The following is a 55,305-nucleotide window of genomic DNA, read 5'->3' on the forward strand; positions in this document are numbered from 1 at the left end:
TTCAAACCGCTGCGCGCGCTCATCGGCATCGCACTCGGAGTGTCGGTCGTGCTGATCGGACTGTTCGCGGCGGCGGCCCGTTCCGAACAGCCCGTCAGCATCGATCTCCCCGAGGCCGCCTACAAGTTCGGCCACGGTGCCAACGCGGTGAACGTCCTGCTCGTCGACATCCGCGCCTGGGACACCCTCGGCGAGGTGTCGGTCCTCATCGTCGCCGCGACCGGGGTGGCGTCGATGGTCTTCCGCAATCGCCGGTTCGGTGCCGCCCCGCGCGTCGCCGACGCAGCGAAGTTCTTCGGCGGGTCCACCGACGAGGACGACGACATCATCCCGCCCGACCGCACCACCTACCTGCTGGGCAGCGAGTTCCGCGATCCCCGGCACCGGTCGATGGTGCTCGAGGCCACCACCCGGTTGATCTTCCCGACGATGGTGGTGCTGTCGGTGTACTTCTTCTACGCCGGCCACAACTCGCCGGGCGGCGGGTTCGCCGGTGGCCTCACGATGGGCCTGGCGCTGGTGCTGCGTTACCTGGCCGGTGGCCGCTACGAACTCGGTGAGGCCCTGCCGGTGGAACCGGGCACCTTCCTCGGTGCCGGCCTGCTGATCTCCGCGGGCACGGCGGTCACCTCGATGTTCCTCGGCGCCCCCGCCCTGAGCTCGGCCGTCTTCGAGATCACCGTCCCGGTCCTCGGGCACATCAAACTGGTCACCGCGCTGTTCTTCGACCTCGGCATCTACCTGATCGTCATCGGTCTGGTCCTCGACGTCCTGCGCAGCCTCGGCGCGCGCCTCGACGTGGAGGGCCCCGGCGGTCTGGTGACCCGGTCGGTGCAGGTGCCGGCGGATGGTGGGGCGAAATGAGCGTCAACCTCGGCCTGCTGGTGGTCATCGCGGTACTGATCGCGGCCGGTGCGTATCTGCTGATGGAACGCAGCCTGGTGCGGATGTTGCTGGGTCTGCTGCTGGCCGGCAACGGCATCAACCTGCTGATCCTGGTGCTCGCCGGCGGGATGGGCAATCCACCGATCATGGGCCGGTCCTCGGAGGCCCGCCCCCGTGACGCCGACGCCCTCGCACAGGCGATGGTGCTCACCGCCATCGTCATCACCATGGGTGTGGCCGCGTTCATCCTGTCGCTGGTGTACCGGCTGTTCGTGCTCAATCGCGACGACGACGACGTCGAGGACGACACCGAGGACGTCAAGGTCGCCACCGGCTCCCTGCGGACCGCACCCGACCGCGACCGCAGCGACGACCCCCTGACCGGCGCGGACACCTCCGCCGGCGACTTCTTCGACGACGAGGGCAACCCGCTGACCCCCGAGGAATACATCAAACGACACCTCGAGGTGATCGAGACCGACCTGATGCCCGAGGACGCCGACGTCATCGACGAGATCGGCGTCGACGATCCGGATTCGGACAACCCGGATTCAGACAACACCGGGTCGGACACCGCCGGTTCGGACACCGGTTCCGACAACACCGGGTCGGATGATCACACTCCGGGGGATCGCCGATGATCCCGCAGACCTCGTGGCTCCCGGTCCTGATCACGCTGCCGACGCTGGTGCCGATGCTCGGCGCGGCGTTGACGCTGTTGCGCGGCCGTGGCGCCATCTTCCAGCGCATCATCACGGTGTCGGCGATCGGGGTGGCGCTGGCCGCATCGTGCATGATGCTCTACCTCACCAACGAGCACGGCACCTACGCGCTGGCCATCGGTGGGTGGGACGACAAGGGATTCGCGAACGGACCGCTCGGCATCACCCTGGTGGTCGATCAACTCGCCGCCCTGATGCTGGTGGTGTCGACGCTGGTGCTGCTGTGCGTCGTCATCTACGCGATCGGGCAGGGTATCCGCGACGGCACCACCGATCAGCCGGTGTCGATCTTCCTGCCCACCTACCTGATCCTGTGTGCGGGCGTGTGCAATTCGTTCCTGGCCGGTGACCTGTTCAACCTCTTCGTCTCGTTCGAGGTGCTGCTGGCCGCGAGTTTCGTGTTGCTGACCCTCGGGGCCAGCGCCGACCGTGTCCGTGCCGGTGCGTCGTACGTGATGGTGTCGATGGTGTCGTCGCTGATCTTCCTGGCGGGCATCGCCTTCGCGTATGCGACCACCGGAACCCTCAACCTCGCCGAGATGGCGGTGCGTCTCGATCACGTGCCCGACGGCACCCGCAACGCCCTGTACGCGGTGTTGCTGGTGGCGTTCGGCATCAAGGCGGCGGTGTTCCCGCTGTCGACGTGGTTGCCCGACTCCTATCCGACGGCACCGGCACCGGTCACCGCGGTGTTCGCCGGCCTGCTCACCAAGGTCGGTGTGTACGCGATCATGCGGACGCACACCCTGCTGTTCCCGGGCGGCTCGATGGATGCCATCCTGCTGGTCGCCGGCCTGCTGACGATGCTCGTCGGCATCTTCGGTGCGATCGCCCAGTCCGACATCAAACGACTGTTGTCGTTCACCCTGGTCAGCCACATCGGGTACATGATCTTCGGGATCGCGTTGTCCTCGGAGATCGGGATGAGCGCGGCCATCTACTACGTCGCGCACCACATCCTGGTGCAGACGACACTGTTCCTGGTGGTCGGGTTGATCGAACGTCAGGCCGGCTCGGCGTCGCTACGTCGCCTCGGCGGCCTCATCGCCAGCCCGGTCCTGGCCGCACTGTTCCTCATCCCCGCGTTGAATCTCGGTGGCATTCCGCCCTTCTCGGGCTTCCTGGGCAAGGTCGCGCTGATCGAGGCGGGTACCTCCGACGGTTCGGTGCTCGCCTGGATCCTCGTCGCCGGGTCGGTGGTGACCAGCCTGCTGACCCTGTACGTGGTGGCCCGCATCTGGACCAAGGGCTTCTGGCGTCCCCGCGCCGACGCCCCCGAGGGGGAACTGTCCGACAGCGCCCCGTCGGCGTTGATCGACGAGAGCGCCGACATCGCCTTCGACGAGCGCGCCGACGTCGGTCGCATGCCCGTCGCGATGGTGATCCCGACCGCGTTGATGGTGGCCGCGGGTCTGGCGTTGACGGTGTGGGCCGGCCCCATCTTCGGCTTCACCGACCGCGCCGCGACCGACATCATCGACCGCGACATCTATGTCAGCTCGGTGTTGGGAGGCCGATGATGACCGACCGGAAGAACGAACGGATCGCACCCGTCCGGCCCGTCGGCAAGGGGCCGGTGAAGCGTCTGCTGATCAACATCGCCCGCTACTCGGTGCTGGGTTTCGCCTGGACGACGGTCAGCGCGTGGGTGTGGCTGCGCGAACGGATCCGCACCCCACACTGGTTGGGCACCGACGGCCGGGAAGTGGCCGTCCGACTGTGGTCGATGGCGTGGCTGGCCTTCGTCTGGGTGTTGTTGTGGGGCACGGTGTCGTGGGCGAATGTGCTCGCCGGGCTGGTCCTGGCCATCGCCATCGGCGTGCTGCTGCCGCTGCCCCGCGTCCCCGTCGAGGGCCGGATTCATCCCCTCACCCTGCTCGTGCTGATCCTGCGGCTGATCGTCGACTTCTTCGTCTCGAGTGCGCAGGTGGCGTGGCTGGCGATCCGGCCCGGGCGGCCGCCGCTGGGTGCGGTCATGCGTGTACGCGTCGCCATCAAATCGGACATGGTGCTGACGCTGGCCGTGGACTACCTCAACCTGGTGCCCGGCACGATGGTCCTGGAGATCGATCATCGTCGACGCCTGCTCTACGTCCACGTCTTCGACGTCCGGTCGGACAAGAAGGTGCGCAGCTTCTACAACCAGGTCGCCTTCGTCGAGCGGATGTTCATCAAGGCCTTCGAACGCGACAGTGAGTGGCATCCCAGTCCGTTCCACGGCATCGACGACAGCTTTCATCACGTGCCCGACGGTGAGCATGCCGCCGTTGCGAACGGCGCGGCCCGCCATCGCCCCACTCAGGTCGACGGCACGACCCCCGGCGACGAGGAGGATCGGCGATGACCGTCGTCTGGTTCGGCATCGCCACGGCGTTGCTCGTCGCCGCCATCCTGGTGATGGCGCGGATCCTGCTCGGTCCGACCACCCTGGACCGGCTCGTCGCACTCGATGCGCTCATCGCCCTGTGCATGTGCGGGCTCGCGGCCTGGACCGCCTACAGCGGCGACACCACCGTGGTGCCCGGGATCGTCGCGTTGTCGCTGGTCAGCTTCGTCGGTTCGGTGGCCATCGCCCGCTTCCGCGTCCGGGATGATCAAGCATGATCGCCGACATCGTCACCGCCGTCTTCCTGTCCATCGGGGCGTTGCTCGCCGTCACCGCGGCGATCGGCATCCTCCGTTTCCCCGACACCCTCTCGCGGATGCATGCCGCGACCAAGCCCCAGACCCTGGGGCTGCTGATGATGCTGATCGGGACGATGATCAGCGTCGGCGGCGGGCACGTCGACAACGGGATGCTGATCCTCGCCGGGATCTTCGCGTTGATCACCGCACCGGTGATCGCACACCGCATCGGACGCCTCGTCTATCAGGAGCAGCGTGCCCGCGACGGGCTGATGGCCCGCGACCAGATGGAAAGCGGCGACCGGGATTAACGCCTGATCAGGGCTCGCAGGCAAGCCGCCATGTGACAAAGATCTCGACGATTGCGCCCATCGGGTTAGTCGAGCCTTCCCGGGGATCGACAACCACCGGTAGATTGATTGTTCACAGCACTAAAGAGGGGGTCGCGGAAGGAATCGAATTGGTGGGTGATCGATTCGATCAGCGGACGCTCGCTGTCTTGTGCAGCGAACTGGGGGCGGTACCGCTGCTGATTTTCGCCCTGTTCTCGTCGTCCTTCGCGGTGGCCGGCGCCCGACCACTGTTGCTGGCGATCCTGGTGTTCACCGCGATCTCGGTGTCACTCACCGCCTGGCAGGGCAGTCTCGACGACCGGCTGTTCGTCATCCTGTGCGCGGGCGGGATGATCGGGGTGGCCGGCTCGGCGGCGGTGATCGCCGATCAGGGCACGTCACACGCGGTGCTCGTGCTGTTGGCCGCGATCCCGGCGCTGGCCGCGATGGGGTCCTCGGGCCGAACGGTCGTCGGTTTCATGACGTTCGCGGTGACCCTGGGACTCACCGTCGTCGCCGTACGCGCGGCATCGCTCACCGATCTCCTGGTCGGCGGGGGTGCGGTGATCATGGCGGTCATCGCACCAACCCTGATGGTCACGATGCTGCGGCGCAATCTGTCGGATCTGATCCACGAACAGGCGACGCTGAGCCTGATCGATCCGCTCACCGGGGCGCTCAACCGGCGCGGCCTGTTCGAGGGCGCGCCGACCGTCTTCGACGAGGCGCAGGAGGCAGGTCAGCTGATCGGCATGCTGGTCATCGACATCGATCACTTCAAACGCGTCAACGACGCCCTCGGACATTCGGCCGGCGACGACGTCCTCGTCGACATCACGTCGGTCCTCCACGAGGAGGTACAGGACCGTGGGATCGTGGCACGCTCCGGCGGTGAGGAGTTCACCGTCCTGTTCGGCGTCGACAGTGTGGCCGATCTCGAGGCCGACTCGACGCGGTTGCGTCTGGCGGTCGGTTCCCGCTCCGAGGTGACCGTCAGCGTCGGCGGCGTCTGCGCGCCGCTGCAGCGACTCAATGCACCTCGACACCCCGATGCCCAGACCGTCCTCGACGTCCTGGCACGGCCGGCCGATCAACGCCTGTACGCCGCGAAGGCGTTGGGGCGCAACCGGTCGATGGTGTCGCAGATCCCGACCATCGAGTGGTACTTCGACGATCCGGTGGCGACGGCGACGTCGGAGGCAGGATCGGCCAAGCAAGTACGAACCACCTCGGCGTTGGTCTCGGCGGTCGCGCCGCGATCGGCGAGAACATCGACACGGACACCGAGGGCTGCGTCGACACGCATCGTGAGCGGCTCCCGGACGGGCCCGCCGCCACGCAGCGCCCGCCGTTTCGACGGTGCCGGCATCTCCGACCCCGGCGCCACCGAACCCGCAGGCGATGCGACGTTCGAGATCCTGCATCCCGCCCGGGATGCCGACCGCATTCGGCAGCTCACCTCGTCGAATGTGTACGAGTTCGTCGACATCTGGCCCGATTCGGTGGCCGAACTGCGGCAACTCGATGCACTCGATCACGTCGAACCAGGGGTCCGCCCGGCCGACCCACTCGACTACGACGACCCGGCGGTCGTGGCCGAACACAGCCGGTACGTGGTGTTCCCGTGGCGCCGCCGGGTGGTCCGGATGGCCGACAGCGCGACGTTCTATCGGTTGAAGACGGCACGTAATCGCTTCCTCGTCACCGGCGCGGAACAACGCCGGTGGGGCGAGACGATCATCGCCGTCGCCGGACTCAGCGTCGGATCGTCGGCGGTGTCGGCGTGTTCACTGACCGGGGTGCGGCATTTCCGCCTCGCCGACCCGGACACCCTGGCGACGACGAACCTCAACCGCATGTCCGGCTCGGTGTGCGATGTCGGGACAGCCAAGCTGGACCTGACGGCGCGTCGGCTCCTTGAGGCCGACCCCTACACCGTCATCGAATCGTTCGCCGACGGCTACACCCCGGCCACGGCCGACCGGTTCCTGGCGACCTCGCCGTCCGGTCCGCGAACCATCGTGATCGAAGAGATCGATGATGTCGCAGCGAAGATCGACATGCGTCGCCGTGCCCGCGCGTTGCGGATTCCGGTCATCAGCGCAACCGACATGGGCGACAACGTCATTCTCGACATCGAACGCTACGACCTCGACCCCACCTACCCGATCTTCCATGGCCGGGTGGAGAACTTCACCGCCGGCGATGCCACCGACCCCGCCCAGCGACTGCGAATGGCCGCGTCGATCGTCGGCGACGTCCTCACCCCTCGAATGGCGTTCTCCGCCAGTCAACTCGGCCGCGCTGTCGCGTCCTGGCCGCAACTCGGTTCGACCGGCGCGATGGCCGGCGCCTTCGCCGCGGCGGCGGCCCGCAACATCGTCAGCGGCCGCCGCGTCGAATCCGGCCGCCACGTCATCGACGTCGAGCAGATGCTCAACGCCGGCGACGGCGGTTCTGCGTGGAATGAACTCAATCCCGACATCATCACCGGCAGGCTTACCGACGGGTCGGGGACGTGGGACCGCGAGAAGCCACCTGCCTGAGGTGAGCCTTCGCGGTCGGCGACCCCCCACGTGCACCCGTCAGGCCACCGTCGCCGTCCCCGCCGACACCTCCCGCGACCGGAATGCGGCGGTGTACTCGGCGTTCATCACCTCCCACACGTCGGGATCGGCGAAGGACTGCAGGTTCTCCGCGTCCCAGAACATCGCCCGGGTGCGGTACCGGTCGTCGGGGTACGGGGTCGCGGCGATCAGCGGATTGACCCGTCCCCCACCGGATGACCAGCGTTCGAGCACGTAGTCGGCCGCGGTGGCGAGCATGTGGCGGCATCCCGTCAGCTCCATCGAGATCTTCACCGACCGCGCCAGCGCACCCGCCGCCACCTTGGCCAGCGGCGACGACGGGTCGACGAAGGCCGACTTGACCTCGATGATCCCGTCGGGGACGCGATGGTTGATCGCCGCGATCAGATCGTCCTGGCCGGGTTGCCCCGCCCACTCGCCGATCGCATGTGACTGTCGGGCATCGTGGTACGGGCCCTGCACACGGAGACCACCGACGACCGCACCCGTCGGGTCGAGCACGGCGCAGAACACGGTGGTGTCCCGGCCGTCGCGGATCCGCTCGTATTCCAGCGCGGACCGGACGCCGCGTGCGGTGTATTCGACGACGGCGCTGTCGATGTACTCATGCCACAGTTCCGGCAGCGCGTGCGGGTCGGCGAAGATCATCGTTGCTCCGCTCCCACAAATGTCGTCCACCCATGCCGATGCGCCGGCGTAATGGCGCACGGAATACTGCGGGGAATGCGTGATTGTCACGACGGAATTCATGAACCTTCATTTCCTTTGCCAGATACCCCGACACCAATTTTCGGACGCTGCACACGACGGGCAGCACCTCCAAGTGTCCGTTAGCAGAGGTCACAAGCCAACACGCGGGCGCGACGCAATCCCGTGGACATCGGCGAAATGGTGGTCAGTGCGGCAATCCGGACAGGCCGCCACCGGCGAAAACCGACATTTGCACGGTCGGAGAAAGCCGACTTCACATGCCGGAAAATGAATTGTCAAAGTAGGTGGCGCAATGGTCGCGCATTTCCGGTCGCACCCGATCCCGCGCGGTCGCGGTCGGGTCCACGCCGAACACACCGCCCCGGCTCTCGGCCGGCACAGCGGTGCCGCGGGTCATTCCAGTTCGTCGACCACCGAGGCGACCACCGCGCGCATGTCCCGGGTGTCGGCGAACGTCGCCCGCTGCCGTTGATAGCTCGCGCCGCGGGTAATGATCTCGGAGATCCCGGCGAGTTCGTCGACGCAGCCGAGGTCGGCGGCGATCGGCGCGAGCCGCACGAGCAGATCCGCCAGATCCTCGGTGACGAGGCGTTCGGTGCAGTCGGCGTCCAGGATGACGATCGCCTCGAGTCCGTATCTTGCTGCGCGCCACTTGTTTTCCTGCACCAGCCAGGGCGCCATCTGCGGCAGGGTCTCGCCGGCGGAGAACCGGCGGTCCAGGTCGACGACAAGGCAGTGGATCAGCGCCACCAGCGCCGAGAGCTCGTGCAGGTTGGTGGTCCCGTCGCACACCCGCACCTCGATGGTGCCAAGGTGCGGCGACGGCCGGATGTCCCAGCGGATCTCGTTGATGTGGTCGATGATGCCGGTGGTCTTCTGGTCGGCGACGAAGGCCTCGAACTCATGCCACGTCTGGAACTGGAAGGGCAGGCCCGCCGTCGGCAACTGCTGGAACATCATCGCCCGGTTGCTGGCGTAGGAGGTGTCGCGCCCCGACCACATCGGCGACGACGCCGACAACGCCAGCAGGTGCGGGTAGTAGTTGAGCAGCGACGACAGGATCGGCAGCACCTTGTCGCGGTGCGAGATGCCGACGTGCACGTGCACGCCCCAGATCAGCATCTGCCGGCCCCACCACTGGGTGCGCTCGATGAGTTCGGCGTACCGATGGCCTTCGGTGAGCAGTTGCGTCGACCATTGCGCGAAGGGGTGGGTACCCGCCCCGTAGAGATCGACGCCGAGGTCGTCGGCGACGCCGCGGACGGCGTGCAACGTCTCGGCGAGGTCGGCGACCGCCTCACCGGTGGTCCGGCAGATGCCGGTGACCAACTCGACGGTGTTGCGCAGCAGTTCCTTGTGCACCTTGCCGGCGAGATGCGGATGCGCAGATCCGAAGGCCGCGAACAGGTCTGCCGCGGAGTTCGAGAGATCGCCACTGACCTTGTCGGTCAGGGCGAACTCCCACTCGACGCCGAGTGTCGGCTCCGGCGAGCCCGAGAATTCGATCGGGACGATGGCGGGCATCACGTCACCACACGGGGATTGTGACCGGGGCGCTCGGCAGGGCGGTCTACCCCGCGGTCTCGATGACGCCGCACGCCAGGCGCGCGCCACCGTCACCGGTGCTCATCGTCGTCTCGTCGGGCCCGGGCTGTCCGTTGGCCTGGTAGCGATCGGGGATGTTGGCGAAGTTGTCGGCGTTCTCGTGGATGATGATCGTCTTGCCGGTCACCTGCTCCAGGTCGACGGCGTCCGTGGAGGTCAGCGTCGTCCCCGAACCGTCGGGCAGGACGTTGATCGACACCAGGTCACCGCTGGCCGGGTGGCCGGTGTTGCCACCGACCTGCAGGTGGCCACCCGCCGAGTCGAACTTGTCGGCGGTGTTGCAGGTACTTCCGGAGTGGATGTGCATCGCGTGGAAACCGGCCGGCAGACCGCTGCCGGCGTTGACCTTGACGAGCACCGCCAGCGAGGACCCCTGCGGACTGAAGGTCGCGGTACCGATGTCCTTGCCGGAGGTGTCCTTGATGGTGGCCGAGCCCTTCTCACCGCTGCTGGAGGGGATGTCGTCGGCGTCGACGAGTCCGACGACGGGCGCCGGGTTTCCGGTCTGCACCGCCGGGGTGGTGCCCTTCTCGGTGGTGGTCGGCTCGTCCGGGGTACATCCCGCCAGTGCCAACCCGACGGCGCCGGCCGAGGCGAGCACCGCGAGCGCGCGCAGGGACGCAGAGCCTGATTTCGAACTGACGGTCATCTCGCTCCTCGAGTGATATGTGATGGAAAACCGGGCTGCCTTGATGAGCCGGTGTCAGCGCCCGGGGCTGCAACGCTGAGGTCTGGGACGCCGGAATCTGGGTTGCCGGAGTCTGGGTTGCCGGAGCCTGGGACGCTGGGGTCTCGATGGACGGATGTGCCGATCATGGCTGCCTCACCACGACCACGGCGATCCCGCCGTCGCAGCGGCTGAACCCGCTGCCCAAGGAGCTGCGCGAGTCGACACTGAACTCGCCGCCGAGGTCGTCGTTGAGCTTTTGGGCGAGCGGCTTCTGCGCGGACGTCGAGTAGACGATGGAGTTCTCGGAGAAGCCGCCCTGCGAGTAGTTGCTCTCGCTGTTGATGCCCTCGGTGGTGTAGCCCTTGGCCTTGACCTGGGAGTCCACCTCACCGGCCAGCCCGGTGACCTCACCCGCATTGATCACGCAGATGGTGGTGTTGCCCTGGTTCACCGTCGACGTGCTGGCCGGCACGCTGACACTCGTCGACGGCGCCGACGACTGCGCGGCCTGCAGTTGTTCCTCGGGGTTGTCGTTCGCGGTGGCCGCGGAGTGCCAGCCCAAGCCCACGAACACGATGGCAACCGCGAAGAGCAGCATGGCTCCGGCCCTCAGGGGCAGGCGGTTGGACTCGCGATCAGCATTCATCACCGATGACCTTAACGCACACACGCATGGCGTCTGCTCTCCAGCGCCGGGGCGTGCGGGCTCAGGTGATGTCGAACCCGAGTCGACGTGCGGCACGCGCCTTCTGGCGTGATGCACGCAACCGTCGCAGGCGCTTCACCAGCATCGGGTCGGCGGCCAGCGCCTCCGGCCGATCCACCAACGCGTTGAGGATCTGGTAGTAGCGCGTGGCCGAGAGTCCGAAGAGCTCCTTGATGGCCTCTTCCTTGGCGCCGGCGTACTTCCACCACTGACGTTCGAAGGCGAGGATGTCGTGTTCGCGGCGGGACAGCCCGTCGGGACCGACCTCGTTCGGATCGATGTTCTGCGCGCCGTCGACGTCGTGGGTCTTCTCAGACTCCGGGCCCTGGCCCGGCTGATTCTGGCTTCGCGCTGCTGCGCCGTCCATCTCGCTCCCTCGAAGATCTCCTCTGCGACCCCTCACACCACGTCATCGAGGTCCACCGGTCCATCATCGGGCGTCTGGTGACGTCGCGCATGACGGGCTCGGGGCCGGCGAATGACAACGGTGTGGTTCGAGAACATCTAACCACGCAGAACCGGGTGGGTTGACGTGACGCGCGGGCGGCACGTCGCGCGGGACCATCGGCGCCGGTGGCCGTCTGCGCGCACGATAACCTGTCGTGCATGGCAATTCTCCCCATCTGCATAGTCGGTGAGCCGGTTCTGCACCGTCCGACCGAGCTCGTCGAACTCGACGGTGACGGACGGCCGTCGGCGGAGACGGTGACCCTGCTCGACGACATGTACGCGACGATGGACGCCGCGAACGGCGTCGGCCTGGCCGCCAACCAGGTGGGGGTCGGTCGGCGGATGTTCGTCTACGACTGCCCCGACGGCGAGTCCCGGATGGCGGCCCGACGCCGCGGCGAGGTCATCAATCCGGTGCTGGAGACCTCGGAGATCCCGGAGACCATGCCGGACCCGGACGACAACGACGAGGGCTGCCTGTCGGTGCCCGGCGAGCAGTTCCCCACCGGCCGCGCCGACTGGGCCCGGGTCACCGGTGTCGACCGCGACGGTGCCGCGGTGACGATCGAGGGCAACGGTTTCTTCGCCCGGATGCTGCAGCACGAGGTCGGTCATCTCGACGGATTCCTCTACGTCGACGTGCTGGTCGGCCGGAATGCCCGGGCCGCGAAGAAGGCGATCAAGCGCAACGGCTGGGGTGTTCCGGGGCTGACCTGGACCCCGGGTGAGCAGGCGGATCCGTTCGGTCACGACGACGACTGAACGTGCGGATGTCACGATGACCGGGGCGGCGGGTTCGATGCCGGATCGATTCGGCGTGTCGTCCGGGGCTTTCCGCGGTGATCGCGTGGTCGTGCGTTACCGACTCGGCGATGCGACCCCGGCCGATTGGCGCGATACCCCCAATCCCCGCCCGGCACCGGGACGGCCGTCGCTGTCGGATGTGACCGGCTTCCTGCTCGACGACGGCGACCCGATCCGCCTCGAGCGCGACGGGGTCGTGGAATCCATCCCGCGGTCGGCGATCACCTCGATGCGGCTGCTGTCGGCGGTCGCGGTCCGCAACAGCGACATTCGGACGCTGGAACATGCCGCGGCGCTGGCGTGGCCCGGCATCGAGCACGAGGAGATCGACGGATGGTTGCTGCGCGCCGGTGGCGGTATCTCTCGGCGCGCGAATTCGGCCATCGCCGTTGATCGTTCGGCTCGCGTCGATGCTCAGATGCTGTCGGTGATCGAGGACTGGTATGCGGCGCGGGGATTGCGCACGCTCATCGCGGTTCCCGATCGGCTGCTGCCCCGGCAGATCGTCGGGGTGCCCGCGAGCGACGAGATCCAGGTGTTGACACGGACTCTCGACGACGTGCCGGCCGACGGCGGAGTGCCGACCGGCGGTGGCGATGTCACGCTCGGGGCTGATCCGTCGCGCGCTTGGTTACGCGCCTACCTTGGTGACGAGGCCGACCTCACCGTCGGCGCCGGCGTGCTCAACAACGTTGCCGGCGAGAATGGTTCGGTGGTCTTCGCCTCCGTCGAGTACGACGGGGAGCCCATCGCGATCGGTCGTGGTGCGGTGACCGAGGCGCCGGGTTCACGACGATGGTTGGGCGTCACCGCGGTGTGGACCGATCCTGACCATCGTCGACGTCATCTCGGCGACGCCATCGTGTCCCGGTTGTTGTCGTGGGGAGTGCAGCACGGTGCCGACGCCGCCTACGTTCAGGCCGAGGCCGGCAACCGGGTGGCCGGGACGTGGTACCGGTCACGGGGTTTCGCGCTGCATCACAGTTACCACTACCTCGCACTCGGCGACGGAGGGCGAGCTACGTGAATGCGACATCGAAGCGGCCGCGGTCATCGGCCCGGGGATCACGAACACAGACCCCGGCGCAGCGGCGTCGTCAGGCCGTCGTCACCGCGATCGGCCTGGTCGTCGTCGCCGTGGTCGTCATCGCGACCTGGCTCATCAACAATGCGGGTGACGATGCCGGGTCGTCCGGTTCGTCGGTGGCGGGCTCGTCGGTGGCACGGTCTTCGGTCGCACGGTCGTCGGTCGCAGCGTCGGGGCGGTCGACGTCCCGGCAGACGGCCACCGTCCCCGCCCGGGTGACCCGCACGCTGGCGCTCATCGACGCCGGCGAATGGCCCGAGGCCGCCGACGCACCCGGCACGCAAGGCGGAATCACCTTCCGTAACAGCGAGGGTCGGCTACCGGCTCGCGATTCCGCCGGTAAGCGGATCACGTATCGGGAGTGGGATGTCAACCCGAAGGAGCCCGGCCGTTCGCGCGACGCCGAACGCATCGTGACCGGCAGTGACGGGTCGGCGTGGTACACCGCCGACCACTACCGGAGTTTCGTATTGATCAGGGGGCCGTCATGAGTGGGCACTCACGCACCATCGGCGAGTTCCTCACCGATGCCGGAAGAGGTGGTCCCGCAGTCGGATTGACCACCGACGCACTGTCGGTGACATCATTGCCCGACTCCGTTGCCGACTCGTATGAGGTCCGCGTCGTCGACGGCGACCGCCTCCGTTCACTGCCGCTGCTGTACGCGGAGTTCGCCGAGGCATGGGGATTCCCTTCGTCTTTCGGCAAGAACAAGGACGCCTTCGATGACGCGATGCGCGACCTCGACAACCTGACCGCGGGCGCCGGAAGTCCGCCACGGCGCGGATACCTGACGGTGATCACCCACGCGCAGCACCTGCTGACCGCGTCGGACACCGACTTCGACTGGTTCGCCGAATCCCTGCCGTTCTACCGCGACCACTACCGCGACTTCTCCCATCCCCCGGCAACATTCGCCGTCCTCCTGTCGACGCCGACGTCATCCCGTCGGGCAACGGTGTCCCGCTGGCAGCACGCGGGCATCCGCCTGGCACCGGTCAGCGTGTGATCGGACCGGCCTACCGTCCATCCCACCGGTCGAGCCGCCCATCCCCCGCCGGTCGAGCCGCCTCGTGCGAGCTTGCGAGCCCGTGGCGTGTCGAGACCACCCAACCCGACGCCGGAAACCGACTGCAGCACAACCCAACCCCCGCCGGTCGAGGCGACCCTTCCGCCGGTCAAGCCGCCTCGTGCGAGCTTGCGAGCCCGTGGCGTGTCGAGACCACGCAACACGGTGCTGGAAAACGGTTGCAGCGCAGCACCACCCAGCGGCAGTGCCTACCGCGGATAGGTGGTGATGGTTTCCCCGGTGACGGGGTCGCGCCAGATGACCGCCCGGTCGGTGAGCATGGTGGGGATCAACAATCCCATGTGTTTTCGCTGATGGCACGATGTGCACAGCGGCATCAGGTTGAATTCCACCGTCCAGCCACCGGTTTTCGGATCGCGGTGCACGAACTTGACCACGTGATCGATCTCGCATTCACTGGCCGGCCGGCCGCAATGCGGGTATCGGCAGGTGCCATCCAACTCGATGATCTTCTCCCGCAACCAGGCTGGTATCCGGTAGGTGAGTGCACCTTTCGGTGGGGTGAGGTATCCGCCGTGCCCGGTGGGGTCGATCGGGGTTGCGGGGATCGGGTTGTCGGGGCGGCGCCACGCTGCGGGTAGCCGCTGCAACGTGGTGGCGGTGGTGCCGGTGTGGGGTACCTCGAGTCCGGGGAACTCGACGACGGTGACCAGCCCGGACCTGATGAGCGCGGCAGCGTGAGCATCGTCAATGACCCCGTAGCGTTCCAGCCGGGCTTCGCGCTCGCCGACGGGGTCGACGACGAGTTCCAGGGCCAGTTGCGGATCGACGTCAGCGTCTGACGACTCACCCTCATCGTCGGTGTCGGTGTCATCAGAGGTGTCGGACTCGGGGAACTCGAGTTGTGCGGCGAGTTCGGCGTCGACATCGTCGGGCAGCCCGACGGCGGGGTCGAGGTCGGCGGGTTCCTCCGGCAAGGGGATGGCCTTGGGGCAGTCGTCCCGACCGCATTGGCAGGATAGGCGTCCGCCAGGCAGTCCTTGGATATCGGCGAACGCCGCGACCTGCTGCTGACCCCGACGACGCGGGTCGCGGGCGCAGATACGTTCGCTGAGCAGCTGCGCGATCCGCGCGGCAAGGTGGGCTCCCATCTCCCCGGGGGCGTAGACGGAGATGCTGCAGTGCCCGTTGGTATCCCGGCGGACTCGCACACTCTGGTCGCGTTCGGCGGCTTCTTCGCGTCGGTCGGCGGCGCCGTCGGGATCCAGGGCAATCACCATCTCGACGACCTGCTCCCGCAGGGTCGGATCGGCCTGGTTGTATGCGGCGATCTCCAGGGCGCGGGTTTCGGCGAAGGCGCGGACATCATCGTCGTCGAGGATGGCGATCTCGTCGGCGATGATGCGGATACGTTCCAGGCAGTGATCGCCATCGAGGAAGGCGGCGGTGACGGTGGGTAGTTTCGACAGCAGGAAGCTGAACATCATCCATGCTTTGGCTTGTGCGACCGAGATTCCCAGTGCGGTAGACACTTTGCCGGTGGCGGCCTTGTCGGGGCCGTCGTCGACGTGGCGGTTGATCTGGGTATCCGACATCAGCATGTCGAGGAACACGGTCTGCCCGATCCGCGCGGCTGACAGCACCTTTCGCGCGATGACCTGTCGTTCCTGGCGTTGCAGGGAGCGGGCCAGGGCGGTGGCCGCTTCGCCGGGGAGGTGATCGATCATGGCTGCGTCGTCGGCGGTCATCGACAACTCCGGAGCTGCGGTCGTGGCATCAATGATGTTGGCGGCCATGATGTTCACCCCCTCTGCTCGGTCGGATCAACTGAACTGTCACAAGTGTATCGAGGGGGTACGACATAACTTATCGGCACGGGACCGGTTGGGTATGAATGGCATCGACATCCACAGGATTGGGTTCTGTTGGCGGTAACCCGGTTTCGCTGTCGTCTTGCGGAGGTGGTCTCGATACGCGACGAGCTCGCTTCGCTCGCGCGGCGCACTCGACCAGCGGGGGTTACCCACCGCTGGCCTAGTGGGGCGGAGCTTGCGGAGCCCGTATCCGCCGGGCCGAGCTTATCGAGGTCGAGGCCACTTCGGTGAGTGGAAGCTGGTGCTTACGCGACGCTTTCGCCTTGCGGGGTGGTCTCGATACGCGACGAGCTCGCTTCGCTCGCGCGGCGCACTCGACCAGCGGGCGTTACCCACCGCTGGCCGAGTAGGCGAGGAGCGATAGCGACGAGCCGTATCGAGGCCACCTTGGTGGGTGGAAGCTGGGCCTACTCCTCCGCCGCCCGTGCGAGCGCCGGCTTGAGCAGGTCGAGGACGTAGACGGTGGCGTTGGGTGAGGGTTCGTTGAGCCCGGTCACCTGCACCGTGTCCATCAACGTGACCGCACCGGCTTTCACCGAGTCGAGATTCTGGTATCCGGGAAGTCCGGGCAGTCGCTTACGCAGGTCGTCGTTCTGGACACCCATGACGAGGAGGTCGGAGTTGAGCCACGGGATGTTCTCCGCGCTGATCTGGAACCGCGGCTCACCGGTCTTCTGCGACTGCGCGATCAGCCGTGGTGCCATCACCAGGCCGAGCGATGTGAACAGCTGTCCGGCACCGTCATTGGGGTCGCCGAGCACGGAGAACTGGTCGGTGCCGTAGAGGTAGGCGAAGGTGTAGGTCTTGCCCTTGATGGCGGGATACTCGTCGGCCAGCGCCTTGATCTTCGCGTCGACGCCGGCGATGATCTCCTTCGCCTTGTCCGGCTGATGCAGGATCGTTCCCATCAGGGTCACCATGTCCTGCCACGGATCCACTTGTGCGCCACTGATCTTGTCGATCGTCGGCGCGATGTCGGTGAGTTTGTCGAACACGCCGCTCATCGAAGCGAAGCCGGGTGCGACGATGAGATCCGGCTCGAGTTTCGCGACATTGGCGACGACGTCGTCGTTGGGATTGAGTGCCGTGGAGTCGGCGAGTTTGTTGCCGAACCACGGCGGGTTCTGGCCGCCCTGCGCTTGGATCGTGTCGTAGTACCCGACGGGTGTCACCCCGAACGACAGCAGTACGTCCGTCCACTGCCCGCCGAGTGTGACGATGCGCTTCGGGGTCTCCGGGATGGTGATCGACCGGCCGTCGGGCAGGTTGATCTGCACTGTGCCACCGGCACTTTCATCGTCGGACGACGAGCACCCGGCGACACCGACGAGGACGACCGCGGCGAGCATCAGCGCCAGGAGGGCGCGCAGCCTGGTCATGCTCAGGCGACCGAGCACGGGACCATGGCGTACGCGGCGATCACACAGACGCTCTCATTCGAGAGTTTCCACTTGCCGTCGAGCCAGAACCACTTCATCGGCTTGTACCGAGATCCGTAGCCCGGCACCGACATCTGCAGTTGCGCATTCATCGTGGTGCCGTTGACGGTGACCGGTCCGATGATCTGGTAGGTGAAACCGGAGTTCGGGTAGGACGCCAGCAACCGCGAGACGGTGTCGACGGAGATGAGCGCCTGGTTACCGCCCTGCAGTTCCGAGGCGCGACCCGCACGCGGCGCACTGGTGTTCATGACGGTCTTGACCTTGGTGGTCAGCTGGCCCGGGGTGAGCGCCGCCGGCGCGGCAGCCGCCTGCTGCTGTGTCGGCTGGGCGCCTGCTGCGGGCGCACCCGTCGCGGCCGGGGCGCCGGCCGCGGGAGCTCCGGTGGCGGGCGCTGCTGCCGCCGGTGCACCACCGGGCGCTCCGGCCTCGGGCACCTGTTCGGTGGGTGCCGCGGCCGGTGCCTGTCCGGCGGGAGTCTGTGCGGCCGGTGCCTGCCCGGCGGCCGGGGACGACCCGGCCGGCGCGGCACCGAGCGCCTGCGTGTTCGCGGCGCCGCCGAGGTTCACCACGGTCGGCTGGGCTGCGGTGTTGCTGCCACCATTGTCGCCGTCGGCGATGAGCAGGCCGACGACGCCGATCGTGACGATGAGTGCGGAGATGATCGCGGCCACACCTGCCGAGGCCAGCACCGTCGGCCAACTCACGCCGCCGCCGGAGTCCGAGCCCGAGTCCGCGGAAGCGTCGGCCGCGGCCGGCTGGTCGACGGCGTACTGCTCGGTCGGGTAGTCGTCGGCCGGGTACGCGGACCCGTAGGCCTCGTCGTAGGGGGCATCTGCCCCACCCGCCGCCCCGCCGACAGCGTCGTTACCGGCCGATCCCTGTGTCATGTCGTACTCCCGTCATACCCGGAGTCCACCCCCGGAACCCCGCTGAAGGAGAGGCTAACCTGTCTGTTCGCGATTCCCAACCCGCTGTTGCCCAGACCGAACCCCGAACAATCAGGACGGATCGGCCTCCGGGCGCCAGTAGGCCTGCGCCTTCACACCCTTCTTGCCGAGGCCGAAGTCCTCGCGCAGCACCCCGGCGACGGCTCGAGTGCTGGTGGAATCCAAGGCAACCCAACCGAATTGGCCGGCCGACGGGGTCGCCGCGGCGCGCACCGCGTCGACGAGGGCGGCACCGTCACGCTCGCGGCGAACCCAATGCAGGGTGTCCTGTGGCCGCAGCCGGATCGGCAGATCCTTGTCGTCATCGTGGGCGAATTCGAACCAGATCGTGGCCGCCACCTCCGGCGACGACGACGCGCTCAGCGCGTCGAGCAACGAATTGATCGCCGGCAGCGAGGCCGGATCACCCGCGATGAGCCACCCCGTGGGAGCCGGCTCCGGGATGGCGAATTTCGATCCCATGAACGTGGCACCGATCGTGGTCCCCGGCTGCGCGGCCTGTGCCCAGCGGGCCGCCGCACCGTCGTGGATGGCGAACTCGATGAAGAAGGTGTCGGCCGCGGCGTCCGCGTCGGCGAGGGTGTAGCCGCGCTGATGCGCCTTCCCGTTCGACTCGAACCACAATCGAACCCACATCGTCGGATGGATCGGACGATCGGCGAGCAGACCGCCGCCAGTGAATCCGACCCGGATGTAGTGATCGGTGACCACCTCGTTGCTGGTGACGGTGAACTCGTAGTCGTCGGCGCGGAGCAGCTTCAGGATCGCTCCCTGGATACCCCTCGACGGCGCCTTGTGCTGGGTCTCGGCCATGCCGGACATCCCTTTCCTCGACGGCGGTTTGAGGTCAGGGTAGCCTAAGTCAAAATCGGCGAGTCGCCGCGAGTGAGCCCACCAGGGCTTTTACACCGGCGCCAACGGCACAACTACACCGGTGCCAACGGCACGACACCGGGATGATGGTCCAGGAAATCCTTGGTGAAGGTACACACCGGACGCACCCGCGCCCCCTGGTCGCGAATGTAGGCGAGCGCACCCCGCGTCAATCGGGTGCCGAGGCCGTGCCCGGTGTACTCGTCGTACAGAACGGTGTGCAGCACCGTCACCGTCCGTTGCCCGTCGACGTCGTCGATCGAGTAGCCCAGAACTCCGACGAGGTCACCGGCTACCCACAGTTCGAATCGCTCCCGCTCGGGGTTGTGCACCACCTGCGAGATCTGCTGAAGAATCGACTGCGCCGTCTGCGGCGGGCGGTGCCGGTGTTTGCGTTGCATGTGTCCATATCCCTTATGCCGTCGTCCGGTGAACGACGAACCCAGCCGACCGGCGCCCCTTCCGGTCGGCGAACCACTCCCTGTGATCCCGGTCACACACTACATTACGGTTCCGTAGGTGGGTGACGTGAACGCATCGGCCTGTGGACGAATCCGTTACGGTTCGGCCACCGCGGACACGCATCCGCGAAACGTTTCCGGCCCCCTGCCACCGACACCATCCTCCGGTCCATCGGCGCCACACCACCCGATGTCGATCGGATGAACCCCGACCCGCGTATGCTCGTCCCTGCACGACGACGATGCACATCGTCGGTGCACAACTTCACACGCGGGGGCTCCCACGTACCGGGGGCTGAGATGGCGACGGGCGGTCGCCGACCGCCCGAACCTGTCCGGGTAATGCCGGCGTAGGGAGACTACAGACCATGGGCACACCTGTATCCGGTGACCGCACACGCACCACCGACACCGTCGACGGCTCGATCCTGACCACCGGCCCGATCCAGGGCAGCACCAAGCACTACCTCGAGGTGGACGGCCTGCGCGTCGGCCAACGCCGCATCCACCTCACCAACGGCGAACATCTCGACGTCTACGACACCTCGGGCCCCTACACCGACGACGCCGCCGTCATCGACGTCGAGCAGGGTCTGCCACCGACCCGCGATTCCTGGACGCGGCCCGCTCCGGTCGATGGCGCCTCGACCCAATTGGCCTGGGCGCGTGCGGGAATTGTCACCGACGAGATGCGGTTCATCGCCGCCCGCGAGGATGTCGACGTCGAACTCGTGCGCCGTGAGGTCGCCGCAGGACGGGCGGTGATCCCGGTCAACCATCGACACCCCGAGTCGGAACCGATGATCATCGGTAAGGCCTTCGCGGTGAAAGTCAATGCCAACATCGGCAATTCCGCCGTCACCAGCTCCATCGCCGAGGAAGTGGAGAAGATGGTGTGGGCCACGCGGTGGGGTGCCGACACCATCATGGACCTCTCCACCGGCTCCGACATCCACATGACCCGCGAATGGATTCTGCGCAACTCGCCGGTTCCCGTCGGCACCGTGCCGATCTACCAGGCACTGGAGAAGGTGAAGGGGGACCCGACCAGGTTGACGTGGGAGATCTACCGCGACACCGTGATCGAGCAGGCCGAGCAGGGCGTGGACTACATGACCGTGCACGCCGGGGTGCTGCTCCGATACGTGCCACTGACCGCACGCCGGGTCACCGGCATCGTCTCGCGCGGTGGATCGATCATGGCCGCATGGTGCCTCGCCCATCACGAGGAGTCGTTCCTGTACACCCACTTCGACGAGCTGTGCGAGATCTTCCGGCGCTACGACATCACCTTCTCCCTCGGCGACGGACTGCGTCCGGGCTCGATCGCCGACGCCAACGACGAGGCCCAGTTCGCCGAACTGCGGACCCTCGGGGAACTCACCACGATCGCGAAATCCCATGGCGTGCAGGTGATGATCGAGGGTCCCGGCCACGTGCCGATGCACAAGATCGCCGAGAACGTGCGGCTGGAGGAGGAACTGTGCGAGGAGGCGCCGTTCTACACCCTCGGCCCACTGGCCACCGACATCGCGCCCGCCTACGACCACATCACCTCGGCGATCGGTGCGGCGATGATCGCCCAGGCCGGCACCGCCATGCTGTGTTATGTCACGCCGAAGGAACACCTGGGCCTGCCCAACCGTGACGACGTCAAGGTCGGCGTCATCACCTACAAGATCGCCGCGCACTCCGCCGATCTGGCCAAGGGGCATCCGCGCGCGCAGGAACGCGACGACGCACTGTCCAAGGCGCGCTTCGAGTTCCGCTGGAACGACCAGTTCAACTTGGCACTCGACCCGGACACCGCACGCGAGTACCACGACGAGACCCTGCCCGCCGAACCGGCCAAGACCGCCCACTTCTGCTCCATGTGTGGCCCCAAGTTCTGCTCGATGCGGATCTCGGCCGACGTCCGCGCCTACGCCGAGGAGAACAATCTGGTGACCGCCGAGGACATCGACCGCAAGATCGCCGCCGAAATGGCGGCCAAGTCAGCGGAATTCGCCGACGCGGGCGGACGTATCTACCTTCCCATCGAGGCGGGTAGCACGCCGTGAGCCTCTCCCTGCTGCCCACCGCCCCACCGGGGGTCACGCCGACGCGGGTGATGACCGTCGCCGGTTCGGATTCCGGTGGCGGCGCGGGCATTCAGGCCGATCTGCGCACCTTCGCACTGCTGGGCCTGCATGGATGCGTCGCCGTCACCGCGGTGACCGTGCAGAACTCGTTGGGCGTCACCGGGTTCCAGGAGATCGACCCGGGTATCGTTGCCGCCCAGATGCACTCGGTGGTCTCCGACATCGGTGTGTCGGCGGTCAAGACCGGGATGCTCGCCTCGGCGCCGATCATCGACGCCGTGGTGACCGCATGCACCGAACTCGGCATCGGACGCGACGCGCCCGTCCCCCTGGTGGTCGATCCGGTGAGCGCATCGATGCACGGCGATGCCCTGCTGGCCACCGAGGCCCTGGACACGTTGCGCACCAAGCTGTTTCCGCTGGCAACCCTGGTGACCCCGAACCTCGACGAGGTACGATTGCTGACCGGGATCGACGTCGTCGACGACGCCACCCAGCGTGACGCGGCACGCGCCCTGTACGCACTCGGCCCGCGCTGGGTGCTGGTCAAGGGCGGACACCTGCGGACCAGCGCGCAGAGCCCCGATCTCCTGTTCGACGGTGAACGGTTCCTCGAGTTCACCCATGAACGCATCGACACCGGCCACGATCACGGCGCCGGCGACACCCTCGCGGCCGCGACGGTATGTGCTCTCGCACATGGCCGGTCGGTGCCGGATGCGGTCGGATTCGCCAAGGACTGGGTGACGCGCGGGCTCGCGGCCGCCTATCCCCTCGGCGCGGGCCACGGGCCGGTCAATCCGCTGTGGCGGGTCGGTGCGGCCCCAGACGGTGCCGCTACCGACGGTGCGGCTACCGACGGTGAGACAGCACGTTGACCACGTTGCCGTCGGCGTCGCGGAAGAAGAAACGCCGCACACCCCACTCCTCGTCGCAGAGCGGGTGGACGATCTCCACACCGTCGGCGAGCGCCTGCGCGTAGGCGGCGTCGACGTCGGGTACCTGCAGTGACGCCACCGGATTCACCGGCGCGGTCGCGTCGGCGGTCATCAGCGAGAACTGTGGTGCCGCACCGCCGGTGGCATCCGAATTGCCCAGCGTCGCAATCCATCCGTGATTCATCAGGACGTCGAGTCCCAGCAACGAGGTGTACATCCTCACGGCCTCGTCGAGGTCGTCGACCGTCAGGATCGGTACCGCGCGCACGAGTTCCATTTCCACGAGGGTAGGGCATGCCACGACCGGCGGCCGGAGAACGACGTAGCGTGGAGCCATGACCTGGACCTACCTGATGGACATGGACGGTGTCCTCATCCGTGAGGACCACCTGATCCCCGGTGCCGATGCGCTCATCGCCGAACTCCGTGACGGCGGCATCCCGTTCACCGTGCTCACCAACAATTCGATCCGCACGCCCCGTGACCTGCGCGCCCGACTCCTGCGCATCGGCCTCGACATCCCCGAGGACGCCATCTGGACCTCCGCGTTGGCCACCGCGCGATTCCTCGACACCCAACGTCCCGGCGGTAGCGCGTACGTCGTCGGCGAATCCGGCCTGACGACGGCTCTGCACGACATCGGTTACGTCATCACCGATGTCGACCCGGACTACGTCGTCCTCGGGGAGACCCGGACCTATTCGTTCGAGGCCATCACCACCGCGATCCGCCTGGTGGAGCGCGGCGCGCGGTTCATCGCCACCAATCCCGACGCGACCGGGCCGTCGACGCAGGGCCCGCTGCCCGCGACGGGTGCGGTCGCCGCGTTGATCACGCGTGCCACCGGGCGGGACCCCTACTACGTCGGCAAACCGAATCCGCTGATGATGCGCTCCGCCCTGCGCAAGATGGGCGCGCATTCCGAACACACCCTGATGATCGGCGACCGGATGGACACCGACGTCATCTCCGGACTCGAGGCGGGACTGCAGACATTGCTTGTGCTGTCCGGGATCTCGACCATCCAATCGGTGGAACTGTTCCCCTACCGGCCCACGCGGGTGATCGACTCGGTGGCAGATCTCGTCGGGCACACCACCAATCCGTTCGGCGGCGAACCCGACAGCCTCTGAGGCCTGAGTCCGGCCCGACAAACGCCGACCGCCCACCCGGTGAATCCGGATGGGCGGTCGAGGAGTCGCGACGACTCGAAGAATCTCAGTGAGCGAGCGCCTTCGCCTTGAGTGCCTCGTACTCGTCGGCATTGATCGCGCCGGAATCCAGAAGCGACTTGGCGTCGGCGATCTGCTGCGCGGGTGAGGTCCCGGCGACCGACTGGATGTACTTGTCGGATTCCTTCTTGTACTCGGCCGCCGCCGCCTGCGAACGCTCGGCCATGCCCTGGCCCTTGGCCAGCAGGTACACCAGCGCGGTCAGGTACGGAAGGATGATCAGGAAGATCACCCAGATCGCCTTCGAGAAACCGGACGCCTTATGGTCGCGGAAGAGGTCGGCGATGATGTACCAGAGAACCACCAGGTACGCGACGAACGCGAAGATGATGATCATCGACCACAGGAAGTTCCAGAACGAATCCCACACGGGAGTGCTCCTTCAGAAATAGTGATACGACCAGTTTTCTGGCCGGAATCAGCATTGCACATGTCTGCCGATTCTTGGCGGGACGAGGTGCTCTTTTCGTGCCAACATCTCGCCGCGCCCGTCGACGGGCACAATTGACGTCGTGAATCTCGAACTCGGGCTCGACACCTTCGGTGATGTCACCGTCGACGACGACGGTGCGCCGATCACCGCGGCACAGTCGATACGCAATCTCCTTGATCAGGCCGTCCTCGCCGACGAGGTCGGCGTCGACTTCCTCGGCGTCGGCGAGCATCACCGCGACGACTACGCGGTATCCGCGCCCGAGGTGGTGCTGGGTGCCGTCGCGGCCCGCACCACCCGGATGCGGCTGGGCTCGGCGGTCACCGTCCTGTCCTCCGACGACCCGGTCCGCGTGTTCGAGCGGTTCTCCACCGTCGACGCCCTGTCGTCCGGTCGGGCCGAGGTGATTCTGGGGCGCGGCTCGTTCACCGAATCCTTTCCGCTGTTCGGGTACGACCTCGAACAGTACGAGGAGCTCTTCTCCGACAAACTCGAGTTGTTCTCCCACCTGCGCACCGGTAACCCGGTCACCTGGTCGGGCACCACCCGCGGCCCGCTGAGCAACCAGATCGTGTATCCGCAGTTGGAGAATCCGCCGCTGCCGACCTGGATCGCGGTCGGCGGTAGCCCCGAATCGGTGGTGCGCGCCGCGCGGCACGGACTGCCGCTGATGCTCGCGATCATCGGCGGCGACCCGCTGCGGTTCGCACCGTATGTCGACCTGTACCGCCGCGCACTCGACCAACTCGGCAAACCGACGGACCTGCCGGTGGGTGTGCACTCCCCCGGCCACGTCGCCGACACCGATGAGCAGGCCCGCGACCAACTGTGGCCGCACTACCGTGCCTATGTGTCGCGGATCGGCGCCGAGCGTGGCTGGCCGCCACCGACGCGCATCGAGTTCGAACGATCCACCGGACCGGGCGGCTCACTCTACGTGGGCTCACCGGAGACGGTGGCCGGCAAGATCGCCACCACCGCCCGCGCGCTCGGTCTCTCCCGTTTCGACATGAAGTACTCCCACGGCACACTGCCGCACCGCGCGTTGGTTCGTAGCGTGGAACTGTATGGCACGCAGGTCATTCCGCGGGTACGGGAGTTGCTCAGCGACGACTGAGGGTCAGCAGGAAGTCGCCGTGCGGGTCGGTCCAGCTGGTGACGTGCGCCAGTCCGGCGTCGGCGAGTTCGGCGTCCAGGGTGGCCGGATCGAACTTGGTACTGATCTCGGTGAGGATCTCCGCGCCGGCCGGCAGTACCCATTCCCGTTGCAGCACCGCGAAATACGCCCGGACGTCCCGCCGGGCCCGCAGCCACATCTCGATGCGGTGCCGGGCCGGATTCCACCGTGCGATGTGGTCGAAGTCGTCGGCGTAGAGTCCCGTCGCGGCCAGCCCGGTACGGAGCACCTCGATCATGTTGCGGTTGAAATCCGCTGTGACACCGGCCTTGTCGTTGTAGGCGGCGACCAGACGCCCGGTGTCCTTGATGAGGTCGGCACCGAGCAGGAAGTGGTCGCCGACGGCGAGCGACGCCGCGAGCCCGTCGAAGAAGGCGCGCCGCGCGTCGTCGTCGAAGTTGCCGATGGTACCGCCGAGGAACACGACCAGTCGGTTCCCCGGCGAACCCGGAAGTAGCAGTTCGGATTCGGTGAAGTCGGCCTCGGTGGGTTCGATCGCGATGCCCGGGTAGTCGCGCGCCAGGATCGTCGACGACTCGGCCAGCATCTCGGCACTGACATCCACCGGCACGTAGGTGACATCAACACCCGCGGCGGCCCGCGCGGCGAGCGCATCGAGCAGTAGACGCGTCTTGGTGGAGGTGCCGGAGCCGAGTTCGACCATGGTGGTGGCGTTCGACGTGGCGACGATGTCGTCGGCGTGGGCTCGCAGGATCGCCGTCTCCCGACGTGTCGGGTAATACTCGGGCACGCGGGTGATCTCGTCGAACAGCCGGCTGCCGCGTTCGTCGTAGAGCCACTTCGTCGGCAGCACAGGCGGATCGAGCCACAGGCCGGCCAGCGCGTCGGCGGCCAGCGGTGCCACGACGTCAACGGTCACCGCGCCAACCTCAGACCGGCGAACACCCACCGCGACGGGGCCGGGAAGAAGTTCCGGTACGTCAGACGTTCGTGCCCGCGCGGGGTGATCGCGCTGGCTCCCCGCAGGACGTGCTGATCGGACATGAACTTGCCGTTGTACTCCCCGACCGCACCATTGGCGGGCACGAAACCCGGGTAGGGCAGGTACGCGCTCGCGGTCCACTCCCAGACGTCGCCGATCATCGCCGCCCCGGCCACGCCCGGGTGGCATCGGTCCGGGTCGAGGAGCTCACCCCGTTGCGACCCGAGCGCGCAAGCGGCTGCCTCCCATTCGAATTCGGTCGGCAGTCGGGCTCCGGACCACCGGGCGAAGGCATCCGCCTCATAGAAGGACACGTGCATCACGGGTTCGTCGAGTTCAATGCGTCGTCGCCCGGACAGCGTGAAGGTGGTCCATTCGCCGTCGTCGAATCGCCAGTAGCCCGGTGCGTCCCAGCCGTGTTGACGGATCGTGGCCCACCCGTCGGACAGCCAGAACTCGTGGCGCCGATAACCGTCGTCGGCCATGAATTCCAGCCAGTCGGCGTTGGTGACGGCACGTTCGGCAATCTCGAAGTCCTCCAGGAACACTCGATGCCGCGGACCCTCGTTGTCGTAGGAGAAGCCCACTCCCGGCGCCGCACCGATCTCGGTGATGCCGCCGGAGACCGACCGCCAGGTGGTCCGGCCGGTGGATGTGTGCGTGTCCGGGTCCCGGTCGACGTACACCGGTCCGGGTGAGAGCGGGATCGTGGAGAACAGGTGCTTGATGTCCATCAGGAGCAATTCCTGATGCTGCTGTTCGTGATTGCAGCCCAGTTCGAGCAGATCGAGGGCGTCGTCGTCGAGGGCGCCGCGGGTGAGGACGTCCTCCATCGCACCGTCGACGTAATTGCGGTAGTGCGTGATGTCCTCGACGCCGGGTCGGGTCACGAGTCCGCGGTCGGGGCGTGGATGTCGTTCGCCGACCGCCTCGTAGTAGCTATTGAACAGGTAGCGGTAGGTTTCGTCGTACACGGTGTAGGACGGATCGCGCCGCAGGACGAACTCCTCGAAGAACCAGGTGACATGCGCGCGATGCCATTTCGCCGGACTGGCCTCGGTCATCGACTGCGGTGTCTGATCTTCTGCGGACAGTCGCGCCGACAGCACGTCGGTCAGCTCCCGGACCTCTCGAAAGCGTTGCGCCGGTGACTGATCGGCGTGGGTACCGTCTGGGCTGGTGGAGATGCGTTCGGTAATGCTCACTGGAGTACCTCCCGTGGCGTGTGGACCCCGGGCTCTCCCGAGTCGTCGTAGTCCATCGTTCCTACGACGCGTGGAACTGTCAACGCGCCCAGATCACGCGTATTCCGTTCGGCACCGGCGCCGGACGTCCCGCTCGCCGTGTCGTGCCGCGATCACAACGCGAAACGACCGGTCCCACACGGAATTCCTCCGTGTCGGACCGGTCGCGTGGCGAGGTGCCGCAAGAACGGTTGCCCGGTAACGACTCTCGCATTCCGGACATGGCGGCATGAGGCCAGCCCCAGGTCAGGCCTCGTCGCCGACGACGTGCACCGCCGCCTCCTCCGCGCTGGCGCCGGCGCCGTCGATACCGCAATCGGAGGCGACGGCCTCGGATTCGGTGTCCACACCGTCACCCCGATCGGGTGCGAGCAGGCGGCCGGCCCGACGCTCGCCCACCTGATCGGCACCCTCGGCGAATTCGTCGTCGGAGTCCGATTCGTGTGACTGCCAGTCCCGCTTCTCGTCGGCGACGATGTCGTCGAGCGGGTCGGTCGCACCGATGTCGGGCTCTTCCTCGGCGAGCTTCTGATCGAGCGTCTCCCCGTCACGCATCTCCTGGGCCGTCAGTCCGTGGACCGCCCCTTTGGGCGCGTAGTCGGGCGGCGAGAAGCCTTCGTCGAGGACGTCGTCCACTCCTCGATCGTCGAGGGTGTCCTCGGGCTGCAGCTGATCGTCGGGATCGAGGCTGTACTCGCCGTCGGAGCCTTCAGGGGTGCTGTCGTTGTCGTATCCGCTCACACTTCCCACGATGCCAGGCCGCACCGCGCGTGGCCAGTATCCCCAGGTAATTGGGGTATTTCTGCCCAAAATCCGGCCGTCGACGCCCGTCTGCGGCCGGTACATGTTTGTGAAACAGATCACTTTCTGCTGCCATGTCGGCGACAATCGAGTCGTGATCGAGGAAATGCAGGACGAAGCCCGGTCCTTGCTCTCGGCCGGTGAGTACGGACATGCGCTGGCCGAGTTCTCGGTCCTGCGCGAGATCCGATCACGCCGCGAGGGACCGTACTCGCCGATGTACCTGTCCAACCTGCACGATTCGGTGCGCTGCATGTCGCATCTGCACCTGTGGGCCGACGCGACGCCTCTGTGCCGCGAACTGCACGGCAAGTACGTCCGGACCCACGGTCGCGGCGAGGCGGACACCGTCGACGTCGCCAAACACTGGGCGTGGGCGCTGGTCCACCTCGACGACTACCCGCCCGCGGTGCGGCTGTATCTGCTGACCGCAGATGCGCTGTGGGATGTGGACCGCGATCAGGCGCACCGGCTGCTCGGTGCGGCGTTGACTCACCGACACGGCCTCGAGCCCGAAACCCTGGTGACGCCCGGCGAGATCGACGGCGTCGGACTTCGTCACGCCGACGACGTGCTGGCCGACCTCACATCGCTGCGCACCCACCTTCCCGACGGCGCCGAACTCGACCGCACGGCATTCGACCGCACCAGTATTGATGGGTTGGTGGCGTAGCCTCGCCCGGCCCGACCGGTCAGCGACGCCGTTGCTGCCGACGGATGTCGACGCTCTGCCTGCTGAAGTAGGCGCGTGAGCGCCGGTTCCATAGCAGGTAGTACATGAAAACGTTGATCGCGATGACAATCACGGCGATGACGATCACGATCACAATGGCGGCTTCCACCTGTCCTCCTTGATCACGCGTAGGCGAAGAGGGCGGCGAAGCCCACGAAGTACAAGACCACGAACGCGACGGGGATGAGCACCACCACCGAGATCCGGATAATTCCGATGACCGTGTAGTACAGGTACGCCCCGCGCGCGCCTCGCAGATACGAAATGGCGATCCACAGATCAATCGCCCAGAAAACCAGCACGGCTATCGACACGGCGAGCAGGTAGTCGTGATAGCCGGTGAGATCCCAGCCCGAGACGGTGGTGGTCTCGTACCCGTAGTCCGAGTACGTCGTGCTGCTCGACGGGGCTTGGGACCAGCTGTCGATGCTGAGGAACCACACCCACCAGATCGCCTCGCTGACCCCGATCAACACGAGCCCGATGACCTGCCACCACCCGAAGAACGTCACCTGCCAGGGACGCCGGGTGGCGACCTCGACCGGATCGGCACCGAGCACGATCACCGGTTGGTACACGTGCAGGGGAGCCACGGCGGGCGTCGCCAGCACCGGCGCGGCCACCACGGGTCCCGAGACGACAGTCCCGGCTACCACGGGCGCTGCGGCAGAGGCCGGAACCGGCAGCGGCCAGTCCTGAGATCGGCGATGCGATGCCCTCGATGACGGAGGGGTCGACGCACCCGACGGTGGTGGAGGGGGCGGCGGAGGCGGTACCGACCGCGCCTTGGGCGGAGGCGGTGGGGGTGGCGGCGGCGGTGCGGCAGCCGCGCCGAACGTACTCGGCCGAGCGGGACGCGGTCCGGACGGCGGGCCGGGATACGACATTGTCCGATTTTAGGGCCCCGGACCTGCGCAGATCTGTCGCCCATTCAGAGGAAATCGACAGCGCCGCCTCATCACCGACAGCACCCTCACCCGCGTTGACAGCGCTCTCGTCCACGTTGACAGCGCTGTCGTCATCACCGACTCAGGCGGCGACGTCGAGTCCGTCACCGAATCGACCGATCTCGCGACGCGGTCCGTCGGTGGCACGGGGTAGGCCGAGGTGCTTGCCCATTTCTAGACATCCCGCCGAGTACAGAAAGGCGGTGACCTGCGGTTTTGGCGCGAGGCTACTTCGAGAATGTCTAGAAATGGGCAACGGGGTGGCATGCGCGACGCAGACGGCACCGTACGCGAGGCGTGTGGGGTGGTCGTTTCTGATGGGACTGGTGTGTTGTGGAGGTTGGTCGACGCGACGTTGACGGCGCCCATATACGAGCGCCGTCAACCTTCGTCCCACTCAGTCCTCAGTCGACCGCAGCCGAGCGTCGCCGGCCTCGACCCCGCACGAGATAGTTGTCGGCCGCGAACACTCCCGCATTGGCGAAGCCCACGGCGAGGAGCCCGGCGATCAGCGCGAGAGGCCATTCCCAGCCGGCCTTGCCGTCGGCCACCCAGAAGCCCAGGTCCCAGTGGACGTAGTAGATCGCGCCGATCATGTCGATGACCAGCAGCACCGAGACGATGGGCAGCAGCAATCCGAGGATCAGCAGGATGCCACCGACGAACTCCACCCAGGTCACGGCGTAGGCGGAGAAGCCAGGCGCGACCACGCCCATCCCTTCGAAGTTCGCCTTCACACCGGAGATGTGGAAGGTGTTGAGTTTCTGCCACCCGTGGGCGATGAAGATGCAGCCGAGGATCACTCGGGCCGCCAAGAGGGCTATGCCCCGGAATCCGTTCATCTTGCTCTCCTTTTCGACGAGTACGTCTTGTGGACTGTCTCCGCTATCGACCACCACAACCTATACGGACCACGGTCCGTTTACAACGTGGCCCGACCGGAGCCAACCGATGCGCACGATTGCCGGAAGGTAGTCTGAGTGTCCGCAAGGTCGGAGCGACATCGGTCCATCTCGGGTCGATCGTCATCTGGTCGAGAGCTTCGACATCAGCCTGTGACCAGATCGCGATGCACCGTGACATCGCGTCTCCGACGCGGGCAGTTCGGCGAGTTCATGAAGAGGCGAGGAGATGTGGGTGCCGGGTAAGTCGGGCAGAGGCGCACGGCAACCGGGCTCCGGGCAACCGGTATTGGGTTCGCCGACCGACGTCCTCGATCCCTACCTGCCGGACAACGGAAACCTCGGCTACCGCATCAGCCGATACGACCTCGACCTCATGTACAAGGTCGCCGGTAACCGGCTCGAGGGCACCGCCACCCTGACCGCGACGTCGCACATCGATCTCCGCCGGTTCAGCCTCGACCTGGCCAGCACTCTCACCGTCACGCGCGTGAGCGTCAACGACAAACGCGTTCGCTATTCGCACCGCAACAAGAAGCTGACGATCACCCCGGCCGATCCCATCCCGCCCGGTGGCGCGATGACGATCGTCGTCCGCTACCACGGCTCCCCGCGCCCCATCCGCAGTTCCTGGGGCGAGGTGGGCTGGGAAGAACTCACCGAGGGCGCGCTGTGCGCCAATCAGCCCAACGGTGCGGCGTCCTGGTTCCCCTGCGACGACCACCCGATCGCCAAGGCGCCCTACCGCATCTCCATCACCACCGACAGCCCGTATTACGCTCTGGCCAACGGCGTTCTGGAGTCCAAGCGGGCACGCGCCGCCCAGACCACGTGGGTGTATCACCAGGTGGAACCGATGCCGACCTACCTCGCGTCGATCCAGATCGGGCCGTACAAGAAGGTCTCACTGGCCACCAAGCCGTTGCCCGTCGACGCGGTGATCCCGCCGCGGCTGTCCAAGAACTTCGACGTCGACTTCGGCCGGCAACTCGAGATGATCGACGTCTTCGTCGAGATGTTCGGCCCGTATCCGTTTCCGCGTTACACCGTCGTCGTCACCGACGATCCCCTCGAGATTCCCATTGAGGCACAGAGCTTTTCGACGTTCGGCGCGAACCACTGCAATGGCACCCGCAATTCGGAACGACTCGTCGCACACGAACTGGCGCATCAGTGGTTCGGTAATTCGGTGACGCTGGCGCGGTGGCGTGACATCTGGCTGCACGAGGGATTCGCCTGCTACGCGGAGTGGTTGTGGAGCCAGCGTTCCGGTGGCCGCAGCGCCGACGAATGGGCGCGCCACTACTACCAGAAGCTCGCCGCCTCCTCCGTCCGCGTCCCCCTCGCCGACCCGGGTCCGCGAAAGATGTTCGACGACTGGGTGTACAAGCGCGGTGCGATCACCCTGCACGCCTTGCGTCTGACCATCGGCGACGGCAACTTCTTCGCTCTCCTGCACCGGTGGACCGAGAAGTACCGCTACGGATCGGTGACCACCGAGGACTTCATCGCCCTGGCGGCCAACTTCTCGTCCGCCCCGCTGCAGGATCTGTGGCAGCGCTGGTTGTTCACCCCTGCCCTGCCGCCGTTCCCGGCCTGAATCGTCCCGTTCTCCGGCGGCCATTCCTTCAGAGCCCCCTCAGATACTCCGTGACCTCGTCGTACCGCGGCAGCAATCCGGACTGGGCGGCTTCCGAAAGGCCGGGCGCCGCCGTGTCTTTCGCGGACAGCTCGTAGCTCAGCGCAGTACCGTCGCGCGCGAGAGTCGGCCACTCGATGCCGAGCTCTTCGTCGAGCGGGTTGATGCCGTGTTCGGCACCCGGGTTGTATCCCGTCGAGCACAGATAGGTCACCGTCGAACCGTCGGCCAGCGAGAGGAACGCATGCCCCAGCCCCTCCGAGAGATATACCGTGCGGCGGTCGACGTCGTCGAGCAGTACCGTGTCGTAGGTGCCGAAAGTCGGTGAGCCGACCCGGATGTCGACGATCACGTCGAGGATGGCCCCCGACGGACAGGTGACGTACTTCGCCTGTCCGGGCGGGACGTCGGCGAAGTGCACGCCCCGCAACACGCCGGCCGCCGACACGGACAGATTCACCTGCGCGAGGTCGAAGCGATGGCCGATGGTCTCGCCGATGACGTCGGCCTTGAACGCCTCGGTGAACAGCCCACGTGCGTCGCCGTGCAGCACCGGGGTGAACTCCCACGCCCCGGCAATGGACAGTGGCCGAACCTTCACGCGAATCCCTTTCCGCGGGCGAGGATGTCGAGGAGATAGTCACCGTAGCCCGACTTGCGCAGCCGTTCCGCCCGGGCGGCCAGCTCGTCGTCGCTGAGATACCCGCGCCGCCAAGCGATTTCCTCGGGTACCGCGATCTTGAGTCCCTGCCGCTGTTCGACGGTGCGAACGAAGTTCCCGGCGTCGAGCAGCGAGTCGAAGGTGCCGGTGTCGAGCCAGGCGGTCCCGCGCGGCAGCACGGTCACCTTGAGTTCGCCACGTTCGAGGTAGTGGGCGTTGATGTCGGTGATCTCGTATTCGCCGCGCGCACTGGGTCGCAGACCGCGGGCGATCTCGATCACGTCGTTGTCATAGAAGTACAGTCCCGGCACCGCATAGTTCGATTTCGGTGCGGCCGGCTTCTCCTCCAGCGACACCGCGGTCCCCGTCTGATCGAATTCGACGACGCCGTACGCGCTCGGCTCGGCCACCCAGTAGGCGAAGATCGCCCCGCCCTCGATGTCGCCGAAACCCTGCAACTGCGAACCGAGCCCGGGGCCGTAGAAGATGTTGTCGCCGAGCACCAGGGCCACCGACTCGTCGCCGATGTGGTCGGCGCCGAGGGTGAACGCCTGCGCGAGGCCCTCGGGCGCGGGTTGGGTGATGTAACTCAGCTCGATCCCGAACTGCGATCCGTCACCGAGCAGCCCCCGGAACGCCGCCTCGTCCGACGGTGTGGTGATGATCAGGATCTCGCGGATACCGGCCAGCATCAGCGTCGAGAGTGGGTAGTAGATCATCGGCTTGTCGTAGACAGGGACGAGCTGTTTGCTCACCCCCTGCGTGATGGGGTGCAGCCGACTCCCCGTTCCTCCGGCCAGAATGATCCCGCGCATGGGGGCAAGCCTAGTGGTTCGTGCATCCCCACGCCGAGGCGTGCGCGGCGTCTCACATCGCCACGCCGCCCGGCGACCGTCCGACCACCTCGGTATCGTCTGACCCACACGATCACTCGAGGAGAAGTGGGAGACGATGCGCGTTCTGGTCACCGGGGGTGCCGGATTCATCGGCGCGAACTTTGTGCTTCGTACCGTCGCACAGCGTCCTGACGTGCGCATTCGCGTCCTCGACAAGCTCACCTATGCCGCGAATCCGGCCACGCTGGCGCCGGTGTCGGATGTCGTCGAACTGATCGAGGGCGACGTCGCCGACGCGGCCCTGGTCGATCGGCTCGTCGGCGACTGTGACCTGGTGGTGCATTTCGCCGCCGAATCCCACAATGACAATTCGCTCGCCGACCCGTCGGCGTTCATCCAGACCAACCTGGTGGGCACCTACACCCTGCTCGAGGCGGTGCGCCGGCACGACGTCCGCTATCACCACATCAGCACCGACGAGGTGTACGGCGACCTCGAACTCGACGATCCGGCCCGCTTCACCGAGGCGACCCCGTACAACCCGTCGAGCCCGTACAGCTCCACCAAGGCCGGTAGTGATCTGCTGGTACGTGCCTGGGTGCGTTCCTTCGGGGTGGCCGCGACCATCTCGAACTGCTCCAACAACTACGGCCCGTTTCAGCATGTGGAGAAGTTCATCCCGCGCCAGATCACCAACGTGCTCTCCGGTGTCCGGCCCCGCCTCTACGGCGACGGCCGCAACGTGCGCGACTGGATTCACGTCGACGACCACAACGACGCCGTGTGGACCATCATCGAGAAGGGCCGGATCGGGGAGACCTATCTGATCGGCGCCGACGGCGAGGTGGACAACCGCACCGTCGTCGAGACCATCCTGGAACTGACCGGGCAACCGCGCGACGCCTTCGACTTCGTCACCGACCGCCCCGGCCACGACCTTCGCTACGCGATCGACTCCACCCGCCTGCGCACCGAATTGGGTTGGCGGCCACAGTATGTCGACTTCCGTTCCGGCCTGGCCGCTACCATCGACTGGTATCGGGCCAACCCCGACTGGTGGCAGCGGGCCAAGGAATCCGCGGAGTCGAAATACGCTGTCACCGAACGGGTTCTGGGATGAGTTCGCCGACCGCTGCGGTCAGCACGACGATCACCGGGCATCGTCGTCGTCATCGGCGCCAAAACGGCGGCGACGGCCGGTCACCACGCTGATGAGGGCGTAGATCCCGCCGACGAACCACAGGATCATGACGACGATCAGCACGTAGTCCCAGATCACCCGACCCTCCCTCACACCCCCACCGGCACCGTCGCCGTCAGGAACGCGATCTGATCGCCGACCACCCGCTCGAACGCGTCCCCGACGTAGATGTCGAAGTGCCCGTACGGGTAACGCTCCAGCGTGATCATCGGATTCGCTTGCGCCGCACGCACAGTCGGACCCACCGGCGCGACGGTGTCGGCGTCGCAGGCGCACACCAGGGTGGGGATGCGGATCTTTTTCATCGACCGCGCCGGCGAATGCACCGAGATCGCCAGACCGATCCGGGCCGCCACCTCGTTGCGGAACGTCGATCCCTCGGGCACCAGGCCCAGGTACCCGGGCACCACGTCGGGTGCGGTCATCAGCGCCGTGTCGTGACCGGTGCCGGCGAGCTCGACGAGGACCGGTTCACGACGCAGAACCATCGACACGAGGTCGGCGACGCCCCGCGCCGACACCTTGGCCGCGCCGAGGCGATCGAGCGCCAACGTCGACGCCACACCACTGGTGAACGGGCACTGCGAGATCGCGGCGGCCAGATCGGGGTGGCGGGCGGCCAGCACCAGCGCATGACCGCCGGAGAACGACGTCCCCCACACGATGACGCGGGCCGCGTCGACGCCGGGCAGGCTGCGCGCGTACGCGATGGCGGCGTCGTAGTCGGCGAGTTGCCGACGGACCGACAGCAACTGCCGGGGTTGCCCGTCGCTGTCACCGAAGTGCCGGTAGTCGAAGACCAGGCACGCATACCCCGCCTGGGTGAAACGCTCGGCGAAGGCATCGAGTCGCATGCCGCGCACCCCGCCGAGGCCGTGCGCCATCACGATGACCGGCGGATCCGGCGTTCCCGGCTCCGCATCCGGACGGTACAACCACGCCCGGATCGTCGTCCCCGACGACGCGAACTCCACGTCGGACCGCTGCACACCCATACCCACCCCTAGAAGTCTCCTGAACCACGCGTGCGTCGCCACTGTCGTCCGGTCGCGCGGATCACAGCATCCTCGCGGCCATCTGTCAGGCTCGCCGCCTACCGTGAACAGTATGCGTGTACTCGTCAGCGGCGGAGCCGGCTACATCGGCTCACACACCGTCATCAGACTCGTCGAATCCGGCCACGACGTGCTCATCGTCGACGACTTCTCCAACTCCAAGCCGACGGTCATCGGCCGGCTCGAGGCCCTGACCGGCACACATATCCCCGTGCATGCCTTCGACCTGACCGACGTCGACAAGACCGAGCATCTGTTCGCCCACGAGCAGATCGACGCCGTCATCCATTTCGCCGGCTTCAAGGCCGTCGGCGAGTCGGTGGCCAAACCGCTCGATTACTACCAGAACAACCTCGACTCGACGTTCTCGCTGCTGCGGGCGATGGGCCGGCACTGCGTGTCGACGTTGGTGTTCTCGTCGTCGGCGACGGTCTACGGCGCCGAGCCGGTGCTGCCGATGACCGAGGACTCCCCCACCTCGGCGACCAACCCGTACGGCTGGACCAAGGTGATGATCGAGCAGGTGCTGCGCGACGTCGCCGCCAGTGACGACGCCTGGCGCATCGCGGCGCTGCGGTACTTCAACCCCGTCGGCGCCCACCCGAGCGGGCAGATCGGCGAGGACCCGTCCGGCATCCCCAACAATCTGATGCCCTTCGTCGCGCAGGTGGCGGTGGGCCGTCGGGACAAGCTGTCGGTGTTCGGTGACGACTACGACACCCCGGACGGCACCGGGGTGCGCGACTACATCCACGTCGACGACCTCGCCGCCGGTCACGTCGCCGCCCTGGAGCGGATCAGCACCGCCGACCCCGGCCTCTCGGTGTGGAATCTCGGTACCGGACAAGGCGTTTCGGTGCTCGAGGTGATCAAGGCCTTCGAGCGTGCCAGTGGCCGGGAGATCCCGTATGAGATCGCACCGCGCCGCGCCGGCGACATCGCCGCGTCCTACGCCGATCCGTCGCGCGCCAACGCCGACCTGCACTGGAGCGCGGAGAAGACCATCGACGACATGTGCACCGACACCTGGCGGTGGCAGTCGGGCAATCCGAACGGCTACCCCGACGCCTGACCCCCCGCCGGAAACTCATCACCACGGGCCCTGGCCGGATATTAGTTGTAGTTCTACAATCTTTGTATGTCCACAACTACCTCCGTCGAGTTGACGCCTCGCCGCAAGGCGATCATCCTCGCGACCTGTTGTATGAGCCTGCTGATCGTGTCCATGGACGCGACGATCGTGAACGTCGCCCTTCCCGCGATCCGCACCGACCTCGACGCCTCGGTCTCCTCCCTGCAGTGGGTCATCGACATCTACACCCTGGTACTGGCCAGCCTGCTGATGCTGTCCGGGGCGACCGCCGACCGGTACGGCCGGCGCCGCGTCTTCCAGATCGGGCTGATCACCTTCGCCGTCGGCTCCCTCGCCTGCAGTCTCGCCCCGTCGATCGGCATCCTCATCGCCGCCCGCGCCTTGCAGGCGATCGGCGGCTCGATGCTCAATCCGGTGGCGATGTCGATCATCACGCAGGTCTTCGCCGACCCCAAGGAACGCGCCCGGGCCATCGGCATGTGGGGTGCGGTCGTCGGGATCTCGATGGCCGTCGGCCCGATGGTCGGCGGCGCGCTCATCGACCTCATCGACTGGCGGGCGGTGTTCTGGGTGAACATCCCGATCTGCCTCATCGCGGTGACGTTGACCGCGCTCTACGTGCCAGAATCACGCTCGCCCGTCATGCGCACGCTGGATCCCGTCGGCCAGGCGCTGGCCGTCCTCGCGCTCGCCGCGGTCGTCTACGGCCTGATCGAGGGACCTGGTCACGGGTGGGGATCGCCGCGCACGATCATCGTGTTCGCCGTGGCCGCACTCGCCTTCGTCGGATTCCTCATCGCCGAACGCCGTCATCGCGATCCGTTCATCGACCTGCGCTTCTTCCGGAGCGTGCCGTTCTCCGCGGCGACCGCCATCGCGGTCTGCGCCTTCGCGAGCTGGGGTGCGTTCCTGTTCCTGATGTCGCTCTACCTACAGGAGATCCGCGGCCTGTCCGCGATCGCGACCGGTGCGATGCTCGTACCCGCCGCGCTCGCCGTACTGATCCTCTCGCCGCTGTCCGGGCGGGCGGTCGCCCAGTTCGGTACGCGTCCGTCCCTGGTGGTGGCCGGCGTCGCGATGCTGATCAGTTCGGCCCTGATGATCACCATCGACGCCGGCACCTCCCTGGTGCAGATCGGCATCATCTTCGCGATCTTCGGCATCGGATTCGGCGCCATCAACGCCCCGATCACCAACTCCGCGGTCAGCGGCATGCCACGGCACCGGGCGGGTGCGGCGGCCGCGGTGGCCTCGACCAGCCGCCAGGTCGGCGTCAGCATCGGCGTGGCCCTGGCAGGCAGCATCACCGGCGTCGCCGCGGCCGGGATCGGCCCGTCGTTCAGTACCGACATGCACCCGATGTGGCTGCTGGTCGTGGTGTTCTCCGCGACCATCCTGATCCTGGGAATCGTGTCGACGACGCGGTGGGCCAAGCGCACCTCCGACGAGGTGGCTCGCGTGCTGATCGATCCGGAGCCGAGTCGTGGCTGATGACACCCCGGTGAATGCCGACGAACTTCGGGCGGAGCTGTGGCGGACGATCGTGTCGGCGGTGATGAATTCGCGCGAGGAATGGCGACGCGCGGTGATCGCGGCCACCGGCCTGCCCTTCAGCCGTATCCGCATCCTGCGGCGCGTGGCACGAGAACCGTTGACCCTCACAGAGTTGGCCCGCGCGGCGACAGTCGACGCCCCGGCCGCCTCGGTCGCCGTATCCGAGCTCGAAGAGGCGGGCTATGTGGTCCGCGAGGTCTCCACCAGAGATCGCCGAAGAAAGTACGTGCGCATCACGCCGGCAGGTCTCGACATCGTCAATACTGTTGCCGCCGTTCCTGATCCGGCCCCGCCGGCACTCCAGGACGCAACGCTGGACCAGCTGCTGGTGATCGGCGAGGTCTTTCGCGCGGTGACATGAGCATTCGTGCCGCCGCCGTTCTCAGCCATCGTCGGAGGCCACGGCCAGCGGAATTCGCACTTCAAAGCGGGCCCCCGACGCGGTGTTCGACGCGGTGATCGACCCGTTCTGCGCATCGACGAGCCCACGCGCGATCGCCAGGCCCATTCCCGAGCCCGTGGGAACGGTCGCAGAGTGCCCCGGCGAGCGCGCCGCGCTGCCACCGCGATAGGCCATTTCGAAGATGCGGGGCAGATCGTCCTCGTCGATACCCGAACCCGAATCGTCGACGCGGCACCATCCGACGGCATGCTGCGCCTGCCCATCCGGCGCATCGGCAGCAGCCACCCCGGTGGCGATGCGGATACACCCACCCGGTGGGGTGTGCGCGAGCGCGTTGGTGACCAGGTTCGTCACCACGCGCGACATCGCCGGTGCGCTCCCGGTTACCCCCACTGCGTCATCCGGCGCCAGCACGTCCAGGGTGATCTGACCTCGTTCCGCGACCGAGCGCACCGACCCGACCACTTCGTCGATCACCTCTCGCAGGTCGATCTCCTCCATGTCCAGTTGAAGCGCATCGGCATTGATCGTCGACATCTCGAAGAGATCATCGACCATCGCCGACAACCGGTCGACGTCTCGTCCGATCTGCGTCGCGAATGCGACGGTGTCGTCGGCGCCGGTGACCACACCGTCGGTGAGGGACTCGGCGAGGATCTTGATGTCGGTGATCGGGGTGCGCAGGTCGTGACTGATCCACGCGATCAGGTCCCGGCGTGACTGATCGGCTGCTCTCTCCTGCTCCCGCATCTGTCGCTCCCATACCGTCCGGCGGGCTTGCAGCCTCCCCAACAACAGAACCGCGGGCACGGTCACCACCGCAACGGCCGCGAGAACCGTTGCGGTGCGGCGCAGATCGCCGGTGACCATCAACCCGCTCGTCGCGAAAACCCCGACGAAGGTGGCCACCAACGGGATCAGCGCCATCACGACAAGGCTCACGAGCAACGACATACGCCGTTGCCACCACAGCAGCGAAGAACCGGCGATCACCAGCGGCGCCGTCCAGACCAAGGCCACCACGAGAATCCGGAAGGTATCTGTGATCACGGGCTCGACTCGCGTGTCGATGCACTCGTCCACCGGTAGCCCCGACCCCACACGGTGTCGATATGCGCGGCCGGTCCCAGTTTCGTGCGAATCCGCTTGACGTGCACTGTCACCGTCGACTGATCGCCGAAAGTCCAACCCCACACCTTGTCCAACAACACTTCTCGGCTGAACACCTCGTCCGGGTGCGCCATCAGAAAGGCGATCAGATCGAACTCGCGTTTGGTCGTCGGCAGCGCCCGACCACCGACGGTGACCACCTGCGCGCGGGTATCGACGACCACATCGCCGTCGACCAACTCCGTGGCATCGTCGGCACCGACGCCGTCGGAGATCGCGCGGGTGGTGCGCCGGAGAACGGACTGCACACGCAGAATCAGTTCACGCGGGCTGAACGGCTTGGTGACGTAGTCATCGGCGCCCGACTCGAGGCCCAGGACGCGGTCGTCGGGAGAGCCGAGTGCGGTGAGCAGGATCAGTGGCAGGTCCGGGTGGGTACCGGATCGCGCCCGACGGCACACCTCGATCCCGTCGAGGTGCGGCATCATCACATCGAGCACGGCAAGGTCGACGGTTCCGCCCTCGATCTCGTCGATGGCGGCAGCTCCATCGCTCACCGCGACCACGTCCATTCCGGCGTGCCGCAGGTAGCGGCCGACCACATCGAGCACCACCCCGTCGTCGTCGGCGACGAGAATCCGCATCACGTACCGCCTTTCACCAGTAGGTGAGCACCAGATGGTTGACCAGCAGCGCCACGACCAGCTGCGCGCCGAGCCACCACCGCGCCGACCGTACGGGAAGCACTGCGGTCAGCGTCATCATCCACACCGTGAAGGGTAGCCAGATTCGTTCGGTCTCGGCCTTGCTGAGCGCGCTGACATCGGCGATCAGCAGCGCCATCAGCCCTGCCACGCCGAGCCACAACTCCGGCCGACGCAGCAGTGAGCGGTCGGCGGCGCGGCCCAGCGCGGCCACCGTCGCCGGTCCGACGGCGATCGCGGTGGCGGCCAGATTCGCCCACCCCCAATACGCGAAGGGACGTTGCGAGGCAATTCCCTGGTAGTACCGTTGCACCACCAGGTGGTAGCCATCCAGCCACCAGAACCCGCCGGCCCAGAACGCACCGACGACGATCAGGGCACCGATCACGGCCCACAGCAGAGGTTTCCACGCTCGCGCCGCCGCCGGCACCGCGATCGCCGGCACCGCGGCCAGGATCAGGCCGTAGTTGAGGAACAATCCGAAACCCAACACGAGTCCGGATGCCAGTCCCGCCGCCACCGCCCGGCCGCCCACGGTGGTCGCCGCGATCGCCAGCAACGCAATGCCCCACGCCGTCACACCCATGTAGTACCCGTCGGCGGATACGCCGACCCAGATCAGTCCGGGAAAGAACGCGAGGAACGGCGCACATCGGCGCGCGGTGTCCACCGCGCCGAGACGAACGAGTGTGATGATGACCGCGGCAAGCCCGGAGGTACCCACCACGATGCAGAAGAGTCCGGCCCATGCCCCGCCACCCAAGCCCAGACGGTCCAGGACGACGAACGTGAGCAGCGAACCCGGCGGGTGCCCGGACACATGCGTGGTCCACGAGTCGGGTTGAAAGTCGAGTATTCGTCCGGAGAATCCCGAGAGCATGGCACCTATGTCATGGATACCGGGAACCTCTGCCAGATACTCGTCGGGACGGGTCAGCCGACCGGCGATACCGCGCTGCCATCCGTCGATCATCGCGAGACTCAGAGTCCACAACGCACCGAACAACCACGTCCACAGCGCCAGCGGCAGTGCCGGTTGGCGATGGAGAAACCGCGGGATCACCGTCACGGCCAGCAGCGCCAGAACCAATGAGGTGACAGTGCCCGGACCGACATGCGGTTCCCACCGGCCGAACAGTGGTGCCGCCAGCGCAAATATCCTGCTGCGCAACCGATCACCCAGAATGAAGGGCGCGGCGACAGCAACGGCGACGAGGAGCAGCCCCACCGCGACAGCGATCGCCGCCCGACGCGCCGGCCACCGCGAATCCTTACCGGCCGCAGCATCAGATCCCCGGATCCGTTGATCTACAGAGCTGTTCACTGTTGCGACCGTAATACCGCGGAGGCACACCACCACCGATGGGATGCGGATGTCATTGTTTCGTAAGACACCGGAACCGAGGGTCACACTTTGGTAAGCGGCCGTGACCTGGTGAACGAGGAATGTCGTTCATACGCTTGACCCGTGCTGTCATCAGAGGTCACCGTCATCATTCCGTGCCACAACGAAGAGGCGTCACTCCCCTATGTGTTACAGGGCATTCCCGACCGATTTCAGGCACTGGTCGTGGACAACGGCTCCACCGATCAGACGGCGCTCATCGGGCGGGCACTCGGGGCTCACGTGATCCACGAGCCTCGCCTGGGCTACGGGTCGGCGGTCCACGCCGGGATCGTCGCCGCGCAGACACCGATCGTGTGCACCATCGACGGCGACGGCTCACTCGACCCGGAGGATCTGACACTGCTGCTCGCCGCCCTCGACGACGGCGCCGATCTGGCGGTCGGTAGGCGCAGGCCGACCGAGCGCGGTGTACTACCGTGGCACGCGCAAGCCGGGACCACCCTCGCCGCGTGGCGGTTGCGTCACCGCTTCGGCATCTGTGTCCGCGATATCGGACCGATGCGAGCATCTCGCCGAGATACGTTGCTGAGCTTGCTAATCGGAGATCGTCGTTCGGGATACCCGGTCGAGTTGCTCCGCCGGGCCGCGGACCGGGGACTGTACGTGTCCGAGGTCGACGTCACCTACCGGCCCAGATTCGGCGGTCGGTCTAAGGTCTCGGGTTCGGTGACCGGCTCATTGCGTGCCGGCCGTGACTTCCTGGCGGCGCTGTCGTGAACACTGACACCCGGCCGGAATCGGCCATTCTGATAGTGGCCAAGGCACCGGTTCCCGGCCTGGCCAAGACCCGGTTGGCCCCGGTGTTCGGCGATGACGGGGCAGCCGAATTGGCCGCGGCCGCTTTGCTGGACACGCTGCACGCAGCTCGCGGCGTGACCGGCACGCGGGTGCTTGTCGCGTGGCATGGGGAGATCGGTGCGGCCAGACGGCACACCGAGATCGCCACCGAACTCCGCGGGTGCGAGGTATTCACCCAATCCGGCACGAGCTTTGCCGATCGGCTGGTGCACGCTCACCATACGGCGGCCACCATGGGCGTCCGCCGGGTTCTCCAGATCGGCATGGACACACCGCAACTCGACTCCGATACGCTCTCCGAGGCGATGTGCATGGTCAACTCGACACCCGAGAAGACCTGCCTGCTGGGTCCGGCCGCCGACGGCGGCTGGTGGGGCCTGGGATTGCCCGACCTGTCGAGCGCACGCTGCCTGCGCGGGGTGCCGATGTCGCGGCCCGACACCGCCGAACGTACCATCGAGGCACTGTGCGGAGTTGGCTGCAGGGTTGAACTCCTTGCCTGTGCGCACGACGTGGATCTCCCTTCCGATGTCCATGTGGTTGCTCAAACATGCTCACCGACAAGCCACTTCGCGAGGTCGGCGGCTGCCACACGCACTCCGGCGAGGTGCCGGTGACCGCCCCCGGCGACACCGCTGATCGCACCGCAGACCTCGGCGATCACATCGGATTCGAGCACACCTGGACCAGCGTGGCATGTGTCCTGAGGGGTCATGACGGAAGCCGGAGCCAACTGCCCATGTCACGGTGGCGGGGAACATCCCGGGACTCCGAGGACCTGGCGTTCGACCACGAGGTGGTGTCCCGTTGTACGGGACCCACCATCGACCTGGGATGCGGACCGGGACGCCTGGTACAGGCATTGGTCACCACCGGAACAGCGGCACTCGGAGTCGACGCCGCACACGCGGCTGTCGCGGTCGCACGCGAACGGGGGGTACCGGTACTGCAGCGCAACATCTTTGACCGCTTACCCGGCGAGGGGCGCTGGGCGAACGCCCTGTTGATCGACGGCAACATCGGTATCGGAGGCGACCCGGCCCGACTCCTGGGACGGGTCGCGACCCTGCTTCGACCCGAGGGTATCGCACTCATCGAGGTCGATCCCGACGTGCCGCACCGCAGAACCGACTTCGTCCGCACCGAGAGCGCCGAGCACACCGGGCCCTGGTTTCGGTGGACCAGGGTCGGTCCCGACGGACTGTCAGATCTGTTACCGCAGTACGGAATGCGAGCAGGTGAGATGATAGCGGTCGGCGAGCGCCGAATCCTCGAGGTGATGACGCGGTGAGTGAGGCGCCGGAGGTCACCGCCGGCCGGGTGCCGATCACCGCCGAGGAACCTCCTGTCACCACCGTCCGGGTTGGTCTCGCACTGGGTATCGCCTTCACCATCTGCTTCGTCACCGGGGTGATCAGTCACCTCATTCAGCACCCGCCGACCTGGTTCTCGTGGCCGGCGCATCCGGTGTGGTTGTACCGGGTCACACAGGGGCTTCACGTCCTGTCCGGAATCACCGCGATCCCGCTGCTGCTCGTCAAACTCGCGATCGTGTACCGAAAGTTGTTCGAACGCCCCCTGATAGGTTCGCCCGTCCGGATGGCCGAACGACTGAGCATCGCTGTGCTCGTCGCCTCCGGAGTGTTCGAGTTGGTGACCGGGCTGATGAACACCGCCCATTGGTATCCGTGGAAGTTCTTCTTTCCTGCCGCCCATCACGCGGTTGCCTACGTCGCAATCGGGGCCGTCGCCATCCACATCGCCGTCAAACTGCCGGTGATCCGGGCGGCTCTCGGTGAGCACACCGAGATCGCCGACGGGACACCAGATTCGGAGAAGACCGACACCGCGCCCGCCGACAAGGACCCGGGCCCCACCCGGCGGACGGTCCTGACGGCCACGGTCATCGGTGTCGGAGTTGCGTTTGTCGCCTTTGCCGGGGCGACCATCACGCCCTTGCGGCGGCTGGCATTTCTGTCACCGCGATCCGGTGACGGTCCCCAGGGTGTGCCGATCAATCGCACGGCCGAAACCGCCGGGGTCAGTACCAAGGCGGTCGCACCCGACTACCGGCTCACCATCGCGGCCGGAGCGGTGTCGCGTTCGCTGGCCCTGTCCCAACTCAAGGCGCTACCCCAACGGCGGGTGCGCCTGCCGATCGCCTGCGTGGAGGGGTGGAGTGCATCCGCCGAATGGTCGGGAATCCGACTGAGCGAGTTGCTCACCAGCGTGGGCGCCGTCCCGGGAACGGGTGCACGGATGGTCTCACTGGAACGCGGGTCCTATGCCGTCACCGACATCCCGGCCACACATGCCTGGGACGACCTGACGCTCATCGCCCTCACCATCAATGGCGACCAACTGTCACTCGATCACGGATACCCGGCACGACTGATCGCCCCGAATCTGCCCGGCGTCATGCAGACCAAATGGCTGGAGCGGATCGAGGTACTGTCGTGACCGCTCCGAGCGCGCGGGGCCACCGCGGGGTGTCGGTGACGCTGATCGTGCGGTCGCTGCTGATATCGGCCGGCATCGCGAGCATCGCCTATGGCATCTCACTGGCTCTGCGCTTCGTTCACCCGGCCGACTGGCGGTCGCTGGTCACCTGGCTCGCCGGCGGGGTGATCGTCCACGACGGTGTCATTGCTCCGTTGTGGTTGGCGGTCTGGTGGGCCATTCGGCGGTCGCGGCGAACCATCACAGCAGCCGTCCCGATCGCGACCGGCGTGGCATTCACCGCAATCCTGCTGCTCCTGTCCGTTCCGGTCCTGGCCCCGCGACCATCTGGGCAGTATCCCGCCGACAATCCCACCCTGCTCGACCGGCCATATGCGCTCAACCTGTCGATCGCCATCGGCATCGTCTGGATCATCCTGGCGTTGTGGATCTTTCGTCGAACCTCGCGTTCCCGGCTCACACCCGAACAGCGGTACCCGCATCAACCTCACCAACCCGATCAAGGAGAACAGATGAGCACCACACCGCCGGCCGTCGGAATCCTCGGCGGAACCGGATTCTACGACTTCCTCGCCGACGACCCCGATGCCCTTGCCCATGACATCGATACTCCCTTCGGCAGGCCGTCGGCACCCCCTGTGGTGGGCACCGTCGCCGGGCGGCGCGTGGTGTTCATTCCCCGCCACGGACGGCACCACGAATGGCTGCCGCACGAGGTGCCCTACCGCGCCAATCTCTGGGCACTGCGCTCTCTCGGTGTACGCGTGATCATCTCTGCGACAGCGGTCGGGTCACTGACGCCGCACTACGGACCCGGCACGTTGGTGGTGCCCGACCAGCTCATCGACCGCACCAGTTCCCGGCCCGCCACTTTTGTCGATCACGCGGCAGGGCTGAAATTCCATCCGCCCATCCATATCTCGTTCGCAGACCCGTACTGCCCACGAGTCCGTGAGTCGCTGATGAGCTCGGCCGAGGAAACCCACGACGGCGGGACCATGATCGTCATCGATGGTCCGCGGTTCTCGACTCGTGCCGAATCCCGGATGTATGCGACGTGGGGTGCCGATCTCATCAACATGACCGGACAGCCGGAGGCAACATTGGCCCGGGAGCTCGGACTATGTTATGCCGCTTTGTGTTTGGTCACAGATCTCGATGCCGGGGTTGCTCCCGGACAGGGTGTGGAGGCAGCGGAGGTCTTCGCCGAGTTCGCCCGCAACCTCCCGCGGTTGACCGATTCGGTACGCCATGCGGTGAGGGCGGTCGATCCCGCCGAGGAGTGCTCCTGCACACCCACCGACCACGACGTCGACGCCATGGTTGCAGCGATCACCCGGTCGCACGACGACTCGCCGGCTGTGCAGGTTGTCCGGTGAGCCGGGTTCTGGTGACCGGAGCCGCGGGCTTCATCGGCTCCCGGGTGGTCGCGGCACTGCACCGCCGTGGCCACGACGTCGTCGGAGTCGACGCCATGGTGCCCAGCGCGCATGCGCCGGGCACACAGCCACCACCCGGGGTCGCGGTGATCGACATCGCCGACGCGGATGCCCTGTCGCCACTGTTGGACGGCGTCGACGTCGTTTCGCACCAGGCAGCCCTGGTCGGTATGGGTCACGGATTCCTCGACGCCCCGGCATTCGCCCGGCACAATGATCTCGGCACCGCCGGCCTCCTCGCGACGATGGCCGAATCCGGGGTGGGGACACTGGTGTTGGCGTCGTCGATGGTGGTGTACGGCAACGGATCACACCTCACCAGCTCCGGTGAGGCGATGTCGGAGCCAGCGCCCCGGCGGACCGATGACCTGACGCGCGGCCAGTTCGAGCACGTCGGACCCGATGGTTGTCCGACCCAGTGGGCACCGACCTCCGAGGACGCGCCGTTGATTCCCCACAATCACTACGCGGCCAGCAAAGCGGCTCAGGAACACTACGTCCGGGCGTGGGCGTCCTGCGTCGGCGGATCTGCCATCGCACTGCGTTATCACAATGTGTACGGTCCGAATATGCCTCGCGACACCCCCTATGCCGGGGTCGCATCAATCTTTCGCTCCGCGCTCGCGGCCGGGCGTGCCCCGACAGTCTTCGAGGACGGTGGCCAGACCCGCGACTTCGTCCACGTCGACGACGTCGCCGAGGCGAACGCACTCGCCGTGGAGGCCGCCCTCGGCAACGCATCCGGCTCCTATCTGCCCCTCAACATCGCCTCGGGGCATCCGATCACCATCGGCGAGGTGGCACACACGCTCTCGGAGTGCGTGCCCGGGCCGCAGCCGAGTATCAACTGCGAGTTTCGAGTCGGAGATGTGCGGCATGTGGTCGCCGATCCGGCTCGCGCCGCGCAGATCCTCGGATTCCGGGCACGTATCGCCCCGTCAGAAGGGTTGCGCGCGTTCGCCACCGAACCGCTGCGAGTGGCAGCGACGACGTGATTGTGAGCCGCACGACGCCACGGCGAATCCAGACCGACCACACGCGAGCGGCATCAGCGACCTGCCCGACCGGTGGTGTTGCGATGCCCGATAATCACCACCGCCAGGCACAGAAGTGCCGCACCGATCCCGACGATGAACATGTCGGTGTAGGTGATGGTGTCGAAGGTCTCTGAAATCGCGGCGAGTACGGCCGGCACCGCGAACCCCAGATACGTGACCCCGTAGAACACCGCGGTCAATCCGGCGAGATCACTACGGCCGGAGGGATTCTGCGCGCCGTAGGCACCCGCGATGCGCTGCACCTCCAGCAGTCCGGCGATCATCGCCATGCCGTAGCCGCAGCCCAGCACCGTCGCAGCGACCAGCGATAGCCACACCGTCAGGACGTGAGCAGCCAAGGCCGCCAACACCATTCCGACCGCGAGGACCACCAGCGCACTGACCACGCCACGCACGCCGTCGGGGTCGTCGATGCGGCGACCCAACGATTGGATGCCGAAACCCGCGGCGAGGCCGAGCACACAGCACAACGCCGCGAAGGCGATCGGCGCTCCCGCGGTGCGCGCGGACATCAGCGCCGGAATGACCGCATAGGCCGACGCGCACGCCCCGAACACCCACGGCGCCACCGGGAGCACGACGAGCAGGAAGCGGCGATGTCCGGCCGACGGGATCTTCAGGTCGTCGAACAGTCGCCCCGGGTCCGTCTGCCGCGCAACCGTTTCCGGGACTCGCAGGATCAGCACGGCGGCGATCGCGGCGATCGTGATGTTGACGGCGTAGGCGAGGACATGCGGCCATGGCGCCCACTGGGCCAGCGCTCCGGCCACCCCGGCGCCGATGCCGAAGCCGGCGGTCAGGCTCATCGCGGCGCGCCGTGCCCCCGCGGCCGCCTTGTCGCCGCCCCGGATGCTCAGCTCGGTGATCCAGCTGCCGCCGACGGCCATCGACAATCCCAGTGCCACACCGCTGCACACGCGTCCGATCGACAGCAGCACGACCGAATGCGCACCGAGCGCCAGGAGCACCGACCCGAGTGCGGCGAAGATCGGCGCCGGCATCATCAGGGGCCGTCGGCCGAACCGGTCCGAGAGCGGGCCGCCGATCAGCAGGGCCGGCACGATGCCCAGCACGTAGAGGAACAGCAGGGCGTCGACCATGACGGCGGAGAACTCGCCGCTCTGCCGGTACATCACCAGCAGCGGGGTGAACTCGTTGCCGCCCCAGGCCGAGGCGAACACGGCCAGGGCGACCGCGGGCCACGCAGGGCGGCGGGTCGTCGTCGACGACGGGGATTCGGTGGTGAGGGTCATCGGTCACCTCCGGTCCGGGTGTGCGCGGCACCGACGTTGTGGACGGCGTCGAGGTGTCTGGCCAATGCGGCGTCGAAGCCGTCGGTGTCGCGCTGCGCGATGAGTTCGAGGAGTTCGGCGTGATCGGCGAGGATGCGCGCAGCGATGCGCGGATCACGGTGGACGCTGGCGGTCGTCATCCGGCGATGACGTTCGCCGAGTCCGGTGAAGAAGCCGGCGAGCAACTCGTTGTCGCCGGCGGCGACGATGAGTTGATGGAACTGTGCGTCGATCCGCGCGAAATCGGCGATGTCGTCGGCGGGCACGAGACGATGCCGGTCGAGATTGTCACGCAGATCCACGGCCAGCGCCGCCGCCGTCGCATCACCCACGGCCCGCACCGCGTGGCCCTCGAGCAATCGGCGGGCGTCGACGACGTCGCGCGCCTCACGCTCGGTCACCGGCAGCACCAGGGCACCGCGTTTGGGGTAGAGACGCATCCAGCCCTCGGCCTGCAGCCGCAGGAAGGCCTCCCGCACCGGAGTGCGGCTGACCTCGCAGCGGCCAGCGACCTCGCCCTCGGAGATCAGCTCACCGCCGGCGATCTCATTGGTCAGGATGAGCTCCTTGACCTCGCCGTACACCCGGTCGGCGGCCGACGGCGCGTTCGCATGCAACATAGACACAAGATGGATGCTAGCGGCGGACCGGGCGGAACGGCCACCCCGGTGTTGCCGGGAACACAACATCGGGACCACTGTGACCGCATCGTAGAGCGCGGGTGAGACACTTGCGAGCAATCCGCGTGGCGCCTGACCAGGCATGCGATGCGGATGCAACGTGCGACGGCTGACGGCATACCCCCCGCGCTGGCGCCGAGCACGACCACGCCGCGACGCGTCAACGCCGACACGTCGCGCAGAACAGGTGACGCTGAGCCCGTCGCCCGACCAGGAGGAAATGCCCGTGACGAGTACGGACGACAACACCACAACACGACCCGGCGAGCCCACCATCGCCGACGCCCCCATCACCGACGACGAGATCTTTCTGGCCCATGCCGGCGGCAAACTGACCGTGGAACTGCGCTCCCCCATCGAGACCAAGCGCGACCTGTCCATCGCCTACACGCCCGGAGTGGCCCAGGTGTCACGAGCCATCGACGCCGAGGCCGACCTGGTCAACCGCTACACCTGGACCGACCGCCTCGTCGCCGTCGTGAGCGACGGATCGGCCGTCCTCGGCCTCGGCGACATCGGCCCGCGCGCGTCACTGCCGGTGATGGAGGGCAAGTCGGCACTGTTCCGCACCTTCGCCGGCCTCAACTCGATCCCGCTCGTGCTCGACACCAAGGACCCCGACGAGATCGTCGAGACCCTCGTCCGGCTGCGCCCGAGCTTCGGCGCGGTCAACCTCGAGGACATCTCCGCGCCGCGCTGTTTCGAGATCGAACGCCGCGTGATCGAGGCCCTCGACTGCCCGGTCATGCACGACGATCAGCACGGCACGGCCATCGTCGTGCTCGCCGCGCTCAAGGGTGCCGCGCGGTTGCTGCATCACGGCCTGACCGATCTGCGTGTGGTGATCTCCGGTGCCGGTGCCGCAGGGGTCGCGTGCGCCAACATCCTGCTGGCCGCGGGCGTCGCCGACGTGGTGGTGCTCGACTCCAAGGGCATCGTCTCCGTCGGCCGCGACGGCCTCAACGAGTTCAAGGAAGACCTCGCCCAGCGGACCAATCCGCGCGGTCTGGTCGGCGGGGCGGCCGAGGCGTTGGCCGGCGCCGACGTGTTCATCGGCGTCTCGGCGGGGCAGATCGACGAGGCGTTCATCGCCTCGATGAACGACAACGCGATCGTCTTCGCCCTGTCCAACCCGGACCCGGAGATCCACCCGGAGGTCGCGGCCAAGCACGCCGCCGTCGTCGCCACCGGACGCAGCGACTTCCCGAATCAGATCAACAACGTCCTTGCCTTCCCCGGCGTGTTCAAGGGTGCCCTCGACGCCGGTGCGCGCCGCATCACCGAAAGCATGAAGATCGCTGCGGCAGAAGCGATCCTGTCGGTGGTCGCCGACGATCTCACCGTCGACAAGATCGTCCCGAGCCCGCTGGATCACCGGGTCGCACCGGCCGTGGCCGCCGCCGTGGCCGCGGCTGCGCATGCCGAAGGGATCTGCTGAGCGGGCACCTGCCACGATGACCACAAACGTCCCCGTGAGCCGCTCTCACCGCAATAATCCCGAGTCGGCCGCCCACGGGGACGTTTGCAGTCATTCGGTCTGGGCACCCTCCCGTTCCTGCCAGGTACACAGACAGATCTCGTTGCCCTCGGCATCGGCAAGCACCCAGAACGCCGGCGCATACTCGTCAGTGACCAACCGCCCCCCACCTCGGCCGCCCCTGTCACCCCGGCCGCACACGCCGGACGCGACCTGCCCAGCGGGCACCTGCCACGATGACCACAAACGTCCCCGTGAGCCGCTCTCACCGCAATAATCCCGAGTCGGCCGCCCACGGGGACGTTTGCAGTCATTCGGCCTGGACACCCTCCCGCTCCTGCCACGTACACAGACAGATCTCGTTCCCCTCGGCGTCGGCGAGCACCCAGAACGCCGGCGCATGCTCGTCAGTGACCAGTCGGCCGCCGGCGTCGAGGGCCGCGGCCATCCGTTCGGAGACCACGTCGTGCGGCAACCAGAGATCGACGTGCATCCGGCTGCGTTGTGGCCGTGGGGAATCCATCTGCTGAAACCACACCGGCGGGAGCAGGCCGTCGGGATCGGTGAGGTCGGCGAGGGTGTGCTCGGGATCGTCGCGGTAGCCGAGCACCGCACGCCAGAACGGACGGATCGCCTCGACGTCGAGGGCGTCGATCGCGAGGTCGAACCGGGCGGTCGGCGCGGCGAGTGGGGAGAGATCCATCTCGGCGGCGATGTCGGCGATGGCGCCGGCCAACGCGACGTCGGCCGCGGTGATCCGATGTGAACTGTGCGTGCTCAACGTGAGATGCACTGAGCCGTAATGCAGGTCGATGTCGGGGTGATGATTCGCCGCCTCGGCCGCGTCGATGATGCGGGCGACGAATCGACCACCGATCACCATGGTCGACGTGGCGTAGGCCGCCTTCAGCGCGTCGCCGATCACGCGCCACGGATCGGCGACGGCGGCGGTGACCTCGGCGGCGGTCAGGGGTGTGCGTGGGGTTTCGATCATGCCCCGACGATACGACCCGCAATCACCTGTGACGCGCGGATATCGCTACTACCCTGGGCGCCATGCTGATACCGGTACGGCTGACGGGACGCATCGTCGACGGCGAGGTGGATCTGGCCTTTCGACGGTGGACGTCGCCGCGTGTCGCAGCGGGTTCACGGTTCATCAGCAACGAGATCGTCGTCGAGGTGACCTCGGTCGAGGAGGTCGCCCTCGCCGACATCACCGATGACGACGCCCGCCGCGCCGGTTTCGATTCCGTCGCCGACGCCGGTAAGGCGTTGCGTCGCAACGATGCTCCCATCTTCCGGATCGGACTGAGATATGCCGGACCGGACCCCCGCATCGCACTGCGCAACGACGCCACACTCTCCGACGACGACCTCACCGACCTGCGACGACGACTCGATCGCCTCGACGCCCACTCCACGCACGGTCCGTGGACGCGAGAAGTGTTGTCCCTCATCGCCCGTCGCCCCGCGGTGGTCTCCACCGAGTTGGCCGCCGAGATCGGGCAACCGCGGCCGGAGTTCAAGCTCGACGTCCGCAAGCTCAAGAAGCTCGGGCTGACCCACAGCCTCGACGTCGGATACGAATTGTCGCCGCGGGGCGCGGAGTTCCTCCGCCGCGACGCGCAGGACTCATAATCGATCCATGCCCTCGCTTCCGCCTGCGCGTCACCTGCTCCGTGCGAAGGAACTGGTCGACGCCCGATTCGCCGAACCGCTCACCGTCGAGGACATGGCCGCGGCCGCCGGACTGTCGCGGGCACATTTCACCCGACAGTTCACCGCGACCTTCGGGGAGACGCCCCGCGCCTATCTGCAGACGCGGCGGATGGAGCGAGCCGCGGCGATGCTGCGCGGCACCGACCGCAGCGTCGCCGACATCTGCGTCGCGGTGGGTTTGACCAGCGTCGGGTCGTTCACGTCGAGCTTCCGGCGCGCCTTCGGCAGGTCGCCGACGGAGTACCGGGAATCGTTCCCGCCCGCAGCCACCTGGGCGCACGTCCCCGCGTGTGTGCTGCGGGTCTACGGCCGACCGGGTGCCACCTCACGGGTCCCGGAGAGCGACCGGGCCAAGACAGCACACGGGAAGAAGACCTCACCGCCGGCGTCGTCCTAGCGTGGACGACGTACCACCAACCGCACCAGCGGAATGACGACTACCTCAGGAGGACACCATGATTCGGATCGCCACCGCCCAGTTGTGGGTGCATGACCAGGACGCCGCGCTCGAGTTCTACACCACCAAGCTTGGCATGGAGGTCCGTCAGGACGTCACGATGCCGGAGATGGGCGGCTTCCGGTGGCTCACCGTCGGTCCGCCCGGACAGGACGACATGGCCATCGTCCTGATGGCCATCCCCGGCCCGCCGATGATCGACGCGACGACGGAGGGCGAGATCACGTCGTTGATGGCGAAAGGTTTCGCCGGCACGGTCTTTCTGACCACCGACGACTGCCGCGCCTCGTATGAGGAACTGTTGGCGCGCGGCGTCGAGTTCACCGAAGCACCCGAGGAACGGCCGTACGGCGTCGACGCCGGCTTCCGCGATCCGTCGGGCAACAGCCTGCGGCTCACTCAGATCTCGGAGCAGTTCGCGGCGCTGTGACGTGTGGCGCCCGCAGTGCATGAGCGGCGTCGTGTGAATCGGTCCCGAGTCCATGCCGCGGCGCGCACAATGACCACATGAGACGGTGGCGCTGGTCGACGGTTGTCGCGGTGTCGGCGGCCCTGATGATCGTCGGCATCGGTCATGCGTCCGCGGCGCCGTACCCGGTGACCACCGACGTGGTCGCCGCGCAGGTCGCCGGGTACACGCGGCCGGCAACCGTGTCTCCGGCCGGGTCGAACGTGCCTCGGTGCGTGGACCGATACGGCCGTGACCCGGTGATCCTGCTGCACGGCACCGCGTCCAATCAGGTGTCGGCGTGGTCGTTCCTCGCTCCGACGCTGGCCAACGCGGGTTTCTGCGTCTACAGCCTGACCTACGGGCAGACACCGTGGAGTGGCAACGTCGGGGCGTTGGCCGACAAGTCGCAGTCGACCGCGGAGGTCGCCGCGTTCATGGATCGGGTGCGGGCGCGGACTGGGGCTCAGAAGGTGGATCTCGCCGGACACTCACAGGGCGGCGCGATCGCGCAATTGGTCACGCAGCTGCCCGGTCGAGCCGAGCAGATCGACACCATCGTCGACG

General features: G+C 67.0%; 61 protein-coding genes and 1 riboswitch (2 of these 62 only partly in view). Of the genes, 32 read left to right on the forward strand and 29 right to left on the reverse strand.

All coding sequences use genetic code 11. The features are described from left to right. From ABLE92_RS13145 to ABLE92_RS13175, 7 genes are all read left to right on the forward strand, one after another. On the forward strand, positions 1-864 hold the final stretch of the coding sequence (locus ABLE92_RS13145; RefSeq protein WP_348805224.1) for a Na+/H+ antiporter subunit A. Its footprint begins 2,043 nt before the window's first position; the window shows 864 of its 2,907 coding nt (coding positions 2,044-2,907); its start codon lies off the left edge, out of view; the stop codon is at positions 862-864. Continuing rightward, entirely contained in the window at positions 861-1,526 is a 666-nt protein-coding gene (locus tag ABLE92_RS13150) for a Na(+)/H(+) antiporter subunit C (RefSeq protein ID WP_348805225.1), read from the forward strand. Before ABLE92_RS13145 ends, ABLE92_RS13150 begins: the two co-directional genes overlap by 4 nt. Beyond that, positions 1,523-3,127, forward strand: coding sequence for a Na+/H+ antiporter subunit D (locus tag ABLE92_RS13155; protein ID WP_348805226.1), 1,605 nt, complete (start codon positions 1,523-1,525; stop codon positions 3,125-3,127). The genes ABLE92_RS13150 and ABLE92_RS13155 overlap by 4 nt, the downstream gene beginning before the upstream one ends. Beyond that, positions 3,124-3,951 (forward strand): Na+/H+ antiporter subunit E, encoded by an 828-nt coding sequence (locus ABLE92_RS13160; protein WP_348805227.1) that lies wholly within the window; start codon positions 3,124-3,126, stop codon positions 3,949-3,951. The genes ABLE92_RS13155 and ABLE92_RS13160 overlap by 4 nt, the downstream gene beginning before the upstream one ends. Then, complete coding sequence (locus ABLE92_RS13165; RefSeq protein ID WP_348805228.1) at positions 3,948-4,211, forward strand: monovalent cation/H+ antiporter complex subunit F; 264 nt, start codon at positions 3,948-3,950, stop codon at positions 4,209-4,211. The genes ABLE92_RS13160 and ABLE92_RS13165 overlap by 4 nt, the downstream gene beginning before the upstream one ends. Next, positions 4,208-4,543 (forward strand): monovalent cation/H(+) antiporter subunit G, encoded by a 336-nt coding sequence (gene mnhG / locus ABLE92_RS13170; protein ID WP_348805229.1) that lies wholly within the window; start codon positions 4,208-4,210, stop codon positions 4,541-4,543. Before ABLE92_RS13165 ends, mnhG begins: the two co-directional genes overlap by 4 nt. A 188-nt stretch (positions 4,544-4,731) precedes the next feature. Then, positions 4,732-7,110, forward strand: a complete 2,379-nt coding sequence (locus ABLE92_RS13175) for a diguanylate cyclase (RefSeq protein WP_348805230.1) — start codon at positions 4,732-4,734, stop codon at positions 7,108-7,110. A gap of 39 nt (positions 7,111-7,149) precedes the next feature. On the opposite strand, the gene ABLE92_RS13180 is transcribed toward ABLE92_RS13175, so the two are convergent. From ABLE92_RS13180 to napA, 6 genes are all read right to left on the reverse strand, one after another. Further along, a complete protein-coding gene (locus tag ABLE92_RS13180) occupies positions 7,150-7,800 on the reverse strand; it encodes a hypothetical protein (RefSeq protein WP_348805231.1) in 651 nt (216 codons plus the stop codon). Positions 7,801-8,116: 316 nt separating this feature from the next. Next, positions 8,117-8,260, reverse strand: coding sequence for a hypothetical protein (locus ABLE92_RS13185; protein WP_348805232.1), 144 nt, complete (start codon positions 8,258-8,260; stop codon positions 8,117-8,119). After that, a complete protein-coding gene (locus tag ABLE92_RS13190) occupies positions 8,257-9,387 on the reverse strand; it encodes a glutamate--cysteine ligase (RefSeq protein WP_348805233.1) in 1,131 nt (376 codons plus the stop codon). Before ABLE92_RS13190 ends, ABLE92_RS13185 begins: the two co-directional genes overlap by 4 nt. A gap of 46 nt (positions 9,388-9,433) precedes the next feature. After that, a complete protein-coding gene (locus tag ABLE92_RS13195; RefSeq protein WP_348805234.1) occupies positions 9,434-10,117 on the reverse strand; it encodes a superoxide dismutase family protein in 684 nt (227 codons plus the stop codon). A 163-nt stretch (positions 10,118-10,280) separates the two neighbouring features. Then, the gene (locus ABLE92_RS13200; RefSeq protein ID WP_348805235.1) at positions 10,281-10,784 is read right to left on the reverse strand and encodes a LytR C-terminal domain-containing protein; all 504 of its coding nucleotides are present in this window, start codon (positions 10,782-10,784) and stop codon (positions 10,281-10,283) included. A 61-nt stretch (positions 10,785-10,845) separates the two neighbouring features. Beyond that, positions 10,846-11,211 (reverse strand): nucleoid-associated protein NapA, encoded by a 366-nt coding sequence (napA, locus tag ABLE92_RS13205; protein ID WP_348805236.1) that lies wholly within the window; start codon positions 11,209-11,211, stop codon positions 10,846-10,848. Between the two features lie 239 nt (positions 11,212-11,450). Here napA and ABLE92_RS13210 point away from each other — a divergent pair, with 239 nt between their 5' ends. From ABLE92_RS13210 to ABLE92_RS13225, 4 genes are read left to right on the forward strand one after another with little or no spacing between them, the layout of a single operon-like run. Then, a complete protein-coding gene (locus tag ABLE92_RS13210) occupies positions 11,451-12,056 on the forward strand; it encodes a peptide deformylase (protein ID WP_348805237.1) in 606 nt (201 codons plus the stop codon). Between the two features lie 16 nt (positions 12,057-12,072). Next, the gene (locus ABLE92_RS13215) at positions 12,073-13,125 is read left to right on the forward strand and encodes an N-acetylglutamate synthase, CG3035 family (protein ID WP_348805238.1); all 1,053 of its coding nucleotides are present in this window, start codon (positions 12,073-12,075) and stop codon (positions 13,123-13,125) included. After that, positions 13,122-13,676, forward strand: coding sequence for a guanyl-specific ribonuclease (locus ABLE92_RS13220; protein WP_348805239.1), 555 nt, complete (start codon positions 13,122-13,124; stop codon positions 13,674-13,676). The genes ABLE92_RS13215 and ABLE92_RS13220 overlap by 4 nt, the downstream gene beginning before the upstream one ends. Beyond that, a complete protein-coding gene (locus ABLE92_RS13225; RefSeq protein ID WP_348805240.1) occupies positions 13,673-14,194 on the forward strand; it encodes a barstar family protein in 522 nt (173 codons plus the stop codon). The genes ABLE92_RS13220 and ABLE92_RS13225 overlap by 4 nt, the downstream gene beginning before the upstream one ends. A gap of 269 nt (positions 14,195-14,463) precedes the next feature. Here ABLE92_RS13225 and ABLE92_RS13230 read toward each other — a convergent pair whose 3' ends face one another. The 5 genes from ABLE92_RS13230 to ABLE92_RS13250 form a co-directional block, all read right to left on the reverse strand. Next, on the reverse strand, positions 14,464-16,011 hold the full coding sequence (locus ABLE92_RS13230; RefSeq protein ID WP_348805241.1) for an HNH endonuclease signature motif containing protein: 1,548 nt from the start codon (positions 16,009-16,011) through the stop codon (positions 14,464-14,466). A gap of 485 nt (positions 16,012-16,496) precedes the next feature. Continuing rightward, on the reverse strand, positions 16,497-17,468 hold the full coding sequence (locus ABLE92_RS13235; protein ID WP_348805242.1) for an ABC transporter substrate-binding protein: 972 nt from the start codon (positions 17,466-17,468) through the stop codon (positions 16,497-16,499). 2 nt (positions 17,469-17,470) lie between these two features. Beyond that, positions 17,471-18,418 (reverse strand): MTB12 C-terminal domain-containing protein, encoded by a 948-nt coding sequence (locus ABLE92_RS13240; protein ID WP_348805243.1) that lies wholly within the window; start codon positions 18,416-18,418, stop codon positions 17,471-17,473. A gap of 111 nt (positions 18,419-18,529) precedes the next feature. After that, entirely contained in the window at positions 18,530-19,291 is a 762-nt protein-coding gene (locus ABLE92_RS13245; RefSeq protein WP_348805244.1) for a siderophore-interacting protein, read from the reverse strand. 113 nt (positions 19,292-19,404) lie between these two features. After that, the gene (locus ABLE92_RS13250; protein ID WP_348805245.1) at positions 19,405-19,752 is read right to left on the reverse strand and encodes a GNAT family N-acetyltransferase; all 348 of its coding nucleotides are present in this window, start codon (positions 19,750-19,752) and stop codon (positions 19,405-19,407) included. Positions 19,753-20,073: 321 nt separating this feature from the next. Continuing rightward, a riboswitch (TPP riboswitch) is annotated at positions 20,074-20,186 on the forward strand. Here ABLE92_RS13250 and thiC point away from each other — a divergent pair. Continuing rightward, positions 20,181-21,872, forward strand: coding sequence for a phosphomethylpyrimidine synthase ThiC (gene thiC / locus ABLE92_RS13255; RefSeq protein WP_348805246.1), 1,692 nt, complete (start codon positions 20,181-20,183; stop codon positions 21,870-21,872). It overlaps the preceding riboswitch by 6 nt. Before the next feature lie 50 nt (positions 21,873-21,922). Further along, complete coding sequence (gene thiD, locus ABLE92_RS13260) at positions 21,923-22,771, forward strand: bifunctional hydroxymethylpyrimidine kinase/phosphomethylpyrimidine kinase (protein ID WP_348805348.1); 849 nt, start codon at positions 21,923-21,925, stop codon at positions 22,769-22,771. Here thiD and ABLE92_RS13265 read toward each other — a convergent pair. Further along, complete coding sequence (locus ABLE92_RS13265) at positions 22,746-23,108, reverse strand: VOC family protein (protein WP_348805247.1); 363 nt, start codon at positions 23,106-23,108, stop codon at positions 22,746-22,748. The two genes, thiD and ABLE92_RS13265, sit on opposite strands and share 26 nt — an antisense overlap. A gap of 58 nt (positions 23,109-23,166) precedes the next feature. Here ABLE92_RS13265 and ABLE92_RS13270 point away from each other — a divergent pair, with 58 nt between their 5' ends. After that, the gene (locus tag ABLE92_RS13270; RefSeq protein ID WP_348805248.1) at positions 23,167-23,964 is read left to right on the forward strand and encodes an HAD-IIA family hydrolase; all 798 of its coding nucleotides are present in this window, start codon (positions 23,167-23,169) and stop codon (positions 23,962-23,964) included. A gap of 85 nt (positions 23,965-24,049) precedes the next feature. On the opposite strand, the gene ABLE92_RS13275 is transcribed toward ABLE92_RS13270, so the two are convergent. Continuing rightward, positions 24,050-24,433, reverse strand: coding sequence for an SHOCT domain-containing protein (locus ABLE92_RS13275; protein ID WP_348805249.1), 384 nt, complete (start codon positions 24,431-24,433; stop codon positions 24,050-24,052). Positions 24,434-24,575: 142 nt separating this feature from the next. Here ABLE92_RS13275 and ABLE92_RS13280 point away from each other — a divergent pair, with 142 nt between their 5' ends. Next, on the forward strand, positions 24,576-25,613 hold the full coding sequence (locus tag ABLE92_RS13280) for an LLM class flavin-dependent oxidoreductase (protein WP_348805250.1): 1,038 nt from the start codon (positions 24,576-24,578) through the stop codon (positions 25,611-25,613). On the opposite strand, the gene egtD is transcribed toward ABLE92_RS13280, so the two are convergent. The 3 genes from egtD to ABLE92_RS13295 form a co-directional block, all read right to left on the reverse strand. Next, positions 25,600-26,553: an L-histidine N(alpha)-methyltransferase gene (egtD, locus tag ABLE92_RS13285; RefSeq protein WP_348805251.1), complete on the reverse strand. Its 954-nt coding sequence runs from the start codon at positions 26,551-26,553 to the stop codon at positions 25,600-25,602. The genes ABLE92_RS13280 and egtD overlap by 14 nt on opposite strands. After that, on the reverse strand, positions 26,550-27,821 hold the full coding sequence (gene egtB / locus ABLE92_RS13290) for an ergothioneine biosynthesis protein EgtB (protein ID WP_348805252.1): 1,272 nt from the start codon (positions 27,819-27,821) through the stop codon (positions 26,550-26,552). Before egtB ends, egtD begins: the two co-directional genes overlap by 4 nt. Positions 27,822-28,106: 285 nt before the next feature. Continuing rightward, a complete protein-coding gene (locus ABLE92_RS13295) occupies positions 28,107-28,601 on the reverse strand; it encodes a DUF5709 domain-containing protein (protein WP_348805253.1) in 495 nt (164 codons plus the stop codon). Between the two features lie 154 nt (positions 28,602-28,755). Here ABLE92_RS13295 and ABLE92_RS13300 point away from each other — a divergent pair, with 154 nt between their 5' ends. Further along, entirely contained in the window at positions 28,756-29,334 is a 579-nt protein-coding gene (locus tag ABLE92_RS13300; RefSeq protein ID WP_348805254.1) for a hypothetical protein, read from the forward strand. 19 nt (positions 29,335-29,353) lie between these two features. On the opposite strand, the gene ABLE92_RS13305 is transcribed toward ABLE92_RS13300, so the two are convergent. The 3 genes from ABLE92_RS13305 to ABLE92_RS13315 form a co-directional block, all read right to left on the reverse strand. After that, complete coding sequence (locus ABLE92_RS13305) at positions 29,354-29,503, reverse strand: hypothetical protein (RefSeq protein ID WP_348805255.1); 150 nt, start codon at positions 29,501-29,503, stop codon at positions 29,354-29,356. Positions 29,504-29,516: 13 nt separating this feature from the next. Next, positions 29,517-30,017, reverse strand: a complete 501-nt coding sequence (locus tag ABLE92_RS13310; RefSeq protein ID WP_348805256.1) for a hypothetical protein — start codon at positions 30,015-30,017, stop codon at positions 29,517-29,519. Between the two features lie 728 nt (positions 30,018-30,745). Then, on the reverse strand, positions 30,746-31,183 hold the full coding sequence (locus tag ABLE92_RS13315; protein WP_348805257.1) for a DoxX family protein: 438 nt from the start codon (positions 31,181-31,183) through the stop codon (positions 30,746-30,748). A gap of 295 nt (positions 31,184-31,478) precedes the next feature. Here ABLE92_RS13315 and ABLE92_RS13320 point away from each other — a divergent pair, with 295 nt between their 5' ends. Beyond that, positions 31,479-32,843, forward strand: a complete 1,365-nt coding sequence (locus tag ABLE92_RS13320; protein WP_348805258.1) for a M1 family metallopeptidase — start codon at positions 31,479-31,481, stop codon at positions 32,841-32,843. A gap of 28 nt (positions 32,844-32,871) precedes the next feature. Here the strand turns inward: ABLE92_RS13320 and ABLE92_RS13325 are convergent, their stop codons facing one another. Then, positions 32,872-33,483, reverse strand: coding sequence for a dTDP-4-dehydrorhamnose 3,5-epimerase family protein (locus tag ABLE92_RS13325; RefSeq protein WP_348805259.1), 612 nt, complete (start codon positions 33,481-33,483; stop codon positions 32,872-32,874). Beyond that, the gene (gene rfbA, locus ABLE92_RS13330) at positions 33,480-34,358 is read right to left on the reverse strand and encodes a glucose-1-phosphate thymidylyltransferase RfbA (protein WP_348805260.1); all 879 of its coding nucleotides are present in this window, start codon (positions 34,356-34,358) and stop codon (positions 33,480-33,482) included. The genes ABLE92_RS13325 and rfbA overlap by 4 nt, the downstream gene beginning before the upstream one ends. A 136-nt stretch (positions 34,359-34,494) precedes the next feature. Between rfbA and rfbB the strand changes: the two genes are divergently transcribed. Continuing rightward, positions 34,495-35,499 carry a dTDP-glucose 4,6-dehydratase gene (gene rfbB / locus ABLE92_RS13335; RefSeq protein ID WP_348805261.1) on the forward strand — a complete coding sequence of 335 codons (1,005 nt, stop codon included), beginning with the start codon at positions 34,495-34,497 and terminating at the stop codon, positions 35,497-35,499. A 30-nt stretch (positions 35,500-35,529) separates the two neighbouring features. Here rfbB and ABLE92_RS13340 read toward each other — a convergent pair whose 3' ends face one another. After that, positions 35,530-35,658: a hypothetical protein gene (locus ABLE92_RS13340; RefSeq protein WP_348805262.1), complete on the reverse strand. Its 129-nt coding sequence runs from the start codon at positions 35,656-35,658 to the stop codon at positions 35,530-35,532. Between the two features lie 11 nt (positions 35,659-35,669). After that, positions 35,670-36,575, reverse strand: a complete 906-nt coding sequence (locus ABLE92_RS13345; protein ID WP_348805263.1) for an alpha/beta hydrolase — start codon at positions 36,573-36,575, stop codon at positions 35,670-35,672. A gap of 112 nt (positions 36,576-36,687) precedes the next feature. Here ABLE92_RS13345 and galE point away from each other — a divergent pair, with 112 nt between their 5' ends. From galE to ABLE92_RS13360, 3 genes are all read left to right on the forward strand, one after another. After that, on the forward strand, positions 36,688-37,707 hold the full coding sequence (gene galE / locus ABLE92_RS13350) for a UDP-glucose 4-epimerase GalE (protein WP_348805264.1): 1,020 nt from the start codon (positions 36,688-36,690) through the stop codon (positions 37,705-37,707). Positions 37,708-37,773: 66 nt separating this feature from the next. Further along, complete coding sequence (locus ABLE92_RS13355) at positions 37,774-39,219, forward strand: DHA2 family efflux MFS transporter permease subunit (protein WP_348805265.1); 1,446 nt, start codon at positions 37,774-37,776, stop codon at positions 39,217-39,219. Further along, positions 39,212-39,643, forward strand: a complete 432-nt coding sequence (locus ABLE92_RS13360) for a MarR family winged helix-turn-helix transcriptional regulator (protein WP_348805266.1) — start codon at positions 39,212-39,214, stop codon at positions 39,641-39,643. The genes ABLE92_RS13355 and ABLE92_RS13360 overlap by 8 nt, the downstream gene beginning before the upstream one ends. 21 nt (positions 39,644-39,664) lie before the next feature. Here ABLE92_RS13360 and ABLE92_RS13365 read toward each other — a convergent pair whose 3' ends face one another. The 3 genes from ABLE92_RS13365 to ABLE92_RS13375 are packed head-to-tail and all read right to left on the reverse strand — an operon-like array spanning position 39,665 to position 42,823. Next, positions 39,665-40,735 (reverse strand): sensor histidine kinase, encoded by a 1,071-nt coding sequence (locus ABLE92_RS13365; protein WP_348805267.1) that lies wholly within the window; start codon positions 40,733-40,735, stop codon positions 39,665-39,667. Beyond that, positions 40,732-41,439 carry a response regulator transcription factor gene (locus ABLE92_RS13370; RefSeq protein WP_348805268.1) on the reverse strand — a complete coding sequence of 236 codons (708 nt, stop codon included), beginning with the start codon at positions 41,437-41,439 and terminating at the stop codon, positions 40,732-40,734. The genes ABLE92_RS13365 and ABLE92_RS13370 overlap by 4 nt, the downstream gene beginning before the upstream one ends. 13 nt (positions 41,440-41,452) lie before the next feature. Next, complete coding sequence (locus ABLE92_RS13375; RefSeq protein WP_348805269.1) at positions 41,453-42,823, reverse strand: hypothetical protein; 1,371 nt, start codon at positions 42,821-42,823, stop codon at positions 41,453-41,455. A gap of 144 nt (positions 42,824-42,967) precedes the next feature. Between ABLE92_RS13375 and ABLE92_RS13380 the strand changes: the two genes are divergently transcribed. The 6 genes from ABLE92_RS13380 to ABLE92_RS13405 are packed head-to-tail and all read left to right on the forward strand — an operon-like array spanning position 42,968 to position 48,599. Continuing rightward, the gene (locus tag ABLE92_RS13380) at positions 42,968-43,624 is read left to right on the forward strand and encodes a glycosyltransferase family 2 protein (RefSeq protein WP_348805270.1); all 657 of its coding nucleotides are present in this window, start codon (positions 42,968-42,970) and stop codon (positions 43,622-43,624) included. After that, complete coding sequence (locus ABLE92_RS13385; protein WP_348805271.1) at positions 43,621-44,322, forward strand: TIGR04282 family arsenosugar biosynthesis glycosyltransferase; 702 nt, start codon at positions 43,621-43,623, stop codon at positions 44,320-44,322. Before ABLE92_RS13380 ends, ABLE92_RS13385 begins: the two co-directional genes overlap by 4 nt. Beyond that, on the forward strand, positions 44,256-44,996 hold the full coding sequence (locus ABLE92_RS13390; RefSeq protein WP_348805272.1) for a methyltransferase domain-containing protein: 741 nt from the start codon (positions 44,256-44,258) through the stop codon (positions 44,994-44,996). Before ABLE92_RS13385 ends, ABLE92_RS13390 begins: the two co-directional genes overlap by 67 nt. Then, complete coding sequence (locus ABLE92_RS13395) at positions 44,993-46,165, forward strand: molybdopterin-dependent oxidoreductase (protein WP_348805273.1); 1,173 nt, start codon at positions 44,993-44,995, stop codon at positions 46,163-46,165. Before ABLE92_RS13390 ends, ABLE92_RS13395 begins: the two co-directional genes overlap by 4 nt. Continuing rightward, a complete protein-coding gene (locus ABLE92_RS13400; RefSeq protein ID WP_348805274.1) occupies positions 46,162-47,544 on the forward strand; it encodes an S-methyl-5'-thioadenosine phosphorylase in 1,383 nt (460 codons plus the stop codon). The genes ABLE92_RS13395 and ABLE92_RS13400 overlap by 4 nt, the downstream gene beginning before the upstream one ends. After that, positions 47,541-48,599: an NAD-dependent epimerase/dehydratase family protein gene (locus ABLE92_RS13405; protein ID WP_348805275.1), complete on the forward strand. Its 1,059-nt coding sequence runs from the start codon at positions 47,541-47,543 to the stop codon at positions 48,597-48,599. Before ABLE92_RS13400 ends, ABLE92_RS13405 begins: the two co-directional genes overlap by 4 nt. Before the next feature lie 53 nt (positions 48,600-48,652). On the opposite strand, the gene ABLE92_RS13410 is transcribed toward ABLE92_RS13405, so the two are convergent. After that, on the reverse strand, positions 48,653-49,915 hold the full coding sequence (locus ABLE92_RS13410) for an MFS transporter (RefSeq protein ID WP_348805276.1): 1,263 nt from the start codon (positions 49,913-49,915) through the stop codon (positions 48,653-48,655). Next, the gene (locus ABLE92_RS13415) at positions 49,912-50,574 is read right to left on the reverse strand and encodes a GntR family transcriptional regulator (RefSeq protein ID WP_348805277.1); all 663 of its coding nucleotides are present in this window, start codon (positions 50,572-50,574) and stop codon (positions 49,912-49,914) included. Before ABLE92_RS13415 ends, ABLE92_RS13410 begins: the two co-directional genes overlap by 4 nt. Before the next feature lie 280 nt (positions 50,575-50,854). On the opposite strand from ABLE92_RS13415, the gene ABLE92_RS13420 reads away from it, so the two are divergent. After that, positions 50,855-52,072 carry an NAD(P)-dependent malic enzyme gene (locus ABLE92_RS13420; RefSeq protein ID WP_348805278.1) on the forward strand — a complete coding sequence of 406 codons (1,218 nt, stop codon included), beginning with the start codon at positions 50,855-50,857 and terminating at the stop codon, positions 52,070-52,072. Positions 52,073-52,421: 349 nt separating this feature from the next. On the opposite strand, the gene ABLE92_RS13425 is transcribed toward ABLE92_RS13420, so the two are convergent. Beyond that, positions 52,422-53,105 (reverse strand): 4a-hydroxytetrahydrobiopterin dehydratase, encoded by a 684-nt coding sequence (locus ABLE92_RS13425; protein WP_348805279.1) that lies wholly within the window; start codon positions 53,103-53,105, stop codon positions 52,422-52,424. 62 nt (positions 53,106-53,167) lie between these two features. Between ABLE92_RS13425 and ABLE92_RS13430 the strand changes: the two genes are divergently transcribed. The 4 genes from ABLE92_RS13430 to ABLE92_RS13445 form a co-directional block, all read left to right on the forward strand. Next, positions 53,168-53,752, forward strand: a complete 585-nt coding sequence (locus ABLE92_RS13430) for a hypothetical protein (RefSeq protein ID WP_348805280.1) — start codon at positions 53,168-53,170, stop codon at positions 53,750-53,752. A 7-nt stretch (positions 53,753-53,759) separates the two neighbouring features. Continuing rightward, on the forward strand, positions 53,760-54,230 hold the full coding sequence (locus tag ABLE92_RS13435; RefSeq protein ID WP_348805281.1) for a helix-turn-helix domain-containing protein: 471 nt from the start codon (positions 53,760-53,762) through the stop codon (positions 54,228-54,230). A 58-nt stretch (positions 54,231-54,288) separates the two neighbouring features. Beyond that, on the forward strand, positions 54,289-54,720 hold the full coding sequence (locus tag ABLE92_RS13440; RefSeq protein ID WP_348805282.1) for a VOC family protein: 432 nt from the start codon (positions 54,289-54,291) through the stop codon (positions 54,718-54,720). 77 nt (positions 54,721-54,797) lie between these two features. Continuing rightward, on the forward strand, positions 54,798-55,305 hold the 5' portion of the coding sequence (locus ABLE92_RS13445) for an esterase/lipase family protein (RefSeq protein ID WP_348805283.1). Its footprint extends 332 nt past the window's final position; only the first 508 of its 840 coding nucleotides appear in the window; the start codon lies at positions 54,798-54,800; its stop codon lies beyond the right edge, outside the window.

The organism is Gordonia oleivorans (assembly GCF_040044975.1).
Lineage (GTDB): Bacteria > Actinomycetota > Actinomycetes > Mycobacteriales > Mycobacteriaceae > Gordonia > Gordonia oleivorans.

What these genes read in the sequence shown, in the direction of transcription:
- ABLE92_RS13150 (WP_348805225.1), top strand. Translation starts at nt 861, where the DNA reads ATGAGCGTCAACCTCGGCCTGCTGGTGGTCATCGCGGTACTGATCGCG.
- ABLE92_RS13155 (WP_348805226.1), top strand. Translation starts at nt 1,523, where the DNA reads ATGATCCCGCAGACCTCGTGGCTCCCGGTCCTGATCACGCTGCCGACG.
- ABLE92_RS13160 (WP_348805227.1), top strand. Translation starts at nt 3,124, where the DNA reads ATGATGACCGACCGGAAGAACGAACGGATCGCACCCGTCCGGCCCGTC.
- ABLE92_RS13165 (WP_348805228.1), top strand. Translation starts at nt 3,948, where the DNA reads ATGACCGTCGTCTGGTTCGGCATCGCCACGGCGTTGCTCGTCGCCGCC.
- mnhG (WP_348805229.1), top strand. Translation starts at nt 4,208, where the DNA reads ATGATCGCCGACATCGTCACCGCCGTCTTCCTGTCCATCGGGGCGTTG.
- ABLE92_RS13180 (WP_348805231.1), bottom strand. Translation starts at nt 7,800, where the DNA reads ATGATCTTCGCCGACCCGCACGCGCTGCCGGAACTGTGGCATGAGTAC.
- ABLE92_RS13185 (WP_348805232.1), bottom strand. Translation starts at nt 8,260, where the DNA reads ATGACCCGCGGCACCGCTGTGCCGGCCGAGAGCCGGGGCGGTGTGTTC.
- ABLE92_RS13190 (WP_348805233.1), bottom strand. Translation starts at nt 9,387, where the DNA reads ATGCCCGCCATCGTCCCGATCGAATTCTCGGGCTCGCCGGAGCCGACA.
- ABLE92_RS13195 (WP_348805234.1), bottom strand. Translation starts at nt 10,117, where the DNA reads ATGACCGTCAGTTCGAAATCAGGCTCTGCGTCCCTGCGCGCGCTCGCG.
- ABLE92_RS13200 (WP_348805235.1), bottom strand. Translation starts at nt 10,784, where the DNA reads ATGAATGCTGATCGCGAGTCCAACCGCCTGCCCCTGAGGGCCGGAGCC.
- napA (WP_348805236.1), bottom strand. Translation starts at nt 11,211, where the DNA reads ATGGACGGCGCAGCAGCGCGAAGCCAGAATCAGCCGGGCCAGGGCCCG.
- ABLE92_RS13210 (WP_348805237.1), top strand. Translation starts at nt 11,451, where the DNA reads ATGGCAATTCTCCCCATCTGCATAGTCGGTGAGCCGGTTCTGCACCGT.
- ABLE92_RS13215 (WP_348805238.1), top strand. Translation starts at nt 12,073, where the DNA reads ATGACCGGGGCGGCGGGTTCGATGCCGGATCGATTCGGCGTGTCGTCC.
- ABLE92_RS13225 (WP_348805240.1), top strand. Translation starts at nt 13,673, where the DNA reads ATGAGTGGGCACTCACGCACCATCGGCGAGTTCCTCACCGATGCCGGA.
- ABLE92_RS13230 (WP_348805241.1), bottom strand. Translation starts at nt 16,011, where the DNA reads ATGGCCGCCAACATCATTGATGCCACGACCGCAGCTCCGGAGTTGTCG.
- ABLE92_RS13235 (WP_348805242.1), bottom strand. Translation starts at nt 17,468, where the DNA reads ATGACCAGGCTGCGCGCCCTCCTGGCGCTGATGCTCGCCGCGGTCGTC.
- ABLE92_RS13240 (WP_348805243.1), bottom strand. Translation starts at nt 18,418, where the DNA reads ATGACACAGGGATCGGCCGGTAACGACGCTGTCGGCGGGGCGGCGGGT.
- ABLE92_RS13245 (WP_348805244.1), bottom strand. Translation starts at nt 19,291, where the DNA reads ATGGCCGAGACCCAGCACAAGGCGCCGTCGAGGGGTATCCAGGGAGCG.
- ABLE92_RS13250 (WP_348805245.1), bottom strand. Translation starts at nt 19,752, where the DNA reads ATGCAACGCAAACACCGGCACCGCCCGCCGCAGACGGCGCAGTCGATT.
- thiC (WP_348805246.1), top strand. Translation starts at nt 20,181, where the DNA reads ATGGGCACACCTGTATCCGGTGACCGCACACGCACCACCGACACCGTC.
- thiD (WP_348805348.1), top strand. Translation starts at nt 21,923, where the DNA reads ATGACCGTCGCCGGTTCGGATTCCGGTGGCGGCGCGGGCATTCAGGCC.
- ABLE92_RS13265 (WP_348805247.1), bottom strand. Translation starts at nt 23,108, where the DNA reads ATGGAACTCGTGCGCGCGGTACCGATCCTGACGGTCGACGACCTCGAC.
- ABLE92_RS13270 (WP_348805248.1), top strand. Translation starts at nt 23,167, where the DNA reads ATGACCTGGACCTACCTGATGGACATGGACGGTGTCCTCATCCGTGAG.
- ABLE92_RS13315 (WP_348805257.1), bottom strand. Translation starts at nt 31,183, where the DNA reads ATGAACGGATTCCGGGGCATAGCCCTCTTGGCGGCCCGAGTGATCCTC.
- rfbA (WP_348805260.1), bottom strand. Translation starts at nt 34,358, where the DNA reads ATGCGCGGGATCATTCTGGCCGGAGGAACGGGGAGTCGGCTGCACCCC.
- rfbB (WP_348805261.1), top strand. Translation starts at nt 34,495, where the DNA reads ATGCGCGTTCTGGTCACCGGGGGTGCCGGATTCATCGGCGCGAACTTT.
- ABLE92_RS13345 (WP_348805263.1), bottom strand. Translation starts at nt 36,575, where the DNA reads ATGGGTGTGCAGCGGTCCGACGTGGAGTTCGCGTCGTCGGGGACGACG.
- galE (WP_348805264.1), top strand. Translation starts at nt 36,688, where the DNA reads ATGCGTGTACTCGTCAGCGGCGGAGCCGGCTACATCGGCTCACACACC.
- ABLE92_RS13355 (WP_348805265.1), top strand. Translation starts at nt 37,774, where the DNA reads ATGTCCACAACTACCTCCGTCGAGTTGACGCCTCGCCGCAAGGCGATC.
- ABLE92_RS13370 (WP_348805268.1), bottom strand. Translation starts at nt 41,439, where the DNA reads ATGCGGATTCTCGTCGCCGACGACGACGGGGTGGTGCTCGATGTGGTC.
- ABLE92_RS13390 (WP_348805272.1), top strand. Translation starts at nt 44,256, where the DNA reads ATGCTCACCGACAAGCCACTTCGCGAGGTCGGCGGCTGCCACACGCAC.
- ABLE92_RS13410 (WP_348805276.1), bottom strand. Translation starts at nt 49,915, where the DNA reads ATGACCCTCACCACCGAATCCCCGTCGTCGACGACGACCCGCCGCCCT.
- ABLE92_RS13415 (WP_348805277.1), bottom strand. Translation starts at nt 50,574, where the DNA reads ATGTTGCATGCGAACGCGCCGTCGGCCGCCGACCGGGTGTACGGCGAG.
- ABLE92_RS13420 (WP_348805278.1), top strand. Translation starts at nt 50,855, where the DNA reads ATGCCCGTGACGAGTACGGACGACAACACCACAACACGACCCGGCGAG.
- ABLE92_RS13425 (WP_348805279.1), bottom strand. Translation starts at nt 53,105, where the DNA reads ATGATCGAAACCCCACGCACACCCCTGACCGCCGCCGAGGTCACCGCC.
- ABLE92_RS13430 (WP_348805280.1), top strand. Translation starts at nt 53,168, where the DNA reads ATGCTGATACCGGTACGGCTGACGGGACGCATCGTCGACGGCGAGGTG.
- ABLE92_RS13435 (WP_348805281.1), top strand. Translation starts at nt 53,760, where the DNA reads ATGCCCTCGCTTCCGCCTGCGCGTCACCTGCTCCGTGCGAAGGAACTG.
- ABLE92_RS13440 (WP_348805282.1), top strand. Translation starts at nt 54,289, where the DNA reads ATGATTCGGATCGCCACCGCCCAGTTGTGGGTGCATGACCAGGACGCC.